Raw genomic sequence first — 57671 nt, forward strand, 5'->3', positions numbered from 1 at the left:
GGGGCAAGGGGGATTTTAGGAAATACAGTGGAAATACAATAGAAATACGCCTTCGGCGAAATATTGACGTCAGGAAATTTCTTACTCATCTCTTTGCATCTTTGCCTCTTTGCGGGAGCTTAAAAAAACCACGTCGCCGCTAGCCTATAAATCAACCGGAAAATGTATTATCCAGATGCTGATCTTTTGCCTTAACTTCTTCAAACTCATAAAACTGCTCCCAAAATTCATTTTCCGGTAAAGCCGCTCTGAGGTATAGCTTCTCCTTTTTGATCGGGTGAACAAAGACTAAATTGAAAGCATGAAGGTTGATGCTTGCATCAGGGTTGGGCTTCGCAAATCCATACTTCAAATCTCCACGGATGGGACAACCCATGGAAGCTAATTGAACGCGTATCTGATGAGGACGTCCGGAGATCGGTCTCACTTCTATCAGCCAATGGTCATTCAGTTTGCCCAAAGTTTTATAATTCAGCTCAGCTTTTTGGGAACCTGGAACTTCACGCTCATGAGCAGTGACGACATTTTTTTGCTCGTCCTTCGTGAGCCAGTGGGTGAGCTTACCCATTTCTTCTCTTGGTCGTTTTTTGACGATGGCCCAATAGACTTTATGAATATCTCTTTTTCTAAAAAGCTCCATCATACGTTCCAAACCTTTGCTGGTTCGGGCAAAAGCCACCAATCCACTTACAGGCCTGTCTAGCCTATGGATGGGATGTAAAAAAACTGCTCCGGGCTTATTATATTTTTCTGCAATATAATCCTTGCAGTAATCGGTTAGGGTTTTGTCTCCCGTCTTGTCTCCTTGCACTAAAACTCCCGCAGCTTTATTGACAATCAAAAGGTGGTTGTCCTCATAGACAACGTTGAATGGCTTCTTTTTCATAGATGCCACAAAGGTAGGCAATTTGTAATTAGTTCTGGTTTTCTGTTTAACATGTCTTGTTTTTTAGTTGAATCTCTTTATACTCGTATGTCAATTACAGATGGCTTATGAAACTTCAATGGTTTATTGTATCTCTATTTTTACTTTTTTCCTGCTCTTCTTCTGAAAAAAATGATGATACTGATTTATTCAATCAGTTTGTTACATTTGAAAAGGTTGACTCAATTGTCGTCAGGGATATTTTAGCAAGCGTATTTTTATTTCAAGGAGTGATAGACAATCAATTCATTTTTAGAGACCATGTTTCTTCAGAGGTATATATTTTTGATGATGAGGGAAAGCTTATAAGTCGGTGGAATAAAGAAGGGGATGTCCCGGGTAAATTCTCCATGTCTTCAGGAAACTTTCTCTTTGACCGAGAGGGTCGAGTAGTGGTATTGGATATTATGCATGGATTAAAAGTCCTCGAACTCGATGGAAATGTGATAAAGGATTTTAGTATTTACCAATTTCAAGTTGGTCTTGCGGGGGCATTTTCACTTTTTGATAGTCAGCAGGTTATTGAAAAAGATGGTCAGGAATATTTGCTTTACTCATTAGATATCATTGAAGAATTTGATGGGAATTATCCGGCAGAATTTCTCCGTGAACGAAAAAATCTCTTATTGACAAATCTTAATACCAACGAAACTCAAAAAGTTATACCTTTCCCGCAAAGCTCGATTTTTTTGAATGGAAAGGTTTTCTTTTTTAGGGATTTCAGACCAGTTTTTTACTTTGATCAACTACAGCAAAGGCTCCTCTTGATGTTTCAGGGAGAAAATGTATTGTATACCTATGATTGGTCAGGCGATAGCCCAGTTCTTATTGATTCAAAAACAATAGATCTTGAAGGATTTGAAATAGCCACAGGTTTTGAGCCTGGTTCAATTCAACTTGGAAAAATTTCCGAATTTGATAAAAGGGCCTATGCTTCTACTATCGTCAACTTATCGAAGGTAGGATCTGATTTTCTACTCTCCTATTCAGGGACTCCTCAGGATAAGGCGGCCATTGCTAGCGTAATAGCAGGTGGAGCTTCAGATGAAATTAAGACAAAATTAAGAAATGAAACACCCCGAGGGACCTTTCTTTTAAGACCTGATGGTGAACTCATTCCAGTGAACCTACCTCCTATGCATTATGGAAGCTTTAAAGTAATAGGTGAGGATATTTACTGGATGAAAAAAACGGATCCCGATGTGGAGGCAGAGGAATTTACACTTTATCGAGGTAAGCTTAAAATTGAAAAGCTTAACCCAACTTTTTCACAATATCATCCATAATCGATTCAGCATGGACAATAGAGTTTTCTATGAAAAACTCTCGAGTGTTTAATCCTCCGCATACCACTCCCGCCAAGTAAACTCCTGATACATTTGATTCTTGATTAGCTTGGTCATAGCAAGGTTGGCGCTTTTCGTCCAGTGATAACTCCACTCCCAATTGATCTAAGAGGGCAAAATTGGGTTTGTACCCTGTCATCGCCAAGACAAAGTCATTGGCAATCGTGACATCTCCCTCAGGAGTTATGATGGTGACTTCTTTTTCTGTGATCTCCTTCACCTTAGACCGGGTAAATGCACGAATACTTCCCTCTTTGATCCGGTTCATGATATCTGGGCGCACCCAATATTTCACATTGTCATCCACTTCATCACCGAGTAAAACCATACTTACTTCAGCTCCTTTTCTCCAAGTTTCCAAAGCTGCATCTACTGCTGAGTTAGCTCCTCCGACCACCAGTATTTTCTGTCCTATGAAAGGCCATGGCTCTTTATAATAGTGCATCACTTTGGGCAATTCCTCTCCGGGAACATTCATCAGATTTGGCAGATCATAAAATCCTGTGGCCAATACGATTTTCCGGGTTTGGTAAATTCCCTTGGAAGTAGTGATCTTGAAATGGTCTCCGGATCTCTCCAATTTTTCTACCCCTTCATACAAATTGACATTGAGTTTGAAGTGGAAAAATATTCTCCTGTAATATTCCAGTGCTTCAGTTCGGGTAGGCTTATTTTCTACCGACATGAAAGGGATACCTGCCATTTCCAATCGGTCGGAAGTGGAAAAAAAGCGCATATTGACCGGATAATTGTAAATGGAGTTCGTCAGAGCTCCTTTTTCCAAGATCAAATAGTCTAAGCCATGCTTCTGGGCTTCCACGCCACAGGCTAACCCAATGGGGCCTCCCCCAACTATGATCACATCAAAAACTTTATTCATATACTTTAATAGGTCTGAATTTGAGCTGAAGTGTCCTCGAAATTACTTTCAATCCAATCGAAAGTTCTTTCTTGAATCGAAATATGGTTGTTTTTGTTCCATAAAACCGAACTTGCAGAGCGAGTTCCGTAATTGCCGTTAGCTCGAATAAGTTGAGCTGACAAAGCAATTTCCAAATCTTTGGGAGCTCCTGTATCAGGTAATTTCTCCAAGGGATAAGTTTGCTTGGATTTTAGGATTTGAAGTAGCTTGCTATTGCTTAGGTCCTGTTCGAGGGCTTCCTTCAGTTGCATTTTAGCCAACTCAGTTTTGGGCCATGGGTCGTTGAGCAGGCCATTACTCAATCCATGAATTCCTGGTTTGACTTCCTGGATTCCATTTCCAAAATTACTGAAATAGAAAAGCCCCTTTCCATCTGAAACTAGTAGATTGAATCCCTCATAACGATTTTTTTCCTTTTCGATTTCTTTTAGATAATCTTTGGGAGAAATGCTGTCTTCCAGGAAATCTTGTACCAGTTTTCCTCTGGAAATCTCCCCATTACCCATTTTGCGAAAATCCCGATAATTAGTTAAAAAGGACCATCGACCACTAGGATGAAACCCCATCCAAGTTCCGCCACCTCGCAAGTCTTTTCCAGCGATGATATCATTGTCCCAGGTATGCAAAGGGGCAGTGGGCCGCTCAAAAAACTCATCCCGATTGGCTGAGATTACCAATGGATATTCGCTATGATTTTGCCAGGAGAAAGCTACCAAACACATATTTAAATATAAAGCGAAAGGCCGGATAAACCGGCCTCTCTAGGTGAATTAACCAACTTTTGACTCTTTCAAACTTGGATAATCTGTGTAACCTTTCTCTCCAGGAGTATAAAATGTGTCTTGATCCCATTCCGCTAAGGGCACATTTTCTTCAAAACGCTTAGGTAAATCAGGATTGGAAATAAATGGCTTACCAAATGCAACAGCATCTGCCAATCCTTCCTCAATCACTTTATTTCCACTTTCCTGATCAAAGTTATTATTGATCACCAAAGTACCCTTAAACATTGGTCTGTATCGCTTTGCGATGTTTGACTCCAAATAAGAGATCTCTGATACATCGGTGAAAGGCTCTGATAAGTGTAGATACGATAAGTCGTAATCGTTTAGCCTACTGACTATGTAATCAAATGTTGGAATAGTCTCTTCATCTGCCTCCATTCCAAAAGCTCCATGCAAGGAAGGATTCAGTCTTACGCCAATTCTGTTTTCAGGCATTACTTCCTTAATGGCGTCAATGACCTCAAAGAGAATTTTTGCTCTGTTCTCTATGCTTCCGCCATATTCGTCAGTTCGCTGATTGGAAGAGTTGTTGAAAAACTGGTGAAGGAGATAGCCGTTGGAAGAGTGAATCTCTACTCCATCAAAACCTGCCTCCATGGCGTTCTTTGCTCCATTTTTAAAATCTTGGATAGTTTGTTTGATATCTTCCAAAGTCATTTCCTTTGGAGTGACAGTCTCCTTGAATCCTTCTGGAGTATAGGACTTGGAGTTAGGGTTGATCGCAGATGGTGCATGTGGTAATTCCCCGTTGTGAAAATCAGGGTGAGAAATTCTTCCTACGTGCCATAACTGGATGAAAATATGACCTCCTTTGGCATGAACTGCCTCAGTTACTTTTTTCCAACCTTCCACTTGAGCTTTGGAGTGAATACCCGGAGTATTAACATATCCTACCGCTTTTTTAGAGATTTGGGAACCTTCAGTGATAATTAATCCAGAGGAAGCTCTTTGTTCGTAGTATTTTACGTGAATATCAAAAGGAGCATTCTCCTCATTGTTAGCTCTACTTCTGGTCATTGGAGCCATCCAAACTCTATTGGAAAGTTTCATGCCTCCAACCTCTATAGGTTGTAAAAGTGCTTGTTTAGTACTCATAAAGAATAATTGGTTTAGTTCTAAAATTGAATGTCTATACAACTATATGCCTTCTTTGAAAGTTCACGATTCAAAAAATTGATTATCTTAATAGCCTGATCACCCCAACGATGAACCCAACCTTACTGATAATTACCGGTGCTGCAAGTGGTATCGGGTTGGAGCTTGCGAGTTATTTTGCCAAGCTTTCCACTAATCTGATTTTGATTGATACCGATGAAAAAACTTTGAAAGAGTCTTTTCAGGAAAATGAACAAATCAGTTTGATCGCTGCAGATATCACTCAAGAAGATACTTGGAATAAAGCTATTGATCTTGCGAAAAACCGATTTACTCCCATATCCCACTTGATCAATTGTGCAGGTGTAATCCAGCCTGGATTTTTACTGGATTATAAAATCAGCGACATTGCCTATCACTTAGATATCAATACAAAAGGAAGTATCCTAGGTACTACAATTATCGCCAGGGAAATGAAAAATCAGAAGTTTGGGCATATTATCAATATTTCCTCTTTGGCAGGGATAGCACCAGTTGCAGGGCTTTCATTATATACAGCTTCCAAATTTGCGATTCGAGGTTTTTCACTTGCTGTGGCGGCTGAATTGGAAGAGTATGGTGTGGAAGTTTCAGTAGTCTGTCCTGATTTAGTCCGAACCCCCATGCTGGAAACGCAGCTAAATTATCCGAAAGAATCAGTTTTGAGTTTCAGCGGCCCGGAAAAAGTACTGACTCCTGTTGATGTTCGCGAGGCTATCGTCCAATTAATAAAAAAGCCAAAACGGATGATTTGTATTCCGGAGCGAAGAGGATTATTGGCCAAAATAGCCGGAACTTGGCCAGGATTGGGTGAATTTTTTCGGGCTGGTCTGGAGAGAAAAGGGGAAAAGGCCTTGTCTAGACTAAAATAATGTATTGAAGGTCAATTTTTTAACAGATTTTAATACGATTCTTATCGTACTTTTTTTGATAATACGACACTTTTCGTAAACTTTGTACGAAGACAATCGTATAGACTCACATGAATAAACCAACAGAAGCAGAATTGGAGATCTTATCTATCCTTTGGAAGATGGGAGAAGCAAGTGTACGACAGGTACATGAAAAGTTGGCGGAGACCAAAGATACCGGGTATACTACCACTTTAAAGATTATGCAGATCATGCATGCGAAAGGAATGCTTTCTCGAAATGAGCAAAGTAGAACTCATATCTATAGTCCTTTGACTAATCAAAAAGAAACGCAAAAATCACTTTTAAAGAATTTGATGAGCACCGCTTTTGGTGGCTCAAGTAAATCCTTGGTGATTCAGGCATTGGGAGAAGAAAACCCTTCCCAAGAAGAATTGAATGAGATCCGAAACTTTTTAGACCAACTTGAAAATAAAAAATCATGAATCTATTGAATGATTGGATTCCGGAAAATCTCCTGCAGGCCTTGGGTTGGACCTTGGTCCATTCCATCTGGCAGTTGATATTAATTAGCGCTTTTCTATGGATAGCCTTGAAGCTATTTTCCAAGAAAAGCCCGGAATTCAAATACAAACTTGCAGTGGCTGCCTTAGGCATGAGTTTGATAGTTGCATTCGCTACACTTTGGTACGAGTTTTCGGTTCTTCCTGCAATTGGAAGTAAGTTAACTACCAGCTCAGAATTGATCTTTTTTCAACTATCAGGAGGAATTGCAGAGTCTAATCTTTCTTGGATCGAGTCATCTATTTTATGGATAGAATCTCAAATTCCCTTATTCGTCAACTTTTGGTTTTTTGGTTCCATATTATTCTTGATGAGACTTTTTACCAGTCTTTCGGAGATTAGGAGTTTAAGAAAAACCAGTTTTAACGCTGAGGATCAAACCCTGCTTGCTGCTGTTGAAAAAGTAAGTAAAAGATTGGGGATCAGTCGAAATGTGAATTTAAGGATCACTCATAATAGTCTTTCTCCATTAACCTTTGGAGTTTTCAAGCCTATGATTCTGATACCTGCTGGATTAATATTTCACCTTAGTCCAAGCCAGTTGGAGGCAATTATTGCACACGAACTGGCCCATATCAAAAGGTATGATTACCTAACCAACTTAATGCAGTCTATGATGGAGGTATTCTTTTTTTACCATCCATGTTTCTGGTGGATGAATCAGACTGTTAAAGAACTGAGAGAAAATGCAGCCGATGATTTGGCAGTGTCCACGGGGGTAGAGCCCAAGGAACTCGCTTATAGTTTGGCCGAAGTATTAAATTTTAAACAACAAAACGCACCGGAATTGGCTATGACAGCCAGTAAAAGAAGGAATCCAACCCTTCATAGAATTAAAAGAATGATGGGATTTCCAGCCCAGATTTATCCACAAAACCCTATTATTTCACTACCCATGCTACTAACCCTATTATTAAGTGCGGGACTGATGGCAAGTGCCCAGCAGGATTCTCCGCTAAACACAGAAAAAGAAGAACCAAATGTGTATCTAGAAAACCCGGATTTGGGTGATTTCATCCCAACAAGCGAGCTCAATCCCACTTGGACAAAGGCAGATACCAGCAAAAAGGAGGAAACCAAAAAAGTAATAAAAATCGAAGGTGAAGAACCTATGATTTGGGAGTCTGATGGGAATACATTTATTCTGAAGGGTAAAGGCCCCAATAGCTTCCAATATCAAATTAAAGGAGATACTTTGATTTCAAATGGGGATACTATTTTCATGAAAGGAAAGACAGCGATGATTTTCAAAAATGGACCTTCCTTAAGTCCAGCTCCTAAGCTTAACTTGATGGTGGCTCCTGAGTTTCCTGAAAACTTTATGACAATGGCTGTTCCTGAGTTCCCAAGTGAAATGATTCCTCCATTAGTTTTTGCCATGCCGCCGATGGAAGCGATGCCTCCAATGCCGGATATGCATTTGAAAGGCTTTGCCATGCCTCCTCTGCCTCCCATGGATTTAAATGATACTACTGAAGCATCCAAAGCTGAAAGAGAAAAGTGGGTAAAAGAATGGGAGGCAAAGGCTGAAGCTTGGTCTAAAAAGGCGGAAGAGGCCATGAAGGAGTTTGAGCCAAAAATGAAGGAATGGCAGAAGAAGATGGAAGAGTGGCAAAAGTCTCAAGAACCTAAAATGAAGGAGTTCGAGGATCAAATGAAAGCCTGGGAAAAAGAAAATGAACCAAGGGTAAAAGCTTGGGAGGATAAAATGAAAGCTTGGGAAAAGGAACAAGAGCCCAAGCTCAAGGAATTTGAAGCCAAGATGAAAGAATGGGAGAAATCTCAACAACCCAAAATCGAAGAGTTCCAACGAAAAATGGAAGAGTGGAAGAAAGAAAATGCCAAGAAAATGGAAGAGTTTCGAAAGGCTATCGAAGCTGAATTCAAAAAAAGCAAGGAAGACTCTAAGAACTGATATTGTGTGTTGATAATCCAAAAAGGCCCGGTTGACTGACCGGGTTTTTTTGTGGAGTCTTTTTTTTTGCCTAAAGGGAAAATATATTTTTCTAAAAGGAGTCTTCAAAAATCTGATTGGCATGAATTTTTATGGGAAAATGCCCCACTTTTTTTACTGAAACTGACAAGATCTTGGGTGTTGATTACTTATTCTGTTCAAAAATGTTCGATTTTGGCTCATTTTGAGGGTTTTTTAAACATCATGAATTCATCCTTAAAGCGCTGAATACCAGTAAAAAAATCTGATAAATTTTTTGATAAATATTGGCTTGGATCAAACTTTTGGCTACTTTTAAGTTAAAGTGGGAAAAAGTGGGGGAAAGTGGTAGAATGTGAAAAGCATTTTATTACTTTTGTCTTTACTACAAACTCGTCTTAAAGCGCTAAGAAGAAATGTTCAACAGTCAATATGAATGTAAGCTGGATCCGAAAGGTCGTCTGGTCTTGCCCTCCAAGATTAAAGGGGCGATTCCGGAGGCTAACGGTACTACGCTCATGCTTCGCATGGCTGAAGACAAATGTCTTGCACTTTATCCAATGGTCGAGTTCAAAAAATTGGAGAACCAGATCAAAGCATTATCCATCAACAATCCTGAGCAGCGTAAGCTTCAAAGGACATTTTTCATCACAAGTGTGGAAGTGGAACTGGATAATGCTGGTAGACTTTTGATCCCCAAGCTTTACCAAACCTATGCCGGGTTAGAGAAAGATGTGGTAGTCGTAGGGATGGGTAGCAGGATTGAAATCTGGAATCCACAAAATTATCTGAATAATATCATCGAAGATCCGGCGGACTTGTCCAGCCTGATGGAAAAGTATCTCTCCTGAAGCTATGACTGAGTCTGTGTACCATATTCCAGTGATGCTCGCCCAATGCACTGAAGGCTTGGCTATTGACCCCAACGGCATCTATGTAGATGTGACTTTTGGAGGCGGTGGTCATTCCAGAGAAATTCTCAAGCATTTGGACAATGGCCATTTGTATGGTTTCGATCAAGATCAGGATGCTGAAGCGAATATTCCGGCCGACCCTAAGTTTACTTTCGTTCAGGCCAACTTCAGAGATATCAAAAAATACCTTCGCCTATATGGGGTGAAGAAAGTAGATGGAATTCTCGCTGACCTAGGAATCTCCTCTCATCAAATTGATGAGCCGAGTCGTGGTTTCTCTACCCGATTCAAAGGTGACTTGGATATGAGGATGAACCAGTCGGCGCCACTTTCTGCCAAGGAAGTGCTGAATACTTATGAAGAAAGCAAGCTCCATAAGATTTTCGGGATCTACGGTGAGGTTAAAAATGCAAAAACGCTTGCTCAGGCAGTAGTAGCTGAAAGAGCTCAGCAAGCATTTGAAACGACGGAAGGCTTCACAGCTTTTCTCAAAAAATATGCGCCACGAGGAAAGGAGTTTAAATACTTCGCTCAGGTATTTCAGGCTTTGAGAATTGAGGTGAATGATGAGATGGGAGCTTTGGAAGAGATGCTGATGAGTTCGGTGGAGCTATTGAAGCCGGAAGGGCGATTGGTGGTGATGAGTTACCACAGCCTGGAGGATAGGTTAGTCAAAAACCTGATCCAAAAGGGAAAATTTCAGGGTGAGTTGGAAAAGGACTTTTATGGAAATCCCATGAGGCCTTTGGAGCCGGTGAGTAGAGGAGCAGTAGTAGCTGATGAAAAGGAAATAGCAGCTAATCCAAGAGCTAGAAGTGCGAAGCTCAGGATAGCTAAAAAAACAGGAAAATGAGTCAGAACACCTTTAGAAAGAAGTTGAAGTCTGGAAATAAGCCGAAGTCATCCGGCTCAGGAAAGACTATTTTCTCCTGGATAGAGGAAAAGCTGGATGTGACAAAAATTCTTGGAGAAGGAGTTCCGGTACAGCTGGTTCCTCCTGTAGGATTTATTGTGATGCTGGCACTTATATATATATGGAGTAATCACCGGGCTGAAAATATGGTCCGAAAAATAGAAAAAGCACAGCAGGAAGTGGAGGATCTGAGAGCAGATGTCACAACGCTTGAGGCGGAATACATGCTCAGTTCCATGCAATCAGAGCTGGCTAAAAAAGTAGAGTCTCAAGGTATAATTGAATTAGAACAACCTCCTATCAAAATAGAAGTCAAGAAGTGAATATCAAGCGATCCATAGTGCTAAGAGTGAGGGTGGTTTTCATCCTGATTGCGCTTGCGACAGCAGCGATACCGCTTCGTATTGCCAAAATTCAGTTTGAGGAAGGAGACAAGTGGAGAGAAAAAGCAGAGACTATCAACTTTCAGTACAGAGAGGTGCCTGCAACAAGAGGGAATATCTATGCCGGCGATGGCAGTTTATTGGCCACAAGCCTACCTTTTTACAGAGTTGCCATGGACCCGACTATTGCCAAGTCAGATCGCTACAATGCAGGAATCGATTCTTTGGCCAAAATGCTTTCAGCTTTTTACAAAGACAGATCTGCTACTGCATATAAGCGCATGATCACAGATGCCCGTAGAGACAATAAAAGATATCTTGTCTTGAATCGAAAGCAGATAGGGTATCAGGACATGCAAAAAATGTCCAATTGGCCGATTTTCCGTGATGGCAGATTAGGCGGCGGCGTATTGTTTGAAAAAGTAGAAAAGCGATACAGACCATTCAATGCGTTGGCCAGCAGAACTGTCGGCTTTTTGAATGAAAATGAATACGGTGCTGGAATTGAATACAGCTTTAATGAGTATTTGAAAGGTCAGGACGGAAAAGCATTGTTTCAGCGGTTGGCTGGGGGTAGTTGGAAGCCGGTTTTTGACGCAGAAGATATCAAGCCTGAAGACGGATATGATGTGATTACCACTTTGGATGTCAATATTCAGGATGTGGCCGAAACTGCTTTGCTAAAGCAACTTGTAGAAAGGGAAGCGGCTTTTGGATCCGTGATTGTCATGGAAGTGAAAACTGGGCAAATCAAAGCAATAGCTAATCTTCAAAGAAACAAAAACGGCAAAGGCTACGGAGAAAACTACAACTTCGCCATAGGAGATCAAGGCAATACCGAGCCGGGATCTACTTTTAAGCTGCTTTCCATGCTGGCACTTTTGGAAGAAAATAAAGTGAGTTTGGGACAATCTATTGAGACTGGAAATGGTGCTCATAGATTTTATGACCGAACCATGCGAGATGCAAAAAATGGAGGATTCGGGACCATCACTGTTCGTGAGGCTTTTGAGAAATCTTCTAATGTGGCTATCTCCAAATTAGTGGATATGCACTTTGGATCCAGTCCTTCCAAATTTTTATCCTATGTGGAAAAGGTTGGAATCAATCAGCCTTTTGGTTTCCAGTTGGCTGGGGAAGGCAAGCCTTATTTTAAAAAGCCTGGCAGCAAACAGTGGTACGGAACTTCTCTTCCTTGGATTTCTATCGGATATGAGATAAAGCTAAACCCTCTTCATACGCTTGCTTTATATAATGCGGTGGCGAATGGGGGCGAAATGGTCAAGCCTTATATCGTGCAGGCAGTGATCAAAGGAAATAGAATTGAAAAAGAATATCAGCCGGAAGTGCTTCGGAAAAGAATTGCATCTGAAAAAACCATCAAGCAACTGCAAGAGCTTTTGCAGGGCGTCGTAGAAAACGGAACAGCTAAGAATATTTCCAATGCCGATTACAAAATAGCAGGTAAAACAGGTACCGCTCAGAAATTAATCAATGGCCGCTATACCCAGAAATACTACACCAGTTTTGCAGGATATTTCCCGGCAGAAAAGCCAAAGTACTCCATGATTGTGGTAATCGATAGCCCAAATGGATTTGCAGCTTACGGGGGAGATGTTTCAGCTCCAGTTTTTAAAGAAATAGCAGATAGGATTTATGCTTTGGATATAGAGTTGAATCCAACCGGACCAGCTCAAATATTACGTGCCGAAGCCTCCACTTCCACTTTACCATTTGTAAAAGCAGGAAAAGCAGAGGAAGTGCATCAGATCTTGGAGCAATTGGGAGTAAAAGCCAATGCTGTTCAGGCTGATGATTGGGTAAAAGTAGTCGCTCAAGATAACAGAGTAGGCTGGAAAATTAATGATACCGAAAAGGCAATGGTCCCTGATGTTTCAGGTCTGTCCTTGAGGGATGCCCTTTTCATTTTGGAAAATAAGGGCTTGAAAGTGCATTACAGCGGAAAAGGCTTGGTACAAGAGCAATCTCTGGAACCAGGAACCAAGCTTCTACCGAATACAACCATAAATCTGGTGTTGGGATGAAGAAAGTGCTAAAAGACATATTATATAAAGTATCATTGATCGCCACTACCGGAGATATGGAAGTGAAGGTTAAGGATATTGTCTTTGATAGTAGAAAAGTAAGTTCAGGTTCGGCATTTGTAGCTATTGCCGGAACACAAGTAGATGGACATGAGTACATCAATGCTGCTCTTGAGAAAGGGGCAAAGATCATTGTTTGCGAAAAACTTCCAGAAAAGCTTTCAGGAGGAATTACCTGGGTTCAGGTTCAGAATTCTGCGAAAGCTTTGGGGATCATGGCCTCTAATTTTTATGACAATCCTTCTCACCAGATCAAGGTAGTTGCGATTACCGGAACCAATGGGAAAACCACCACGGCAACTCTTTTGCATCAGCTATTTATTTCAATGGGATATAGCACAGGCTTATTGTCCACTGTCGAAAACAAAATCAATGAGGAAATCATTCCTGCTACCCATACCACGCCTGATGCGGTCAGCGTGCAGGCTTTGCTTCGCAAAATGGCAAATGCTGGATGTACACATTGCTTTATGGAAGCTAGCTCTCACGCGATTGTTCAGGAAAGAATTGCAGGGTTGAAGCTAATTGGTGCAGTATTTACCAATATCAGTCATGATCATTTGGATTACCATAAAACCTTTGACGAATACATCAAAGCCAAGAAAAAGCTTTTTGATGATTTGCCTAAGGATGCTTTTGCGCTAGTCAACAGTGACGATAAAAGAGGTATGGTAATGCTTCAAAACTGCAAAGCAACGCATCAAACTTTTGCTTTGAAGTCTGATGCTGATTTCAAGGCAAAAATCATTTCCAACACGCTGGAAGGCCTGGAATTGGACATTAATGGGAAACAGGTTTGGTTCCGATTGATTGGAGCTTTCAATGCTTATAACCTTTTGGGTGTACTGGGAACAGCAGTATTGCTGGGAGAAGATGAGGACGAAGTGATGACTTCATTATCTGCTATAAAAGGTGCCAAAGGAAGGTTTGATCAGATTTCCATCGCCGGAATTACAGCGATTGTAGACTATGCGCATACTCCTGATGCTTTGGAAAATGTACTCAAAACTATCAATGGGGTAAGAGGTGGAGGTGAGCAATTGATTACTGTGGTAGGATGCGGAGGCAACCGGGATACAACCAAAAGACCTGTGATGGCAAAAATTGCTGTTCAGGAAAGTGATAAAGTGATTCTGACTTCGGATAATCCCCGATTTGAAGAGCCAGAGGCGATTTTGAAAGATATGCAAGCGGGAATTGGCCCTACTGATTTACGAAAAACTTTGACTATCACAGATAGAAGAGAAGCGATCCGAACAGCCTGTATGCTATCCAAGTCTGGCGATATCATTCTGATTGCTGGGAAAGGACATGAGGATTACCAGGAAATTCAAGGTGTGAAGCACCATTTTGATGATAAAGAGGTGGTAAGTGAAATCTTAAATGAACTGAAACAAAACTAAGATGCTATATCCCATTTTTGATTATTTAGATAAGGTTTTGGACATTCCTGGAGCAGGGGTGTTTCGCTATATCTCTTTCCGTGCTGGGATGGCGGCAGTTCTTTCATTGATTATTACCATCACCTTTGGGCATAAAATCATTGCCTGGATTAGAAATAAGCAGATCGGCGAAACCGTCAGAGACCTTGGTCTTGAGGGACAAACTCAAAAGAAGGGAACTCCGACAATGGGAGGGCTGATGATGATAGCAGCGATTTTAATCCCAACTCTATTATTTGGTGACTTAGACAATATTTACATCCTCCTTCTTCTTATCACCACTGTGTGGCTGGGAGGAATTGGCTTTTTGGATGATTACATCAAAGTTTTCAGAAAAAATAAGGAAGGACTAGCCGGAAGATTTAAAATCATCGGCCAAATAGGGATAGGAATCATCGTTGGAGCTACGCTTTACTTCCATGAAGATGTGGTAATCAGGGAGTTTCAAAATCCTGTTTCTATCGAAGAAGGAATTGTAGAGACCCCTGCTTATCAGGATATTAAAATTGCAAAAACAACCATTCCGTTTGTTAAGAATAACGAATTAAACTACGAATCAATTTTAGGATTCTTGGGTGAGTCCATGACTCCGGTTTTATACATTTTAGTAGTGATATTCATTATCACTGCTGTGTCCAATGGCGCTAATATTACCGATGGAATAGATGGTCTGGCAGCAGGGACTTCGGCCATTATTGGCTTAACAATTGCAATTTTCGCCTATTTAAGTGGTAACGCGATTTTTTCCCAATACCTGAATATCATGTACATCCCTAACTCAGGAGAGTTGGTGATTTTCGCCTCAGCTTTTATAGGAGCTTGTGTTGGCTTCCTGTGGTACAATGCTTATCCAGCTCAGGTATTTATGGGAGATACAGGTTCGCTGATGCTGGGTGGAGTGATTGCTGTTTTGGCATTGACACTCAGAAAGGAACTTTTGATTCCTATTATGTGCGGGATTTTTCTAGTGGAGAATCTTAGCGTAATGATTCAAGTCAGCTATTTCAAATACACAAAGAGAAAATATGGAGAAGGAAGACGGGTATTCTTAATGTCTCCTTTGCATCATCATTATCAGAAGAAAAGTATTCCGGAAGCCAAAATTGTAACCCGGTTTTGGATAGTGGGGATCTTGTTGGCAGTCATCACTTTGGCAACTTTAAAATTGAGATAAGTAAATGAAACGCGTAGCCATCATAGGAGCAGGAGAAAGCGGATTGGGAGCAGCGATGCTAGCCAAGCTGGTAGGCTATGCTGTTTTTGTAAGTGATGCAGGGCCTATTTCTGCGGAAAGAAAAGCCACGCTGGAATCCCATGGGATAGAATTTGAGGAAAACACACATAGTGAAGAGAGAATTCTTCATTGCGATTTACTGATAAAAAGCCCGGGGATTTCGGAGAAAACGCCATTGATTCAAAAGGCCACTTCCGAAGGCATAGCAGTGATTGATGAATTGGAATTTGCGCATCATTTCACTCAGGGAAAAGTAATTGCCATCACTGGAACCAATGGAAAAACCACTACAACCTTGCTCACTTTTCACTTGATGAGGTCTGCTGGATTGGATGTTGGTCTTGCGGGAAATGTTGGCAAAAGTTGGGCTGGGCAATTGGTAGAAAGAGATCATGAATGGTGGGTACTGGAATGCAGTAGCTTTCAGATCGATGGAATGCTTAGCATCCGGCCTAAAGTAGCCATGTTGACCAATATCACTCCTGATCACTTGGACAGGTATGATTATGATGTGAATAAATACATCGCTTCTAAAATGGGGCTTTTCAAAAATATGAAAACGGAGGATTTTGCTGTTTTCTATCAAGAAGATAAGCTAAGTCAGCAAGGAGTAGCTTCCAAAAAAATCAAGGCTTTGCACATTCCAGTTTCACTCGAGAGCGAGCCCGAAATGGGAGCTTTCTTGGCCAATGAAAACTTGGAGCTTAAAGTGAAAGACCGCTCATACACCATTCCTAAAGACACTCTTCCTATTAAAGGAAAGCATAATATTCTCAATGCACTTTTTGCCTGCACTGCTGCCACCATAGCTGGAGTAAGTCAGGAGGATTTAATCAAAGGTTTGAAGACATTCCAGAATGCTCCTCATAGAATGGAGCCTGTTGGAAAGATTGAAGGAGTGCAGTTCATCAATGACAGCAAAGGGACCAATGTGGAAGCCACATATTATGCTTTAGGAAGCTTTCAAAAACCTATGATCTGGATTGCTGGGGGAGTGGATAAAGGGAACGACTATTCAGTTTTGCTTCCATTAGTGGAAGGAAAAGTAAAGACTTTGATCTGCTTGGGTAAGGACAATGAAAAGTTGAAAAAGGCTTTTCAAAATACTATTCCAAGTATTCGGGAGACTGAGGATATCAAAGAAGCTGTGAGCTGGGGTTTGGAATTAGGCGAAAGCGGGGATATTGTTCTCCTTTCTCCTGCCTGTGCCAGTTTTGACTTATTCAAAAATTACGAGGATCGCGGAAATCAATTCAGACAAGCGGTTCAGAAATTAAATGAAAAAGAAAGCGCATGAGTCAGTTTAAGACATGGATAGATGAGCATTTCAGAGGTGACCCAATCATCTGGGGCATAGTGATATTGCTTTCTCTTTTCAGTATCCTGGTAGTGTACTCTGCTACTGGTTCTCTTGCCTATAAATATGCTGGAGGCAATACTGAATTGTATCTATTCAGACACTCAACACTTGTTTTTGTATCACTTTTGGTGATGTGGTTAGCCCATAAGGTTCCTTATAAGAATTATGCCTTGTATGCTCGTTTGGCCATGTATTTATCCATGCCATTATTGCTAATCACTTATTTATTTGGATCCAATATCAATGAAGCCAATAGATGGTTGACCATTCCGGTGATTAATCAGGCATTCCAACCTTCTGACTTGGCAAAATTGGCTCTGATAGCTGCTTTGGCGGCTATGCTTGCCAAGCGACAGAATAATATCAAGGATTTCAAAAGCACATTCCTCCCCATCATCATTGCTATAGGTTTAATCTGTTTGTTGATAGCCTTGGCTAATATGTCTACAGCAATTTTGCTTTTGGCAACCTGTCTGTTGATCATGTTTATCGGAAGAGTTCCAGTAAAGTACCTACTCATAGTGATAATGGTGGGGATTTTGGGCTTGACTTCAGCAGTATTTCTAGGGCAAAGAGGTGATACTTTCGTGGCTAGGATTGAAGCTTTCATGGATGAAAGTGAAGTGCCTTTCCAAGCTGAGCAATCCTATATTGCTATTGCAACGGGCGGAGTAACAGGAAAAGGACCAGGAAATTCTGAGCAGAGAAATTCTCTCCCACACCCATATTCAGATTTTATCTACGCCATCATTATCGAGGAATACGGATTGGTAGGAGGCGTTTCTGTATTGTTCCTCTATCTCGCTTTACTCTATCGAGGAATGCGAATCGTCTCGAACTCCAATAAGGCCTTTGGAGGTCTACTCTCTGCTGGATTGAGCTTTGCCTTGGTGATTCAGGCTTTAGTCAATATGGCGGTAGCTGTAGGCTTGGGGCCAATTACAGGTTTGCCACTTCCTTTATTGAGCATGGGGGGTACTTCCTTGGTATTTACAGGGATTTCCTTGGGAATTATTCTCAGTGTATCGAGAGGGGATCATCAGGATGAAATTCAGACGGGTTCTGCGATGAACCGACCAAAACTTAAAACTGCCTTATCATAGAAACTACAAAAACATATCGCATACTCATTAGTGGAGGAGGAACCGGAGGACATATCTATCCGGCCATCGCTATTGCTAATGCCTGGGTGGAAAGACATCCGGACAGTGAGGTGCTTTTTGTGGGTGCTTTAGGCAAAATGGAAATGCAGAAAATTCCTGAGGCAGGCTATAGGATTGTAGGGCTTCCAGTGGCTGGGCTTCAAAGAAGCTTGAGCTTATCCAATTTGAAGTTCCCTTTCAAATTATTGAAAAGCCTATCCAAAGCTTTTGGAATTGTCAAAGAATTTAAGCCACAAGTAGTAGTAGGTGTAGGCGGGTATGCCAGCGGGCCTGTGTTGTATGCAGCCCAAAGCAAGAAAATTCCTACGCTGGTTCAAGAGCAGAATTCATACGCTGGCCTTACCAATAAAATATTGGCGAAAAGAGCACAAAAAATCTGCGTGGCTTATCCGGATATGGGGCAGTTTTTTCCGGAAGAAAAAATTGTCTACTCCGGCAATCCTGTTCGAAAGGATATTTTGAATCTAGCAGGCAAAAGGGAGACAGCCTTGGCTCATTTTGGTTTGAAATCAGACTTGAAAACTGTCCTGGTATTAGGAGGGTCTCTTGGAGCAAGAACTTTAAATCTGGGAATGCTGGAGGATATGAAAGCCTTTGACCAAGATGGGTATCAGGTCTTGTGGCAATCCGGCAAATTCTATTTCAAGGATATGTTGGCAGCAACAGAGAAGGCTCAACTGAAAAATATCCATTTGAGAGAATTCATTAGAGAAATGGACTTGGCCTATGCCGCTGCAGATCTAATCATCTCGAGAGCCGGAGCCTTGTCGGTATCCGAACTTTCATTGGTTGGAAAACCTGTGATTTTCATCCCTTCTCCTAATGTGGCTGAAGATCACCAAACGAAAAATGCCATGGCCTTTGTCATTAATAATGCAGCGGTGATGCTGAAAGACAGGGAGGCAGTCGGTCAATTGAGAAAGAAAACGGATGAAGTCTTAGGGAATCCTGAGATGGTCAAATCCTTAGGGGAAAATATAAAAAAATTAGCCAAGCCCTTCGCAGCTGAAACTATTGTCAATGAAATGGAACAACTGATCGCATGAGTTTCAAGGGAAAAAATAGCGTCTACTTCCTCGGAATTGGCGGCATAGGCATGAGTGCCTTGGCCCGCTGGTTTCAGCATGAAGGCTATTTTGTAGCGGGTTATGATAAAACCCCTTCTCCTTTGACTGAAGAATTGGTCAAAGAGGGGATTGCTATATCTTTTGTTGACTCTGACCAGCAGATTCCTGAAAATATATTAGCTGATAAATCCAAGGTTTTGGTGATCTGGACTCCGGCGATTCCTAAGAACTCTTCCTTATTGGAGTTTTTTACCTCTCAGGGTTTTGAGATGAAAAAGAGATCCGAGGTATTGGGAGTATTGACTTCATCCCATAGAAGTATCGCAGTAGCCGGTACTCATGGTAAGACCACAACTTCCTCTTTGATTGCTCATATGTTGAAAACCGCAGGAAAACCTGTGGCAGCATTCTTAGGAGGGATTACTCAGAATTATCAAAGCAATCTAATTCTGAATGATCAAAAGGGTGAGCCAATCATGGTAGTTGAGGCAGATGAGTTTGATAGGTCATTTTTGAGGCTGCACCCTAATGAGGCGGTAATTACCAGTGCTGATCCAGATCACTTGGATATTTACGGTGACGAGGCCACCATCCTGGATGGATTCCGACAGTTTGTGGGCTTGCTGGATAAGAAAGGGAAGCTATACATACAGATCAATGCGGCTTATAGGTTGGGAGAAGACTCACTTCCTTTAGAAAAAACCAGATTTTATGGGCTGAGATCAGAAGGAATCCGAGCAGAAAATATCAAAGCAATGCCAGGCTCATTTGTCTTTGATTATGTCGACGGTGACAAAGAAATAAAAGGGCTGGAATTATTTATTCCTGGCTTTCATAATGTGGAAAATGCCTTGGCAGCCATTGCCGTATGTCTGGATCATCAGGTTACTGAAGAGCAGGTTCGAAAAGGAATCAGCTCATTCAAAGGGGTGAAGAGAAGATTTGAAATACATGTCAATGAAAGAGGCTTGGTATTTATAGATGATTATGCGCACCATCCGGAGGAAATCAGAGCTTGTTTGAGCTCTGTGATTGCCATGTTCCCGGGAAAAAAGGTGACGGTGGTTTTTCAACCTCATCTATACACAAGAACCCGAGATTTTGCTCCTGGATTTTCAGAAAGCCTATCACTCGCAGACGAAGTGATCTTACTGGATATCTATCCTGCCAGAGAGTTGCCAATTGAAGGAGTTAATTCTGAAATGCTTTTAGAAGGTATTCAGTCCCAGAAAAAGCAAGTATTAGCGAAAACTGATTTGACAGCATATTTAAGATCAAACAATCCTGAAGTGCTGGTAACATTAGGTGCCGGAGATATAGATCGATTAGTGCCTGAAATTGCGAATTGGACCCGTTCACGCTTAAATAGTTCTGAATCATGAAAAATACAGGACTGAGGAAATCATTGGTATTTATTCTACTCAGCTTAGTGCTGGTAGGATTCATAGGTTTTGTGGAAAAGCAAAGTCTATACAAAACCTTCCAGGGAAGTGAGGTCAAAATAGGGGGAGTCAGTGGATTGTATTTCGTGGAAGAATCTGAAATACGACAAATTATCAGTGAGTCTTTTCCGGAGCTGAAGGTGGGCATGATGATAGAAGAGGTTCCATTGAAGGAAATTGAAAAAAGGATAGAAGGACATCCATTTGTGAAATCTGTGCAAGCTACGATTGGACAAAAGGGAATTTTAAATCTGGAAATTCAGCAACATCAGCCCATTGCAAGAATAGCAAGACCTACGGCAGCAGACGGCTACATCACGGTGGAAGGTCTGATTATCCCAACTTCTCCAACTTACACCAGTAGAGTGTTGATTTTGGAGGGCAAGCATGCTGAAAAATTGATGAATAAAGGAGATGTCAATTCTGAAATGCCCGAGTTGATGGATCTCATCCGGTTTATAGCGGCAGACAAATTCTGGTCCGCACAAATCACTGAGTTGGAAGTCAATTCTCCGACAGATATCAGAATGTATCAACAAGTAGGAAGTCAGATAATTGAATTTGGAGATGCTTTAAATCTCCAGGATAAGTTTGACAGAATCAAGATTTTCTACAAAGAAATATTACCCAGAAAAGGCTGGGATACCTATAGCAGGGTGAGTGTAAAATTTAAGGATCAAATTGTTTGTGAATAAAAGCTTGGATATGGAAAACGAAAAACTAATCGTCGGACTCGACATAGGTACAACGAAAATTTGTGCCATTGTGGGTCGCAAGAATGAATATGGAAAACTCGAAGTCCTAGGCATGGGCAAAGCTGTGTCAGATGGGGTAGATCGAGGTGTCGTCACCAATATTGACAAGACTGTTCATGCGATCCAGAAAGCTGTAGAAGAAGCTTCCGAAATGGCTGATGTTGAAATCGGCGAGGTAATCGTGGGAATTGCCGGACAACATATTCAGAGCAAAATTCAAAGTGGAAGCATCATGCGTCCGCCTACAGAGGATGAAATTACCATAGAAGATGTGCGCAGGCTTTCTTCAGAAATGGAGAATATTCTGGTTCCTCCGGGAAATAGAATTATTCACGTCATGCCTCAGGATTATACGGTGGATTATGAAGGTGGAATAAAGGATCCGGTGGGTATGTCTGGAACTAGACTGGAGGCAGATTTTCATATCATCACTGCCCAGACTACAGCTATCAATAATATCAACCGATGTGTAAGGAGAGCGGATTTAACTTCCAAGCAGTTAATTCTTGAGCCTTTGGCGAGCTCACTTTCAGTCTTGAGTGATGAAGAGAAAGAGGCTGGTGTCTGCTTAGTGGATATCGGTGGTGGAACTACAGATATTGCCATTTTCTACGAAAATATTATCCGTCATACAGCGGTGATTCCTTTAGGTGGAAACATTATTACTAAGGATATCAAAGAGGGATGTATGGTGATGCACAATCAGGCAGAACTATTAAAAACACGATTTGGAAAAGCGATCGCAGAAGAAGCAAATCCAAATGAAATTGTGTCTATCCCAGGCTTGAGAAATAGGCCTCCAAAAGAAATTTCAATCCGTAATCTGGCCTCAATTATTCAGGCTCGAATGGAAGAGATCATCGAGATCGTTCAAAATGAAATTATGCAGAGCGGCCATTATAAGAAATTGGCAGGAGGAATTGTGATCACCGGTGGTGGTTCTCAATTGCAGTTTATCTCTCAGCTATTCGAATACATGACTGGACTGGATACTAGAATTGGGTATCCAAATGAGCACTTGGGCAAGTCAGTAATTGAAGAAGTGAAGAGTCCCATGTTTGCTACTTCAGTAGGACTTGTATTAGCAGGTTTCAAGGCCTTGGATGATCGTGAGGAGAATTATAACAAGCGCCTGGCTAATGCAGGGGTTCAGCCAAAAACCATTAAAAAAGACTTTAATCCAAAAGATATTTTCCGAAACATCGGGGATAAGCTCAAGAGCATTATTCACGATGATATAGGAGACGACGGTAATTACTAGGGCTTATGATTAGGGGGAGATAAGCGGTCCTGCTGCTTATTTCCCTATTTCCTAACCCTATCAAATTGAAAATAACTAATTCACCAATTAAATAATATGTCAGATAACATGAAAGATTACAGATTTGATCTTCCAAAGAATCAAAAGTCAATTATCAAGGTAATTGGCGTGGGTGGTGGTGGCTCCAATGCCGTAAACCACATGTACAGTCAGGGAATTAAGGATGTAGAGTTTGTGGTAGTCAATACCGATGCGCAGGCTCTAAAGTCAAGTCCTGTTCCTTTAAGATTGCAGCTAGGTGCAAACCTAACTGAAGGCCTTGGTGCAGGAGCGAATCCTGAGCAAGGAAAAAATGCAGCGATTGAGTCTCAGGACGAAATCCGTGAGCTATTGGCAGACAATACCAAAATGGTATTTATTACCGCAGGTATGGGAGGCGGAACCGGAACAGGAGCAGCTCCTATCATTGCCAAAATCGCAAAAGAACTGAACATCCTTACAGTAGGTATCGTGACTGCTCCTTTCATGTTTGAAGGGAAAAAGAAAATGACGGTAGCTCAGGAAGGGATTGAGTCCTTGCGTGAAACTTGCGATACTGTCCTGGTAATTTTGAATGACAAGCTTCGTGAGATTTACGGGAACTTGGCAATCAGAACTGCATTTGGTAAGGCAGATGACATCCTGACAACAGCAGCAAAATCCATCGCTGAAATCATTACGATTCATCAGGATGTAAACGTGGATTTTGAAGATGTTAAGACCGTAATGAAAGATGCCGGAGCAGCCGTGATGGGGTCTTCTACTGAAGAAGGTGAAGGCAGAGCTATCAGAGCAGCTGGTGCTGCCATTTCTTCTCCACTATTGAATAATGTAGATATCAAAGGAGCTCAGAAAATCCTTTTGTCAATTATGTCAGGGGAGGAAGAAGAGCTTTCTATGGATGAATTGAGTGAGATCACTGAATACATCCAAGAAAAAGCAGGAGATAATGCTGAAGTGATTTTTGGTCAGGGTATCGATCAGGAATTGGGTAAAGCGATTAGAGTTACAGTCATCGCAACTGGTTTCGAAATGGATAAACTGAAAGGTGCCAGAAGAACCCCGGAGAAAAGTGTAGCTCCTACCCCGGCTCCAGTCCCAGCTCCTATTGTTGAAAAGCCTACTGCTGAAGTTGAGGAATTAGAAGAAGTAAAGACGGTGATCAACTTGGATTCCGGAAAATCTGAAAAGGTAAAAGAAGAACCAATCAGTAATGGAAGCACCTTCGTGTTTACTACTCCTAAGGCACCGATAGCTCCAAAAGAGCCAACACCTATGCCTGAAAAGGAAAAGCAGGAGTCAACCTTTACATTTGATTTTACAAAGAGAGAGGAGAATAAGCCTACTGAATCCAAGCCATCTCAGCCTGAAAAGATCGTTCATGATCTTTATGAAGAAGAGCCTGAAGAGGAGAAAAAGGAGCAGGAGTTACCTTCCAATCAAGAGCCTTCCAAGCCGGTTTATGCAAATGATTACTATGAGCAAATGAAGCAAAAAGCTATTCAAAGAGCGCATGAGCGATTTGAGAAGCTAAAAGGAAACCGTTCGTTTAACCCGACTCCTGAAGAGTTGAAAGAAAAAATGGAGGTTCCTGCTTATTTGAGAAAAAATGTGACATTGAATGAGCCTGAGCATAGTTCAGAAAATACCATCAGCAAATTCAATGTCAACGATGATAACGAAATCCTGGGAAACAACAGGTTTCTGCATGATAATGTGGACTAAGTCCTAAAAATCAAGCAGCATCTCTGCCTGGGATTGCAGCAGTTCTACATACAGCCTGTTGGTGAGCAGGTTATCTGACATATTTTGCTCAATTTTAGCGAGCTTCGGCTTGAGAGCAAGAACATGCATTCCTAGGTAATGGAATATATCGGTGAGGTGGCTCAATGCGATGCCACCTCCCCCGATTCCAGAAGAAAGGCCGACTAGTGCGGCTTTTTTATTTCTAAAAGTATTGGGATAGGTCATCCCGTCAATGAATGATTTTAAAATCCCTGGAAATGACCCATTGTATTCAGGGACGATGAAGACAAACTTTTTCCCATCTGCTACCCTCTGATGGAATGAATTATATTCCTCATTTTTTCCATTATTCTCATAAAGAGCTGTCTCGATAAAATCCGAAGGCAAATCTTCCAATTCCAGAATTTCAGATTCAACTCCTTTTTGACTCAATAGGCCTTGATAGTATAGGGCGATTTGTTTGGAAACAGAGTTTTTGCGGTTTGTTCCGACTATGATCTTAATCATTTTTATCAAATTATGCTGAAAGCTATACAAGCTAAAGGGGGTAAAAGTTCGTAGCTAGGGCAATATTAATATCTTTGCGATAAACCTAAACTTCTATGACTTATCCATCTCAAATTGCAGAAGCGAGCAACTTTTTGAAAAATCTTTATCCTCAGCCCGTAGAGAATATGATTATTCTCGGCACTGGATTGGGCAAACTGGGCGACCAGATCGATCTTGACTTGGAAGTCGATTATGCGGATATTCCTCATTTCCCGGTTTCCACCGTTGAAAGTCATTCCGGCAAACTTATTTTTGGAACTCTCGGCGGCAAAAAAGTTGTGGCCATGAAGGGTAGATTCCATTACTATGAAGGGTACTCTATGAAGCAGGTGACATTTCCTGTAAGAGTTTTGAAGACGCTGGGTGTAAAAAGACTTTTCGTTTCCAATGCTTCCGGAGGGCTAAATCCCAATCAAGAAGTAGGAGAAGTCATGATAATCAGCGATCATATAGATCTATTTCCTGAAAACCCTTTAAGAGGTCACAATCCGGATGAGTTTGGGCCAAGATTTCCGGATATGAGTGATGCTTACTCTAAAAGACTGATTGAAAAGGCAGAAAAGATCGGGAAAGATTTAGGCTTTAAACTACACAAAGGAGTGTATGCTGGCGTATCAGGCCCAAATTTGGAAACTCCTGCAGAATATAAATATTTGAGGATTATTGGAGCTGATGCAGTAGGTATGAGTACAGTTCCGGAGGTCTTGGTGGCCAGACAATCAGGAATTGAGGTTTTTGGAATTTCCGCTATAACTGATCTAGGTGTAGAAGGGAAAATAAAGAGGATTACCCTTCAGGAAGTTTTGGAAGCAGCTGCCAAAGCTGAACCAATCATGGCGAGAGTCATGAAGGAATTGATTCAGGCTCTTTAATCAATCCTGTGGCAATTGATCTATAAATTCAGTCAATTCTTCCAAATAAGGCCTGATCACTTCAGGCCAGGTAGTTTCATCTGCATCTATTTGCCAATATAGAGTCCCTTCACGATTGTCAAAAGCCAAATAAATACCTCCTTGGTCCGCGCAATCCGGGCATCCAATTACAGAGAAGGGATTTTCCAATAAGGATTGGGGAAAGTTATCTCTTAATGATTTTGCCTTCGCTACGTACTGATTACTTAAGGGTGTAGGTTTATAAGTAATGGTGGCGGCTTCCCTAAATGAGTTTAAGTTGTCTACATACAACTTATCATTTTCCAGCTTGTAAATCTGGATACAATTGCCCGTACAAAAGGCTGACCATCTCCCAAATACAAAAGCATCCTGAAGCGGTTCTTCTGATTCTTTACAGGTACTGAACACAAGAATTGTCAGCAAAAGAAGCATTAGCTTTTTCATGATTCGAATTTTATGCTCTTCTAATGTGTAAATTTAATAGTAATAGCTTGAGCATTTTAATGCCTTTATCATCCTTTAAATACACTTTGTCAAGTTTTTCTAAAGCTTTGACATTTTTGAAGTGTAATTTATCGGATTGATAATTACATTTATCATATACGAATTTCATTTTTTTTTGATACTCGAATCAAGTATGCTTAAAGCAAAACTGATATTTTCTTTCCTGCTGTTTTTTTGGGCAATAAACTCCTACGCTCAAACCGACTCTTTGAGTTTTCAATTTGGAAAAAAGGAAGGAAACCATCTTTTTAATTATATTCTCACAGGTAAAATTACCGACAAGAAAAGTGGCGAGGGGATTGACGGGGTAGGAGTTCATGTAGATGGATTTTATTCGGGAATCAGTACCGATAGATTTGGAACATATTTTATTCAGCTTGCTCCAGGAGAGCACAAGGTCACCTTCAGGCATACTTCAAAAATTCCTGTTTTTACTCAAGTGTCACTTTTTGACAATGGAATTATTTCTATTTCTATGGAGGAGAAAAGTTATGAGTTAGAAGGGGTAGTAGTACTTTCTGATGAGCCTGATAGAAATGTGCGAAATCCAATTACTGGAATAGAAAAATTGACCACGCGCGAACTCAAGGCAATTCCTGCGTTTTTGGGAGAAGCTGATATTTTTAAAGGGTTACAGCTTTTGCCCGGTGTCAGCTCAGTCGGTGAGGGTACTTCAGGAATCAATGTAAGGGGAGCAAAAACCGATCAAAATCTCCTGTTGATGGACGAAGTTTTAGTTTTGAGTTCCAATCATGCATTGGGATTTTTGTCGGCATTTAATACCGATGTGACGGAATCATTTACTCTTTACAAAGGAAATTTACCTTCGAATTTAGGGGGTAGAGCAGGATCAGCATTGAATATTGCTATGCGCTCAGGCTCCAAGGAGACCTGGTCCGGAATTGCAGGTATAGGTACTTCCAATGGGAAACTGATGCTAGAAGGCCCTATTCAGAAGGAAAAGGCAAGTATAATTATTGGCGGGCGAGTGTCCAACGCCAATTGGTTATTGCAGCAAGCTAGAGACTTAGATATCAAAAACTCCAAATTAAAATTCCATGACGCCTACATAGGGTTGAATTGGAATTTGGCTCAAGGGCATGATTTGGAAGTAAACACTTTGATGACGGGCGATTATTTTAAATTTTCTGATGAGTTCGGGTATGATTGGTCAAATCGAGTGAGTTCCATCAAGTATAAAGGGATCTTGGGAGAGCAACTATCATTGAAAGCTTTATTAGCCAATGGGGAATTTTCCAATACTTTTTTCGACCCGGAGGGAATCGATGCTGCGCAAGTAGAAAATGGTATGGATTATCAGCAGGCAAAGGTCACTTTGGTATGGGCCACTGATCGCTTTTCCATTTCCAATGGAGCCGAACTTGTCTATTATTCAGGGAAATCCGAGCAGTTAAGTCCCTTTTTTGAAGGATCAAATGTAGCTACTGAGCAGGTTGGAAAAGAACAAGGTCTGGAAAGTGCTTTATTTTCAAGTTTAGAATGGGATATTAGTCAAAATACCGCTATTATGGCGGGTTTTAGATACTCATTTTATAGCCAAAAAGGACCTGATACCGTTTTTGTCTACAGAGAAAATGCTCCAATCACTAGGGAAGAAACTATTGGACAGGAGTTTTTTGAAGGAGGATCTTTAGCCAACTACAATGGGTTTGAGCCCAGGATTTCCTTACGTCAGAATTTTGGTCAAAACCTTTCAGCCAAATTGAGCTATTCCAGGCTTAATCAATACATACAATCAGTAAGCAATACTTTCGGGCCCACCCCAATTGATCTTTGGCAATTGAGCACAAGATATATTCCCCCTCAGCGATCTGATAATTTTTCATTTGGCATTTTCAGAAATAGTAAAGGGAATGAGTGGGAGTTTTCTGTAGATGGATTTTTTCGAAAAATTCAGAACCAAGTAGAATACAAAGATTTTGCTCAGATCTTTTTAAATCCTCAGATGGAAACCGAATTAGTTTTTGGTGAAGGGAGAGCCTATGGTGCTGAATTCATGATTAAAAAAAATCTAGGAGTTCTCACAGGTTGGCTCGCTTATACCTATTCCAGGTCCTTTTTCAGAAGTTTGGGGGAGTTTGAAGAAAAGCAGATCAATCAGGGAGAATGGTATCCAAGCAATTATGATAAGCCGCATGAGATAAATTTTATTCTTAGCAGAAAAATGTACCCAAGAGGATTGTTTAACTTTTCTGTCAATTATGCCAGTGGCAGACCAGTCAGTGCTGTCAATTCAAGTTACATTTTAAATGGATTGGTTATTCCGGAGTATTCTGAGAGAAATCAGTATAGAATACCGGATTACTTTCGGGTTGACATTTCGTACACTTTCGAAAAAGTATTTTCAAAGAAGGGCGATAGTCTCAACTTTAGCATTTATAACCTCTTAGGGAGGCGAAATGCATATTCAGTTTTTTGGCAAAAAGATGGGGATAGCAGGCAATTGAGGCCTTACAGACTGGCAGTTTTAGGAGCTATTTTCCCCTCAATTACGTATAGCATTCAGATAGGAGGAGAAAATGAATAAACATCTTACAACTTTTTGCTTAGCCTTGATTTTTTTGATGTTTGCCTCATGCATAGATCAGATTACTTTTCCTTTGGATAAAGGAACAGAAAAGCTCATTGTTTCTGGACAGATAAGTAACCTCGATGAAGACAAATTTGTATTCCTGTCAGAAACCACTTCGGCCAACAGGGAGCCTTTATACTCAGGGCAATATTTGGTTTTAAATGATTTGCCTAGACCTGTAAGGGGTGCTCAAGTAGTTGTTATAGGGAGTGATAATTCCCGGAGTAGATTCAATGAAATCGGACCTGGAAAATACATGCTCGGCAGAGAAGTGAAATTCAAATCAGCGGTAGAATATCACCTTGAGATAATCATTCAGGGAAAGCGATACCTGTCTATTCCGGAAAAGATGCCTGATATTGTTGGAGAAGATGAATTGAGCTATGAGTTTGTACGTGGTAATTTTAAAGGGGCTCCCGAAACTGCCTTCATCTCTATACAAACTGAAGTTAGCCTTCCTGAAACTATTGAGCCCTACTATTTACGATGGGATGTGGACGAGGCTTACTATTGGAATTTGACATTTTTTCCTAACCCTTTTAACAAAGCACCCCCTGATTGCTACGTTTTTGACTTTCCTGATCCAGAAAGAATTGCGTTGTTTAATGGACAAGCCTCCGGTTTTTCTACAAACCAAAATAGGCAGATAGTAGCCCAACGCGTGGTGGATGAGTCCTTCTTGAGTAGACATTATTTCAATGTCAGACAAGTGAGTATTTCCAGGGAGTCTTTTGATTATTGGCAAAAGGTAAAAGTTTTAGTCAATAATACTGGCTCAGTATTCGATACCCCACCAGCTCCGATTAGAGGTAATCTGTATAATGACAAAGATCCTGAAGAAGTTGTTTTGGGATATTTCGAAGTGGCAAAAGTGAGTCAAAAAAGAATTTATACCACAAGAGCAGACGTGCCTTTTTTCCTTCCAGAGATCTGTACTTACGAACGAGATAGGCCGTTGGATAAATATCCAAAAACATGCCTCCGATGCAGTGAATTTCCAAATAGTACAAACGATACCCCTCATTGGTGGTTTGATCAATAGGAGATTATCTGGTGGGGTCCTATGGAATAGCTTTGTAATTTCTTACCGAGATCGATTTAGATGGTAAGTTTTAAATGAGCTCTTGATTAGCCGATAATAAAAAAAATACTTTTTGACTTCTAGCTTTTTGTATTTTGTGTTTGTTATCAACTCAAACCCAAAAAACCTATGAAACTTAAATTCCTTTTACTTACAGTTTGTCTCCTAACTGCCGGTTTGATGCAGTCCCAAGCTCAACAATTCCGAGCTTTGGTTTTTAGTAAAACTGCCGGCTTCAGACATCAGTCCATCCCAGACGGTGTGGTGGCCTTAAAAAAATTGGGTCAGACCCATGTGTTTTCTGTTCATACGACAGAGGACGCCAATTACTTCAAAGATGAGAATTTGGAGAAATTTGATGTCATTATCCTGATGAGTACCACTGGGACAATTTTCAATGAGGAGCAGAAAGCTGCTTTTCAAAAATTTGTAAGAAGTGGCAAAGGCGTTGTGGGAATTCACTCAGCTACAGATACTGAATACGATTGGCCATGGTACAATCAATTGATTGGAGCTTACTTCTTAGCTCATCCCAAGCAGCAAACTCTGAGATTAGAAGTAGTAGACTCCAATCATCCTGCCACTTGGCATTTACCTAAAAATTGGCTTTGGACAGATGAGTTATATGAATTCAGAAATATCAACCCCAATATTAAAGTGCTTCTCAATGCAGATGAATCTACCTATCAAGTAGCTAAAGGTAATGGGGCAAATCATCCTATGGCTTGGTATCATGAGTTTGACGGCGGACGGGTATTTTATACGGCTTTAGGCCATGTGGAGTCGGCTTATGAGGATCCGGATTTTTTAAAGCATTTATATGGGGGGATTTGGTACGCAGCAACCGGAGAGCCTATGAAATAATTCCGAATGGAAACTTACCTTTGCAGGAACTATTCGCCTTGATTGGGGTTTATTTCAACAAAAAACTGATAAACTGATGCTAAAAGCACAAGCAAGACCGGTTCACCTCTACATGGAGGCTAACCCAAATCCGAATTCCTTGAAGTTTGTTGCCAATTTTATGTTGGTGGAAGACGGTTTGAGCTTTGATTTTCCAAATGCAGAAAGTGCTGAAAATAGCCCATTGGCTCAAGAATTGTTTAACTTCTCTGCAGTGGAACGCGTTTTCATAGCTTCTAATTTTGTCACAGTTACCAAATCGGAGGAAGTAGAGTGGCCTGAAATACAGACCATCATCAGAGATCATATTAAACAATATTTGGAAGCAGGGAAAAAGCCTGTTCAAGCTAGTTTTGATAAGGATCCTTTATTTGATGAAAATGACTCCGAAATTGTCAAAAAGATTAAAGGAATTCTCGATGAATATATCCGTCCAGCAGTAGAGCAGGATGGTGGAGCTATTGTTTTTCATTCCTTCAAAGACGGAGTGGTGAAGGTTCTTTTACAGGGAGCCTGTTCAGGTTGCCCTTCCAGTACCGTGACCCTCAAAGCAGGTATTCAAAACTTGCTTACCCGCATGCTTCCCGAAGTGAAGGAAGTGGAAGCGGAAGGAATTTGATATCAAAACTAATGGGAAAGAGAGATTGGTCGTGGACAATCCTTGGCCTGATGGCTCTGGGGTTAAGATGGTTGGCAATTCGCTATCCTGAAGCGACTGATGAAATTTATTCCAGAACTTTCTTTCCTGGAATCAGAAATGTGATTGATATGACGCTGGGGCATCTGCCATTCCCCAGCGTTTATCTTTTTATTCTATCCATTGTAATTTTAATTGGGATCTTTGTCCGCAATTTTTACAAAACCAAAGGCTGGAAAGGTAGAAGCATACTCAGCATTAGGTCTTTGCTGAATAGTTTAGGCGCGATAGTCTTTTTCTTTTTGGTCCTTTGGGGCTTCAATTACCAACGAACTCCCATTTTCAAACAGCTTTCTTTGACACCTAAGTCTCTTAATTTGGAGCAAATCAAATCTGAAGTTCAGATCACCCAACGCTTGGTGACTCAATACAGAGGGCAGATTTCTACTGATACCGCGGCTATAGGAGAAATAATAGCCTATCCTGAATTGGAGAAATTGGTTCGTGAAAATATGAGTGAAAATCTGGATTTGCTGGGTTTGAATTTCACAGGAAGACCAAGAACCAAATTATTTCCACCACCCGGATTCATGCGTAAAATGGGGATATTGGGAATATATTTCCCTTTTACCGGTGAAAGTTATATAGACCCTACGCTTCATCCTTTGGAAAGACCATTCACCGTTGCTCATGAAATGGCGCACAGCTATGGAGTAACAGATGAAGGTGAGGCAAACTTTATAGCTTGGGTAATTTGTACCAATTCCAATGATCCTCTTTTGAGATACTCAGGTCAACTGAGACTTTTGCTCTACCAAATCAGAGATTATTACAGGATGGCTCCTGATCAATATAAAGAATGGCTCAAGACCTTAGATGTAAGTGTCCGTAATGATATCAGATCCATTCAGGCTGAAAACGCCAAATATCAGCCTATATCCTTAGAGATAAGTAGGAAAACCAATGATATTTTCCTTAAGTCTCAAGGCGTCAAGGCAGGAATAAACAGCTATCAGCAACTCCCTATGTTAGCCTTTGCCTGGAGAGAGCGAATGAAAGAATTTTGAATTAAAGATTGCGCAATTAGTTTATTGGCTATATTTTTAGATTCAAACCCTATGTTTTCATGAGAATCCTTTTTGCTTCCTTTTTCCTCTTCATATTTTCCTTTTCTTTTGCTCAAATCACTGTTGAATCTGAAAGAGATTCCGAGGGGAATGTTCAGATCTATGCCACAAATAGTGATTTAATCCCCTATACCATTCAGTTCGAGTTTTCCAACCTTCAAAACCTCAGCGCTACCGGTGGAAATTATGCAATAGGCGTAGCTAACCCGGGTAAATCAAAGGTGGCGACGCTTAAAAGGGGCAGTGCTAATCAAAGCACTAATTTTTCCTTTAAATACAGCTATTTGAAAGGAAATATTTATGCAAAATCTAAATCAGAGCCCGTTTATTTAATTCCTGTAAAGGAAGGAACAAAGGTTCTTGGTGGCAACATGACACATATTGAAAACAGAATTCGTTCCGAGGCTAATAATGAGACTTATGTTGGAGTATCCTTTAGATTTGATGAAGAAGTGGAAATTGTAGCTCCCAGAAAGGGAACAATCGTAGGCTTGAAAATGGACTTGATAGAAGGGAAGGAAAATCTTGCTTTTAGCAGAGAGGAGAATTATATAGAAATATATCATGAGGATGGAACCTGGACCAAATTGATGGTATTGAAGGGAGGTTCTGAAAGAGTAAAACTGGGTCAGGAAGTATTCCCAGGAGATGTTTTGGCCGTATCTGGCGGGGAAAATTATGAAAATGGACGCCATATCAGAATGGCAGTCACCAAAATCAGTAAGGACAATCTGGGAAAATTAAAGTATGAGATTGAGCCGGTAAAATTTTGGATACAAGGGAAAGAGGCTACCGTGGAATCACCGGATTCTTTCGAGGTGGAGCATCCCAAATCTCTTGTGACAGCAGAAATGAGTAAAAGGGAATTGAAAGCCTATGAGGGGCGCTGATTATTTTTTATTTTTTTTCTATTCCCTATCCAAACTCCCAGAATTACAGCGGCTATTCCCACATAGTGCCCAAACAGCAAAACTTCTCCGTCCCAAACTCCCCACATAATAGCCACAATTGGAATCAAGTAGGTAACAGAACTTGCAAAAACCGGGCTTGCTGTTTTCACCATCATATTGAAAATGATAAGCGCTAGAGCTGTTCCCAAGACTCCTAAAAGCGTGACATATCCCAGTGCGGTCCAAGCCCCTTCCACCGAAACCAGCTTGTAAGAAAACTGAGTTCCTGCCATTAAATAAATAAGTGCTGCAGGCAATACCATGAGCAAAGATATGGCTGTGATCTCTACCGGCTTAAGTTCCACGAATCGAAACTTGATCAGGTTGAGATTAAAGCCATAGCAGGTACAGGCCAAGATGACGAAAAAAGCATAGGCATTGATGTCTGAAAAAGCCCCGAAACCATCACCTTCTTTGACCGTTACCAAGACCACTACGCCTAAAAAAGCGATGAATAATCCTATGGCATTTCGTCTGGTGATTTTTGAATTAAAGAATATGGCACCTACCAAAACAACGAATAAGGGGGTAAGCGCATTCAGAACCCCAGTTAGGGAGCTGCTTAGCTGGGTTTGTGCTTTTGCAAATAGAAATGCAGGAATGAAACTTCCCACGAGGCCCACCAAAATAAGATTTTGTATTTGAGGGCTCTTTAGGTTTTTTACTTTAGGAATCGAAAGCGGAAGCAGAAAGGTAGCCGCAGCAACTATCCTGTAGGCGCCTAGCTCTCCTGGGGAAAACACATTCAGCCCCCTCTTTATCAAAATAAAAGAACTTCCCCAAACTAAAGCTAAAACGATTAAGAAGCCCCAGTTTTTTAAAGTGTTTTCAGATTCTCCAGTTGACATTCGCTTGGGTGGGTGAGTAATGCACGGCAAAAAAAGCGAATTCAACTCAGAATTGTTTAAAAAAGTTGATCAACCCCAAATATTCCAAGCTGAGGTGAAAATGACTGTGATGTCTTTTGATTTTTTTGCCAAAAACAGAATAGAAGGCAAAAAAAAGCCCCAACAATTGTCGGGGCTCAAGTTAGAATTAAGAAAATTCATAATCAGCATAAGCATGAGCGACCTGTTGGAGAATCTCGCAAACGTGCTCATAGGACTCTGCTGTTACCATTTCGGTTCTATATTGTTTGAAATTGGGCATTCCTCTAAAATAATTGGTGTAATGCCTTCTCATTTCAAGTATTCCTAATTTTTCACCTTTCCATTCTACTGAAAAATCCAGATGTTTTTTTGCTATGGCAATTCTTTCATCCAAATCTGGGGCTGGAAGCTTCTCTCCATTCTGAAGGTATTGTTTTATTTCGTTGAAAATCCAGGGATACCCTATAGAGGCTCTTCCTATCATCATCCCATCCACATTGTATTTTGCCTTGTATTCTGCAGCTTTCTCAGGAGAATCTATATCACCATTTCCAAAAACTGGAATGTGCAATCGGGGATTTTCCTTTACCAAATTGAGATACGACCAGTCAGCTTCACCTTTATACATTTGCTGTCTGGTTCTTGCATGTATACTGATTGCCTGAATTCCTACGTCCTGTAGTCTTTCTGCAACTTCTACGATGCGAATGGTTTCGTGATTCCAGCCCAGTCTGGTTTTCACTGTAACTGGGATATTGACAGCTCTGACAATTTCAGCAGTCATGGATACCATTTTGTCTATATCCAAAAGAATTCCTGCTCCTGCTCCTTTGCAGGCTACTTTGTGAACAGGGCAACCGTAATTAATATCCAAAATATCAGGCCCGGCTTCTTCGGCGATAGCAGCAGCTTCTCTCATGGATTCAATTTCATTCCCGAAAATCTGAATCCCTATCGGACGCTCATAATCGAAAATATCGAGTTTTTGGACGCTTTTTGCGGCGTCTCGGATCAGACCCTCAGAACTGATAAACTCAGTATACATCAAGTCTGCGCCGTTTTGTTTGCACACAGCACGAAATGGAGGATCACTCACATCTTCCATGGGTGCCAACAATAATGGGAATTCTCCCAACTCCAACTTTCCTATCTTTACCACTGCTAATTCTAAATTTGGCGTAAATTTACACTCAAATATGGAGATATACGAAACTCAAGCAGAAATAGGTAAGCGCAAGAGCTGGCTTTTGTCCTTGGTAGTCATAGTTTTAGTAGGTTTTGGAGTCCTGATTTTACTCCAATCTCTTGCCCTCGCCCTTGCAGTTCCCCTTTTTGATTTATCAATTCCTCAGATCATGTCCCTGATGTCAGGGGATAGCAGTATCCCCAATGGTCGCATGGCCATGTTATTTATTCAGGGTATTGGCTCAGGAATAGGCTTTTGGTTTGCTGCTTGGATGATAATTAAATGGATTGATAAAGCAGAGTTAAACTGGGACTTGCAGATTTCAAGGTTTGGTCTCAAGAAATTCTGGGTCATGGTAGCAATTACCCTTGGGGCTATGTTTTTCAATGGACTTTTGGTGTATTGGAATTCTCAATTGGTTTTGCCTGAATCCCTTTCGGAATTGGAAAGCTGGATGAAGGCCATGGAGGACCAATTGATGCAGTTAACGCAGTTTTTAACTGATTTTCAATCTATTCCAGAGCTCTTGACCGGCTTATTAGTGATAGGAGTGCTCGCAGGAATAGGTGAGGAGATGTTTTTCAGGGGTGTATTGCAGCCTAAGTTACACTTATATACAGGCTCAGTTCACTGGGGCATCTGGCTCACTGCCATCATTTTCTCAGCTATTCATATTCAGTTTTATGGCTTTGTACCTAGGGTATTTTTGGGAGCTATCTTTGGATATTTATATGTGTATTCCGGTAGTTTGGTGTATCCGATTATTGCTCATATTCTCAATAATTCCTTGACCGTATTGTTAGTTTATGCCTCAAACCAAGGATTGGTAGATTTTGATTTGGAGTCCACAGATAATGTCTCATATCCCCTAGCTTTGGGTGGATTATTGGTACTTTTAGCAGGAATCCATTACTTTAAGAAATATAAGCCCCAAACAAATGGAGAACTGGATCAAGGTGTTTGAAAGTCCACAGCAGATCAGAGCTGAAATAGTCAAAGGAGTTTTGGAAGAAAACGATATTCCTGCTGTAGTGCTTAGTAAAAAAGAAACAGCTTATCAGTTCCTGGGTGTTTATGAAGTTCATGTCAATCGGGAAAATCTCATCAAAGCCACCAATTTTATTCAAAATGAGATCTCGTTTTAATATTAATAATTATAGCAATTTAGGCCAAAGGGCAATTACAGCTTTGGTTGGGGCGGTGGTAGTCATTTCTTCTATCATTTATTCTGACTGGACTTATTTTCTGATTTTTGCTGCCATATTGGGATTTGCTCAAATGGAATTTTATAAGCTTTGTGGACTTGACGGGATGTTGCCTCTGAAGAGCTTTGGGACTTTCCTTGGGCTCATGATTTTTACGCTTACTTTTATGATTGAAAAGGAGCGTTTGCCTCAGGAATACCTCTATCTGATATTTCCGATCATTTCCTTGACCTTTTTTATCAAGCTCTACAAGAAAACTGATAAAAAACCTTTTACCGGGGTTGCATTCACCTATCTGGGGATTTTCTATGTGGCTGTTCCCTTTTCATTATTAAATCTCGCTGTCTTCTCGGTAGATCAGGTTTATCATTTTGAAATTATTCTAGGTAGCTTACTGATTCTTTGGGCTTCGGACACCGGAGCCTATTTCGCAGGAACCAAGTTTGGTAAAACAAAGTTATTTGAGAGGGTTTCACCTAAAAAATCCTGGGAAGGATTTTTGGGCGGAGCTTTTTCAGCCATAGCAGTCGCCTTTTTGGTGGCACGATATTTTCACTCTATCCAAGATTGGAAATGGTTGGTGATCTCCGGGATCATCATCATCGCGGGTACGTATGGAGACTTGATAGAGTCTCTTTTCAAAAGATCCATTGAGATAAAAGATTCAGGAAAAGGATTACCGGGACATGGGGGATTTATGGACAGATTTGACGGATTGTTATTATCCGCCCCTTTTATAACCGCTTTTTTGAAAATCTTCTAATTCTGGCTTAGGGAATCTGAAAAACTACTTAATATTGTATCGCATTTCACTACTCAAATAAAACCCAATATGGCTTACATTGAACCGGCTCCGATTAAGGATAAAGAGAATCCTTTGGAGTCAATGATGGAACGATTCAACATTGCAGCTGAAAAGCTGGGACTTTCTGATGAGGTTTACAATGTGTTGAAAAATCCGGCCCGTCAAGTAATTGTTTCCTTACCCATCACCATGGATAATGGAAAAATTCAAGTTTTCGAAGGAATCCGTGTGGTCCATTCCAATATTCTTGGACCAGCAAAAGGTGGGATTCGATTTGCACCTGATGTACATATAGATGAAGTAAGAGCACTGGCTGCTTGGATGACTTGGAAGTGTGCGGTTGTGGATATTCCATACGGTGGAGGTAAAGGAGGAGTTAGATGTAACCCTCGTGAAATGTCCAAAGGAGAAATCGAAAGATTGATGAGAGCCTATACCATGGCTATGATTGATGTTTTCGGACCTGATAAGGATATTCCTGCTCCAGATATGGGTACAGGACCAAGAGAAATGGCTTGGTTGATGGATGAATACTCCAAAGCTCATGGAATGACTGTGAACTCAGTAGTTACCGGCAAACCCTTGGTACTTGGAGGATCCTTAGGAAGAACTGAAGCCACAGGACGTGGAGTTATGGTGACAGCTTTGGCAGCAATGCAAAAACTGAAAATCAATCCTTTCCAAGCTACATGCGCTGTTCAGGGATTTGGTAACGTAGGTTCTTGGGCTGCCCAGCTTTTGGAGGAAAGAGGCTTGAAGATCGTTGCGATCTCTGATCATACAGGAGCTTTTTATAATGATAAAGGCATCAATATTCAGGAAGCAATTCAATTCAGGGATTCAAATGGTGGCCATTTGGAAGGCTTTACCGGCGGAGACAGAATGGATGATCCAATGGATTTATTGACTTTGGAAGTAGATGTATTGGTTCCTGCTGCCGTGGAAGACGTGATCACTGCCAAAAACGTTGATAATATTAAAGCAAAGCTGATTGTGGAAGGTGCTAATGGACCAACATCCGCGAAGGCTGATGCCATTATCAATGAAAAAGGAATTATGGCTGTTCCGGATATCCTGGCAAATGCCGGCGGAGTTACTGTTTCTTATTTCGAATGGGTACAAAACCGGTTAGGATATAAATGGACTGCAGATCGTGTTAATAGACGTTCTGACCGTATCATGAAAGATGCATTTGAGCATGTATATGAGGCTTCTAAGAAGTATGATGTGCCAATGAGAATTGCCGCTTACATTGTGGCAATTGATAAAGTTGCGAAAACTTATACTTATCGTGGTGGCTTCTAAAAAGCAACAATTGTAAGAATCACTTATCTTTGAGGCGTGGAAGCAATTTCACGCCTCTTATCATTTATATTATGACCATACACAGAGAAGGACGAGTTTTATTATTTTGGATGTTAATCATTTTAGTAGCAGCCAATTATTTATTGTATTACTTCTATCCAGATGCGCGATTTTGGCTCAATGTCAGCATGTTGGGCAGTATTGTGATTTATATACTGGTATTGCAATTTTTCAGAAACCCAATTTTTCAGATTCCAAAGGAAGAAGGAGTGATTTTGGCTCCGGCTGATGGCAAGGTGGTCGTTATAGAAGAAGCCTTTGAAGATGAGTACCTCAAAGAAAAAAGAAAGCAGATATCCATATTCATGTCACCTGTCAATGTGCATGTCAATAGATCTCCAATTCGTGGGGTAGTTGAGTTTTTTAAATATCATCCAGGAAAATACCTGGTAGCCTGGCATCCTAAATCCAGTACGGAAAATGAAAGAACCACCATGGTTTTGAAGCTGGATGACGGAATGAAAATTTTGGTGAGGCAAATAGCCGGTGCAGTGGCTAGAAGAATCAAATGGTATGTGAAAGAAGGTTCCCAGTTGGATCAGGGTGCAGAATTCGGGTTTATCAAATTTGGATCAAGAGTAGACGTATTTGTTCCCTTGGATGCAGAGATTCTGGTTTCCATAGATCAAGTGACGAAAGGTGGTAGAACACCATTAGCCAGATTGAAAAAATAATTAGTTTTTGATGTATCAAAAATTCGAGGTTTTTCGTAGAGTTTATATCAACTAATTTTATTCTCTATGAAAATCCTTTTTTATGTATTGATTTGTTTCGTAGCAGCCGGATTTTTTGGCTGTCAGGATTCGGATGGGCCGAGAAATCCACTTTTAGGAACTTGGGAGAACCGTTCATATGTAGATTCTCTGGATGTTTGGTTTGTCCATTCCCTTACAATTAAAAATGATAGCTTGATGGAGGTGAAGAATTTCGCCAGAAAATCAGAGACTGGACCAATCATTGGCTATCATTCAATTGCTGATTCATGGTATAATTATCAAGAAAATCGATTCACCTATTATTATTCAGAAGGTTTATTTTATTTTAATGGGAATAAGGACACTTATGTGGCTAGTCGTTACGGCCCCAAAGAATCTCTCAAACCCGGAATTTTAGATTTTTTCAGGATTCCAGAAGGGGAATTGATCTTTTCAGCGGATGGTCAGAGCTTTGAATTTCAAGAAGATTGTTGGTCGATAAATGCCGATGAAGAATGTGTCGAATTTTCGCCCATGACTTATATCCTCGTCAATTAACTCCTCTTCTTGATTTTATAAATCCAGAAGCCTAAGCCTAAAGTAAAAAGGAAAAAAATCACAGTAGTCCACTCGAAGGTCCTTCTATCAGAAAGCCTTTCCTGGGCTACTTTTTCTTTTTCAGCTAAAGCCCTTTTCAAAGCTTGAACATCTTGTTCCAAACTCATGGTAATAGCCTTGTAATCCTCTTTTTCCTGACCAATTACTGCGGTTTCTATGGATCCACTCAGCTTGAGTTCTTCAATAATCTGATTGTCTTTCGATATAATACGCTCCAGCCATTCATTAGTCTCAGTCATGTCTTTTTTGGTTCTATTCCCAAAAATTCCTGACTTCTTATTTTCTGAAGATTGCCATTGGCGAAAGAGACTTTCTCTCTCTTCCACAAGCCTTTGAAGTCTAGCACTTTCCGAAGCATCAACTTGGAAAAGGCTTAATAAAATCGAAAAAAGTATTGCTAACATAGTGATTTAGTTTTTTTGAAAAGTATCAAATGGAAGGCCAAAGTTATTCGTTTTCTTTCTTTGCCCTTTGACATTTCAGCTTTCTGAATTTTCACTTTTCCAGGCTCTTGTCATTTCTTTCTTCCCTGGAGGTCCAGGAGGGTTTTGAACATCTAGTCCCAGTTCTTTGAGATCTCTCTTAAATTGACCTTTTGCACAGTAAGTAGTCAACACAGCGCCTGGACGCATGGACTTTTCAACTTTTTCCAATAAATCCTTAGCCCATAATTCAGGTTGTTTGCTTGGGGCAAAAGCATCAAAGAATACCACGTCAGAAGGGTATAATTGGGCATCTTCCAGCTTAACCTGATCTTTTTTGAAATTGAAATATTCCGAAACAGGACCTCCCTCATTCCAGGGTAACTGATGTAGTGCCTCGAAATACTTATGATAATGCCAGATGGCATCGTTTTGATCTATATAATTCAGTTGACTGTAGATGTTTTTTTCCAGCGGGAAAGGTTCAATGGTATGGTATAGAACCGGAATTTGATTTTGTTCTGCCCACACTAAAGTCAACCAGGCATTCAGGCCTGTTCCGAAACCCACTTCAAAAATCCGTATGGGATATTTTCTGGGGTTTCTTGCCAGCCAAGAATCCAAGCCATATATCAAAAACACATGAAGAGACTCTCGATAAGCTCCATGAAAGCTATGATAGGTTTCTTTGAGGTCCTCATGATACAGAGAATGGGAACCATCTTCTGTGGTGATGATTTTCACTTTAGCACTCATACTTTATAAATTAAAGCCACACAATAAGCCGAAACCCCTTCTTCTCTTCCTACAAAACCCAGCCACTCTGTGGTAGTAGCTTTCACAGAAATGGAGGACTCTGGTAAGCTCATCACCTCTGCTAAGCATGTTTTCATTGCAGGGATATGAGGGTTTACTTTAGGAACTTGTAGACAAACTGTGGTATCAATATTTCCAACTTCATAACCTTCATCCCTGATGAATTTCATGACGTCTCTCAATAATATTTTGGAATCAATTCCCTTGTATTTGGGATCCTTATCCGAAAAGTGGTAGCCAATATCCCGCATATTTGCAGCACCCAACAAAGCATCACAAATCACGTGAATCAGCACATCTGCATCAGAGTGTCCTACGGCTCCTTTGACATGTTCCAGTTTTATTCCGCCCAGCCAAAAATCATATCCTTCTTTCAGCTGATGTACGTCGTATCCAAACCCTATCCGAAATCCATTCATACTTGATTGCTTTGATAATATAAAGTGGACGATTGGGTTTCGTCCAAAAGTTTATTTGCCCAATTTTTTATTTGTGAAGATTCTATGGAGGACTTTTTCTCATATTCTTTCCAATAGAGGTCGGGATGCCCCAGATTTGCGTAAAAAGCCAGGTTCATTACTCTATTAGTAAGCTGGATTGACTCATATGTTTTCATCGCTCTCCCTTGATTTTTGATTTTTTCCAGGGACTCATCTAAAATCTCTTTAGAGAGGAAATCTGCTAATACCTCGTCTAAGGCTTTTTCAGCTTCATGAGCTTTAACTCCTTTCTCCATTTTTCCTGAAAAAATCAGTAACCCCGGATCATTGGATCCCATAATATAGGCACCGGCAGAAGCGAAGTATTTTCCGTTTTTTACCAGCCTTTGCTCCAAAATAGAGGACTTTCCAAAGCCCAAAAGATCGCTAATCAAATCAGCCTCTAAGAAGCCATCTTCCCCTTTTGCTGGCATTTTGAAAGTCTTATAAAGCGCATCTGTAGGCACAGGGTAATGCACTGCTCTTTGACGTTTTTCTTTTTGCTCATTTTCCATCGGGATTAAATGAGGCGCAAGTGTGGCTTTTGGAATAGGTCCAAACCACTTCTCCGCTAAGGCCAAAACCTCTTTAGCTTTTACAGCACCTCCTACAACAAGAATGGCGTTGTTCGGGGCATAATTTTTCTTGTAAAACTCCCATACATCCTCTTTGGTATACCCCTCAATATCTTCGGGACTTTTTCCAATAGTGGGCCATCGGTAAGGGTGTACCTCATAAGCTAATTCTCTCAAATGATGCCATACATCCCCATAAGGCTGGTTAAGATAGCGCTGCTTATACTCCTCTAAGACCACTTTTCGCTGAGTTTCTATGGTTTTATCATTGAGAGTCAACTGAAGCATTCTGTCTGACTCCAACCAAAAGGCTGTTTCTAGATTGGAGGCCGGCAAAGTCATATAATAGTTGGTGATATCAGGGCTTGTAAAAGCATTACAATTACCGCCTACACGTTCTAGTTCTCTATCAAATACCTTGATATTGGCAGAGCTCCCAAACATCAGGTGTTCAAAGAAATGAGCCAATCCGGTTTTTCCGGGGCTTTCATTTTTGGAGCCTACTTTATATAATAAATTGAAGACAGCCATTTTGCTGCTTTGGTCTTCGTGGACAATTAGCTCAAGCCCATTGTCAAGAAAAAAACGTTCGTATTGAAGCATAAGGTCGCAAAGCTAAGCTTTTTGATGGAGACATATATTTTAGTGAAAAGTCAAATCTGGAGAATTTGTTCCTTTTGTTAGGGATATTTGATAGAAACTATCTTCCATTGATGTAAGAAAGCGTGATTTTTAATAAAAAAACCGAACTTTGGCTAATAGCCATCAGTTTGCCTAGACGAAATTACCAATCACCCTCATGAAAAAATACTGCGTAGAACTCAGAGAAACTCATCAGTTTTCATCATTTTTCTTGGATTACATAGAGGGAAAAGCAGAATTGAGACCATTTTATACTCATCTGCCAAAAATCGAGAGTTTCAAGCAGGCTATAGAAAAGAAAGAGTTTCCAGAAAACAACAGGAAAATTCTCTGTCAAAGCTTAGCCAAACAATACGAGGGAATTGAACTTTTTGAAGAAGAAAAAAAACAATTAGAAGCACTTGCCAGGCCCAACACTTTTACCGTTACCACGGGTCATCAACTGAATTTATTCACAGGGCCTCTCTATTTTATCTATAAGATCGTATCTACAATCAAACTTGCCAAGGAGCTAAACAAAGCATATCCTAATCAGCATTTTGTCCCGGTTTATTGGATGGCAAGTGAAGATCATGATTTTGATGAGATCAATTATTTCAAATTAGACGGTAAAAAATATCAGTGGAATTCCGATCAAAGCGGAGCTGTTGGAGATTTTGAGTTAGATGCCAGTTTTAAGGAATTTTTGAAAGAGGTTCCTTTTGTACATGATGTTTTTAAGCAAGCATATTCCAGCTCCATGACGCTAAAAGAAGCTGTCAGAAAATATGTTCACGAATTATTTGGAGTAAAAGGCTTGCTGATTGTAGATGGTCATGATGCGGGTTTGAAAGGACTATTTAAAGAGGTAATTAAATCGGATTTGATCGATCATGCTCCCCACAAAGAGGCGGTATTGAAAACAGAATCCTTGGAGTCTTTAGGCTATTCCGGACAGATATTTCCAAGAGAAATCAATTTTTTCTATTTGGATCAGGGCTTGCGAGAGCGAATAGAAAAGCATGGAAATTCTTATCTGGTAATAAATTCAGACTTGAAGTTTTCTCAGGATGAGATTCTCAAATTGGTGGAGGAGCATCCAGAGAGATTCAGCCCTAATGTGGTATTGAGACCCCTCTATCAGGAAATGATTTTACCGAATTTAGCCTATTTGGGAGGACCTGCCGAGGTAGTCTATTGGTTGCAGCTAAAGGGTGTATTTGATCATTTCCAAACTCCCTTTCCCGTATTGTTACCAAGGAATTTTGCTTTGATTTTGAGTAAAGAAATTCTTAGAAAAATTGAAAAGTTGGGATGGGATGAGCATGCTATTTTTATGGATAAAGAGGCGTGGAAAAAGGATTTTGTTGCTAAGAACGCGCTTTCTGACATTCAAATGGAAAAAGAAAGAAAACAAGTAGCATTACTTTTTGATAATAGAGGGAAAGAGGCTGAATCTTTGGAGAAAAGTCTAAAGGACTCTTTTGAAGCAGCTAAGGTGAGGAGTTTGAAAATTTTGGATCAAATGTCTGATAAGCTGCGCAAAGCTGAAGAAAAGAGACATCAAATAGCCTTCGGTCGAGTAGATGATATAGAAGACTACCTCAAGCCCAATGGCAGTCCTCAGGAGAGAGTGGTTAATATGATGCAATTTTATCTAGCAGATGATTTATTGATTCAGAAGCTATTTGAAAATTTTGACCCTATGGATTTCAGAATGATGGTTTTGAAATATGAGGACTGAAAAAGATGAATACAGGAGGCTTTATAAAGAAAAGCGGGAATCCTTATCCGATAAGGAGCTAGAGGAGGCTTCCTTATTAATTTTTAAAAACTCAACTGAATGGCTGAAGGATCAAAAATTCCATAGCGTCCATATTTTTTTACCGATAAAAAAGCAGCGTGAGGTAAATACCTTTCCCATTGTTGAGTTTTTTTGGAGAGCAGGGGTTCCTTTATATACCTCCATGGTACAAGTTTCAACCAATACGCTCCAAACTATTACCGTCCCAAAAAACGTAGAATTTGTTGAAGATAAGTGGGGGATTCCTTTACCTGTGGAATTTGATTTGATAGAAAAGCCTGAAATAGACCTGATTTTCATCCCATTATTAGCTTATGATGAAAGTGGAGCAAGGTTAGGTTTTGGTAAAGGCTATTATGATAAATTTTTGTATGAGTTGAGTTATGAGCCAATTAAGCTTGGCTTGAGTTTTTTTGGACCAGAGAAAGAATTACCTAAAGAAGCGCATGATATTCCATTGGACTTTTGTATAAATCCTCAAAAAGTCCTTACATTTTAGTCTTGAATTTATAATGTCGATGAAAAAGATTGTGTTTGTGCTATTGTTTGCAGGAGTAGTTTTTTTCCAAATTCCTTCTGCGAAAGCCCAAGTTAGAGCTTACAATACCATGGTGGGAGTAGTTGGGGGAACCAACTTGGGAGGAACGGTCAAGCAGTTCATCTCCGAACAAGGAGCCATAGACTTATTGGTATATAATCGATGGAAGGGTTGGGTTGGAGCTTTGCTTTATGAACATCATTGGGATATCAGAGAATTTGAAGGATTGGAATGGTATGTAGGTGGAGGGGCTCATTATGGAATGTGGAAAGATGGGAAAGGTGAACCTCCTTGGGTTTACAAAATTGATCAGGATTACAATGTGTTTGGAGTAGATGCAATAGTGGGTTTAGAGTATAATATCAACCGGAGTAACTTTTATTTGGGAGTTTACTGGAAACCCGCATATAATTTTGCTGATTTCACTACTCTTTGGGAAGATGAAGCTGCCCTTACTTTAAGATATTCGTTTTAAAATTCAGTCTCACATTATTTTTTTGAACCTATTTTTTCTGAATTCGCAAAAAAATAAAGTCATCATAAAAGATTTGAACCCTGATTTGAGATTTTTTTAATTTTTTCTGAAATACCCCAGGTTGTTGATATTTGCATCAAAATAAAAATTGGATTAAGAACCTTTAAAAGAGGTTAAATTTTTTAAAATCAATTCCTGAAAGAACTATATAAGGTTTTAGGAAATAAATCGGTGTAATATTTTTTTTAAAAATGATATTTCCTGTAATAGAAATCAAAATAAAATTTTGTCATCTGGGTATATATCATGCAAAACAGTTAATATTTGTTAAATACCCATACTTTGCCAAATAATCATCTTTTTACACCGCTTATACAAAATTTCTACCGCTTAATTTTCAAAATGGCCTTTAAATAGTCAATATTTAACTAATCGTATGAAAAATAAGGTTAAAAATATTTTAAAATTGTGTTTAAACAATAAAATACATAATAAATGGAATAATAATTTCAAATTTTGAATATTTTGAAATTCAATTGAAACAGATTTTCTTTACGTATCAACTAAACTAAATACCTTATGAGAAAAGCTTTACTCTTTGTTGTTGCGCTTTTCACCATGACCCTCAGCTATGAGGTGTCGGCGCAACAGCGGGTAATTACCGGTACGGTAATTTCCGACGAAGATGGACTAGGCTTGCCGGGTGCAACCGTCCTCGTGAAGGGTACGACAGTGGGTACTACCACCGATTTGGATGGTAATTATTCCATCAGCGTGCCTGCGGGTTCGAATGTGCTGATTTTCTCTTTTGTGGGTCTTGTATCCAAAGAAGAGGCGATAGGCAACCGAACCGTCATTAACGTAACCCTTACAACTGATGCAGCTCAACTATCCGAAGTGGTAGTAACTGCGATTGGTATTGAAAGGGAAAAGAAAGCCTTGGGTTATGCAGTTACCTCTGTAGGTAATGAGCAACTCGAGAACAGACCTGAGCAAGACGTAGCCCGTGTTTTGCAAGGTAAAGTGCCTGGTGTAAACATTACATCCACTAACGGTATGTCTGGTTCTGGTACCAACATGGTAATTAGAGGTTATTCCTCAGCTACCGGTTCTAACCAGCCTCTATTCGTCGTAGATGGTGTTCCTTTCAACACTAGCACAAACAACCAAAACGGATTTACTACAGGTGGTGCGACCACATCTTCTCGTTTCTTGGATATTGACCCTAACAATATTGAGGCTATCTCTGTATTGAAAGGTTTGTCAGCAACCGTACTTTACGGTGACCAAGGTAGAAACGGTGTGATCTTGATCACTACCAAATCAGGAGCATCTAAAAGAAAAGCTGCTGAAGTAACTATTAACCAATCTGTATTTACCAACGAAGCGGCATCTTTGCCTACTTATGGTCAGGTTTATGGTAATGGTTTCCAGCAAGCGCCTGGCTTCTTCTTCTCTAACTTCGGTCCAAGAATGGATGAAGGGAGAACAGTAAACCACCCTTATGCTACTTCTTCTGTACAAAAAGTAAGAGAAGCTTTCCCACAGTTCTGGGTTGATGGAATTGTAGGAGGCACTCCAGTACAGTATGAATACAAGGCATATGCTGATCCTTCTGAGATTTTCTTCAGAACTGGTTTGATTTCTAACACATCTGTTCAAGTTGCAGGTGGTTCCGATAAGACAAGCTTCAACGCTTCTTTCGGTTATACTGACGAAGAAGGATTTACTCCAGGTAACGAATTGAAGAAGTACAACTTCGGATTGGGTGTTAACTCTGCAGTTTCTGACAAACTTTCTGTTAGATCTTCTTTCACTTTCGCAATTACAGACCTACAGTCTCCTCCAGTTAACGCAGCCTTCGGTTCCGGACCTTCTGGTGGTATTCCATCTGTTTTTGCTCACGTATTGTATACTCCTCGTTCTGTGGATTTGGGTGGTCTTCCTTTTGAAAACCCAATTGATAGAAGCTCTGTGTACTACAGAGGGGGTAATGATATTGTTAACCCTAACTGGTTGGTTAAATATTATCAGAATACTTCTGATGTACAGCGTTTCTTCAATTCTACATCAATTAACTATGACTTGACCGATGACTTCTCTATTACTTATAGAATCGGTTTGGACACGTATACAGAATTGCAGGAATTAAGATACAATAGAGGAGGACCTTCTTCTTCATTGGCAACCACTTCTGGTTATTACAGATCAGTAAATGTTACAAATAGTATCTGGAACCAGGATTTGATCATCAACTGGAAGAAGCAATTCTCCGATAAATTTGGTATGAGTGCTTTGATTGGTGGTAACTCCAGATATGACACTTATGCTCAAAATGGTGTAGCTTCTCAAGGACAGTTGGCTTTCGGATTGTTCCGTCACTCCAACTTTACCAACTCCTCCAGTAATGATGCATATAGCGGTGGAGGTTTGAACTTTACCCAGGAAGAAAGAAGAATGGGTATTTATGCTAACGTAACATTGGATTATTCAAACTACTTATTCTTCAACCTTTCTGCGAGAAATGACTGGACTTCAACAGTTGAACCAGAAAACAGAAGAATCCTTTATCCAGGAGCATCAGTTTCCTTCCTTCCTAGTACTGCATTCAACTGGAACAGCAGCACTATCAATGATTTGAAGTTGAGATTAGGGTACGGTACTTCAGCTGGTTTCCCTTCTCCATATAGAACGAGAAACATTTTGAATCAAAGCGCTAGAGCTTTTGAGAGAGATGGAGCAGTTACCCAGACTCACTCTGTATCCAACCTGTTGGGTAACCCTAATTTGAAGCCAGAGTTACACGAAGAAACTGAATTCGGTATCGAGGCAGTGATGTTCAACAACAAATTGAAGTTTGACATTTCCTTGTATCAGAAGAATACAAGAGATTTGATTACTCAGGCTCCTATTGATCCTGCTACCGGATTTACTTCAACAGCTATCAACATTGGTAAAATCAGAAATAGAGGTATTGAATTCCAGGCAACTGTGACTCCAGTATCTACAGCTTCAGGTTTTGCATGGAATTCTACCATCAACTGGGGTCTTTACAGATCTAAGACCATCGAATTAGGTGGAGGTTTGGAAGAGATCGTTGTCGCTGGTTTTACTACCCTAGGAAACTTCGCGATTCCTGGAGAGCCATTTAACATCATCAAGGGTATCGGATTTGAAAGAGATGAGCAAACTGGTCAGCCAATTGTTCTTTCCAATGGTTTGTACAAGCCTTCTGCTGAATTAAAAGTATTAGGTGATCCAAACCCAGCTTGGACAGGTTCTTGGATTAACTCCTTTACTTACAAAGGATTTACCTTGAATGCCATGATGGAATACAGACATAAGGGAGCTATTTTCTCTAACACGGTGACTGCAACTCTAGCAAGAGGTGTAACCAAAGATCCGGTTGTAGATAGAGAGTTGACCTTCATCATGCCAGGTGTAAAAGAAGATGGAACTCCAAACGATATTCAAATCACTGCTTCTGATTACTTCTTTGCAGGTTATCAGGGTGCAACAGATGAGCCAAACGTATTCGATGGTTCTATGATTCGATTGAGAGAACTTTCTTTGGGTTATCAAATCCCGTCGAATTTGATGTCAAAGACTCCATTTAAGAGAGCTTCTATCGCCTTGAGTGGTACAAACCTTTGGTTCCTTGCATTGAACTTCCCTCCAAACATGAACTATGACGTAGACGTGTTGGGAACAGGTGTTGGTAACGGATTAGGATTTGACTTTGTGACAGGTCCTAGCTCAAGAAGATTTGGTGGTACTGTAACACTTACATTCTAACCCCAAACAGAAATTAAGATGAAAAAAAGAATATATAGTTTATTGCTGGCTGTCAGCACACTGTTTGCGGTTTCCTGTGATCTAGATTTGTTGGAAAACCCAAATGCTGTAAACGCAGACACAGCTTCTCCTGACTTTCTGTTAAACAGAATTCAGTTAGATTATCAGTCCTTCTTCAACACGGTTGGAGATGATGGAATGCGATTAACTCGTATTATCAACCAAGGTTCGGCGCAGTACGAAGGAGCTTATACTCCGGTTACTACGAATGGTTATTGGTCTAATGCATATGCCAATATTTTGCAAGATATCAAGTTCTTGGAGCCTTTAGCTGAAGAAGCAAACTTCCAAAGACACTTAGGAATTGCGAAGACTATCAAGGCAATGGTTTTATTCAACTTGGTTGATTCCTATGGTGATGTTCCTTTCTCTCAGGCTTTGGACCCTAACGAGTTCAATCCTGCAGTAGACCAGGGCGCCGCTGTTTATGATGCTGCTTTGGCGGCCCTGAATGAAGCAGCTGCTCACTTTGCAGCTAACCCTTCCTCTGGTACCCCAAATGATTATTACTACAACCGTAATTACACCAAGTGGGTGAGAATGATCAACACCTTGAAGTTGAGATACCACTTAAACAGAAAATTGGTTGACAGAGCAGGGGCTACTTCCGCCATCAATGCTTTGATTGCGGAAGACAACATGCTAAAGACTGGTGATGATTTTGTGTTCCGTTTCGGAACCACAAGAGCGGATCCGGATTCTCGTCATCCTAGATTTGCCGGTCAGTATACACAGGGTGGAGGAGACTATCAGTCTACTTTCTACATGTGGCATTTGACTGAAGCTAAAGGCTTTGATGATCCTCGCGCAAGATTCTACTTCTATCGTCAGGTATTGGTAAACTCTACCAACCCAGATGAAATTGAGTGTATTACGCAGATTCCACCACCTCACTATTTAGTAGGTAATTTTATCTACTGTCTGCCTGGTCAGAGAGGTTATTGGGGTCGTGATCACCTGGATCCAGACGGTATTCCACCAGATGGCTTGAAGAGAACTGCATGGGGTGTTTATCCTGCAGGTGGTAGATTTGATAACAATTCTGCTTCTCCAGTAAACAACCCATCTTTGGGTGCTCAGGGTGCTGGAATTCATCCAATCATGTTGGCTGCTTATGTTGACTTTATGTTAGCTGAGGCTGCGCAGACTTTGGGTACAACTGGTAGTGCTAAGGACTATTTGTTATCTGGTATCAAGAAGCACATGGATTATGTTGTTGCTTTTAGTAGAGGCACATCCGAAGGTGGAGCTATCAATGCTTTCTTAACCGCTCAGAGTATCAATTTGACTACCAATATTGACAATTATTTGAAATATGTTGGAGATGAATTTGATGCTGCTGCTTCCAGTGATGCTAAAATGGGTGTCATTGGTAGAGAGTATTGGTTGTCATTGTACGGTAATGGAATTGAATCATATAACCTTTATAGAAGAACAGGTAAGCCTTCACCAATGCAACCTGGTTTGGAGCAGAATCCTGGAATTTTCCCAAGATCATTCTTCTATCCAAACAACTATATGGTTACAAATACCAAAGCGGTTCAAAAACCTGATCAGTCCGTACAAGTATTTTGGGATACAAATCCTGCAGGAAACGCTTGGGTTCAATAACCGATAAATTTGAAAAATATGAAAATGATAAAATATAGTTTCGGTCTACTGATGGGCGCTTTGATTTTCCTCAGCTCCTGTAGAGACTTTGTAGAGCCGAATATTCCATATACCGACTTTGATACGGCGGCTTATTTGAGAACCATCTCAAGAACAAGCACAACGTTCAACTTCTTTGATTTAGCGAATTCTAAATTTGCTTTGACTTTGGAGGCCGTGGATGCAGAGGATGGAAACACTGTTGAAACAGTGGAAATTCGAGTTCGTCACAGACGATTGATCCCAGGTGTTGGTCTTGAGTATACTCCAGCCAACGATGTTCTAGTAAGAACTCTTCAAAAATCTGATTTTGCACCAAATTCAGAGTCTAGATTCTTAAGAGTTTCTTTTGAGATCCCTGCTTCTGAAGCCATCTCTGCGGTAGGTTTAACTCCTGCTCAAATTGAAGGCGCGGATGTATTCGAATTCAGATTAGTATTGAATGATAAGTTTGGCAGAAGATTCTCCAGTGATAACGTTACTACTAACGTTGCTGGTGCTCCTTTCTACGCTTCTCCATTCCAATACAATGTGAGCGTGATTTGTCCTTCTGACCTTGCAGGTACATACAACTTTACTCAGTCCAACATGCAGTCTATTTATGGCTCTTGCCCAGGTACTATCTCTGGAACAACTACGTTCACAGCGATAGCTTCTACTCCTGGCGCTTATAGAATCACAGACGGAACCTTTGGTTTCTGGAACTGCTATGGTGACTCTTGGGGTAGTGGAAACGTACGAATCAATGATGCTTGTGGTAAGTTGACCATGAGCGGATCTGATAAGTACAGTGCTTCTTACTCCATGACTGTAGTAAGTGTTAATGCTCAGGACCTTGTAATTCAGTGGTTAAACTCTGATGGAGAAACTGGTCTAGTAACGATTAAGTCTAATTCTGGTAAGCCTTGGCCTGCTGGATTGAGATAATAAAATTCTTTTGAATTTAAAGAGCGGCAAATTTTGTCGCTCTTTTTTTATCTAATATGTATATTTGGAAAAGCAAATAAGCGGTTTTTTAATCTGAACATTTGGGAGTAGTTTTGTGTTGTTCTCAAAAAATAACCATGGACAAATTCTCATACATCGCCAACGCTCATGTTTCCTATATAGATGAGCTCTATAATTCCTACAAACAAGACCCAGAATCCATTGATCCTAGCTGGAAAGAATTTTTTGATGGATTTGATTTTGCCCTTACCAATTACGGAGAAGGCGAAAATGGCCAGGCTGCAGGTTCTACTGCATCTGCTCCGAAAAATGGTTCTTTGGCCACTCCAGGTACCATTATGGATATGGAGCAGCTTCCAAAAGAAATTAAGGTAAGAGCTTTAATCCATGCTCACAGATCAAGAGCTCACTTAAGATCTAAAACAAACCCTGTTCGTGAAAGGAGAGATAGAAAGGCGCTGATTGATCCGGATGATTTTGGTTTGGGTCAAGATGATATGAATACCGAATTTCAAGCGGGAAATGAAATTGGAATCGGAAAAGCAAAACTCTCTGCGATAATAGATGCACTCAAAACCATATATGAGGGCCCAATGGGTTTCGAATATCTCTACATCAGAGACCCTGAAATGCTGGATTGGTTTAAAACCAAAGTTGAAAAAGAAGCTTTAGCCTTTAATCCATCCACTGACGAAAAAAAGAGAATTCTATTTAAACTCAACCAAGCGGTTGTTTTTGAGAACTTTTTGCACACCAAATATCTTGGACAAAAGCGTTTTTCTTTGGAAGGTGGCGAAAGCACTATTCCGTTCTTGGATGCTGTGATTAATACAGCTGCTCTTGGAGGTGTGGAAGAGGTAATGATAGGAATGGCTCACAGAGGGAGGCTTAACGTCCTTGCTAATGTGATGGGTAAGACTTATGAGCAAATTTTCTCCGAATTTGAGGGAACAGCCAAGCCAGATCTTACCATGGGGGATGGTGATGTAAAATATCATATGGGTTACTCCTCTGATATAGTCACTCCTGAAGATAAAAAAGTACACTTGAAACTAGCGCCAAACCCTTCGCATTTGGAAGCTGTGAACCCAGTTGTTGAAGGATTTATTAGAGCAAAAATTGACTCAGAACATAAAGGCGACAAAACAAAAGCACTCCCTATCCTGATCCACGGGGATGCCGCGGTAGCAGGTCAAGGTATAGTGTATGAGGTAACTCAGATGGCTGGTCTGAAAGGCTACAATACGGGTGGAACTATTCACTTTGTCATCAACAACCAAGTAGGTTTCACTACTGATTTTGATGATGCAAGGTCATCCATCTACTGTACAGACGTTGCTAAAATCATCGATGCTCCGGTAATTCACGTTAATGGTGATAATGCGGAAGCAGTAGTCTTCGCTGCGAAGTTAGCGGCAGAATTCAGACAAAAATTTGGTAGAGATATTTTTGTGGATATGGTATGCTACAGACGTCATGGTCATAATGAGTCTGATGAGCCCAAGTTTACTCAGCCTGAGCTTTATAATATTATTTCCAAGCATCCCAACCCTAGAGAGATTTATGTAAAGCGATTGACCGAAAGAGGAGATATCGATGCCGAAATTGCATCTCAAATGGATGAAGAGTTTAGACAACTTCTACAAGATCGTCTAAACATGGTAAAGGAAAAGCCACTTCCTTATCAAGCTACTAAGTTTGAAAGAGAATGGGGTAGCTTGAGAAGATCCAAGCCTGAAGACTTTGATCAGTCTCCAGAAACAGGAGTTGATGCCAAAGTAATTGATCAAGTTGCCGAAGCATTGACGACTATTCCAAAAGGTTTCAAGCCAATCAAGCAGATTGAGGCTCAAATGAAGCAGAGAAAAGACATGTTCTTCAAGTCCAAGTCATTGAACTGGGCTTCTGCTGAATTATTGGCTTATGGATCTTTATTACTTGAGGGAAAAACTGTAAGACTTACAGGTCAGGATGTGCAAAGAGGTACATTCTCCCACAGACATGCAGTATTACACGATGCCAATTCCAATCAACCTTTCAATTCCTTAAAAGAAATGAAAGATAGAAAGGGACAATTCCATATTTACAACTCTCTCCTTTCTGAATATGCTGTTTTGGGATTTGAGTACGGATATGGAATGGCTAATCCGCATTCATTGACCATTTGGGAAGCGCAGTTTGGTGATTTTGCAAACGGAGCCCAAACCATGATTGACCAGTTTATTTCCTCCGGTGAATCCAAGTGGCAAAAGCAAAATGGACTGGTAATGCTTCTTCCTCATGGATATGAAGGACAAGGCCCAGAGCACTCCAATGCTAGACCGGAAAGATTTTTGCAGCTTTCTGCTGAATATAATATGGTGGTAGCTAACATCACCGAGCCATCCAACTTCTTCCATTTATTAAGAAGGCAATTGGCTTGGGAATTTAGGAAGCCTTGCGTTGTGATGTCTCCAAAATCCTTGCTACGCCACCCTAAGGTGATGTCACCTATTGATGAATTTACTTCGGGTAAGTTTAGAGAGTTGATTCCTGACACTACTGTAAATACCAAGGATGTTAAGCGTGTGGTCTTGTGTACTGGTAAAGTGTATTACGACCTAGAAGAAGCTAGAGAGAAAGAAAAAGTGAAGAATGTGGCGCTTGTTCGTATTGAACAGCTACATCCACTTCCTAAAAAGCAGATTTTTGAAACATTGAAACAATACAAAGATGCGGAGGTAGTTTGGGTTCAGGAAGAACCAGAAAATATGGGCTATTGGAATTATATGTTGAGACTGCTGCATAAAGAACTTCCAATGGATGTGATTGCCAGAAAAATGAGTGCATCTCCAGCTACCGGATATAACAAAGTCCATGTAGAAGAGCAAAAAGCAATTGTTTCCAAAGCATTAAAACTGTAATTAACCGCAAATCCAGAATATTCCTTTTACCTCTTTTGCCATTTTTTGGTAAAAGTCAACAGAAAAACACATGAGCAAAGAAATCAAAGTTCCGGCTGTCGGTGAATCAATCACCGAAGTAACCATAGGCCAGTGGTTTAAAAAAGATGGGGATTCAGTTCAGATGGATGAAGTTCTATGTGAGCTTGAATCTGATAAAGCAACTTTTGAATTGCCGGCAGAGGCTGCAGGTACCTTACGAATCAAAGCAGAGGAAGGTGATACATTGGAAATTGGCGCTGTGATCTGTGTAATAGAAGAATCAGATTCAGGAGTCAAAAGTGAAGAGTCAAAAGACTCCAAAAAGTCTGAGGAAAAGTCTAAATCATCTTCTTCCTCCTCTTCTAAAACAGGGGAAGTAAAGGAAATGGTTGTGCCAACTGTTGGTGAATCTATCACTGAGGTTACGCTGGCAAATTGGATCAAAGCCGATGGCGATTATGTCAAATTGGACGATATCATTGCTGAAGTGGATTCAGATAAGGCAACCTTCGAATTGCCTGCTGAAGCTTCTGGAATACTTCGACATGTGGCAAAAGAAGGTGATACGCTGGAAATCGGTGGTTTAATCTGCAAGATTGAAGTGACTGAAGGAGAACCAGAAGCTTCCTCATCTTCTGAAAAGTCCAGCTCCGAAAGCGCTTCAAACTCATCTTCTTCTGATAAGGATAGCTATGCTACAGGTCATGCTTCTCCGGCAGCATCTAAGATTCTTTCTGAAAAAGGAATTAAGCCAGAGGAGGTAAAAGGAACTGGAAAAGACGGAAGAATTACAAAAGAGGACGCTCAAAATGCACAGAAATCTGCGCCTGCTCCAAAGACAGAATCGAAGTCGGAAAGCAAGGCAGAAGCTCCAGCTCAAAAACCAACTCAGGGAGGTTCCAGAGAAGAGAGAAGAGAAAAAATGTCCTCATTGAGACGCACTGTTTCCAGAAGATTGGTGTCTGTGAAAAATGAAACAGCCATGTTGACAACCTTCAATGAAGTCAATATGAAGCCAATCATGGATTTGAGATCCAAGTTTAAGGAGCAATTCAAAGAAAAGCATGGTGTAGGACTTGGTTTTATGTCATTCTTCACCAAAGCTGTCTGTGTGGCTCTTCAAGAATGGCCAGCTGTCAATGCCAAGATCGACGGAAATGAGATCGTATATAATGATTACTGTGATATTTCAATTGCGGTTTCCGCTCCAAAAGGTCTGGTCGTGCCAGTAATCAGAAATGCAGAAGGACTTAGCTTCGATCAGATTGAAAAGGAAGTGGTAAGATTGGCAACCAAAGCAAGAGATAATAAGCTTTCCATCGAAGAGATGACTGGAGGAACCTTCACCATCACTAATGGAGGTGTGTTTGGCTCAATGATGTCCACTCCGATTATCAACGCTCCTCAATCTGCTATTCTCGGTATGCACAATATTGTGGAGAGACCGATGGCTGTAAATGGAGAAGTGAAAATCCTTCCTATGATGTATGTGGCGCTTTCCTATGATCATAGGATCATTGACGGAAGAGAATCTGTAAGTTTCTTGGTTCGTGTGAAGCAGCTCTTGGAAGATCCGACTAGATTGTTGTTTGGAGTATAAAATAAATACGAATTACGATTTACGAAATACGACGGGCTGAGTCATTTCAGCCCTTTTTTCCAATCATTTTGCAAGTCTCGAATCTCGTTTCTTGCATCTAAAATCTAAAATAAAATGTACGAAATTATAGTAATTGGCTCCGGCCCGGGAGGATATGTGGCAGCGATCAGAGCTGCTCAATTGGGCATGAAAACAGCCATTATTGAAAAATATTCAACATTGGGTGGAACATGCCTTAATGTAGGCTGTATTCCTTCTAAAGCTTTACTTGACTCCTCAGAGCATTATCATAATGCTGCCCATACTTTCAAAACTCATGGTATTAATTTGAGTAATCTGAAAGTGGATTTGAAACAGATGATTTCCAGAAAGGATGATGTGGTCAAGCAAAACGTGGATGGCATTCAATTTTTGATGAAGAAGAATAAAATTGATGTACACCACGGAATGGGTTCTTTTGTAGATAAGAATACCATCAAAGTGACTAAAGAGGATGGTAAGTCTGAAGAGATTCAAGGCAAAAATATCATTATAGCTACGGGTTCTAAACCAGCTTCTTTGCCTTTTATTAAGCTGGATAAGGATAGAGTGATTACTTCTACCGAAGCTTTGAAAATGAAGGAAATTCCAAAGCACTTGATCGTGATTGGCGGTGGTGTGATTGGAATGGAATTAGGAT

The 57671-nt window shown here is 40.5% G+C and carries 51 protein-coding genes (1 of these 51 running past the window's edge); 39 read left to right on the forward strand and 12 right to left on the reverse strand.

Going from position 1 to position 57671, the window contains the following annotated elements:
- Positions 1-151: 151 nt before the first annotated feature.
- On the reverse strand, positions 152-886 hold the full coding sequence (locus FL972_RS10645) for an RluA family pseudouridine synthase (RefSeq protein WP_091651997.1): 735 nt from the start codon (positions 884-886) through the stop codon (positions 152-154).
- A 107-nt stretch (positions 887-993) separates the two neighbouring features.
- Here FL972_RS10645 and FL972_RS10650 point away from each other — a divergent pair, with 107 nt between their 5' ends.
- Complete coding sequence (locus tag FL972_RS10650; protein ID WP_144605378.1) at positions 994-2211, forward strand: NHL repeat-containing protein; 1218 nt, start codon at positions 994-996, stop codon at positions 2209-2211.
- Here the strand turns inward: FL972_RS10650 and FL972_RS10655 are convergent.
- Genes FL972_RS10655 through FL972_RS10665 form a run of 3 tightly spaced genes read right to left on the reverse strand, consistent with a single transcriptional unit; the run spans position 2180 to position 5073 of the window.
- Positions 2180-3151: a YpdA family putative bacillithiol disulfide reductase gene (locus FL972_RS10655; protein WP_144605379.1), complete on the reverse strand. Its 972-nt coding sequence runs from the start codon at positions 3149-3151 to the stop codon at positions 2180-2182. The genes FL972_RS10650 and FL972_RS10655 overlap by 32 nt on opposite strands.
- A gap of 5 nt (positions 3152-3156) precedes the next feature.
- Positions 3157-3915, reverse strand: a complete 759-nt coding sequence (locus FL972_RS10660) for an NRDE family protein (RefSeq protein WP_144605380.1) — start codon at positions 3913-3915, stop codon at positions 3157-3159.
- Between the two features lie 48 nt (positions 3916-3963).
- Positions 3964-5073 carry an alkene reductase gene (locus FL972_RS10665; RefSeq protein ID WP_144605381.1) on the reverse strand — a complete coding sequence of 370 codons (1110 nt, stop codon included), beginning with the start codon at positions 5071-5073 and terminating at the stop codon, positions 3964-3966.
- Between the two features lie 110 nt (positions 5074-5183).
- Here FL972_RS10665 and FL972_RS10670 point away from each other — a divergent pair, with 110 nt between their 5' ends.
- From FL972_RS10670 to ftsZ, 16 genes are all read left to right on the forward strand, one after another.
- Complete coding sequence (locus FL972_RS10670) at positions 5184-5984, forward strand: SDR family NAD(P)-dependent oxidoreductase (RefSeq protein WP_144605382.1); 801 nt, start codon at positions 5184-5186, stop codon at positions 5982-5984.
- A 110-nt stretch (positions 5985-6094) separates the two neighbouring features.
- Positions 6095-6469, forward strand: a complete 375-nt coding sequence (locus FL972_RS10675) for a BlaI/MecI/CopY family transcriptional regulator (protein ID WP_091651166.1) — start codon at positions 6095-6097, stop codon at positions 6467-6469.
- A complete protein-coding gene (locus FL972_RS10680; protein ID WP_144605383.1) occupies positions 6466-8463 on the forward strand; it encodes a M56 family metallopeptidase in 1998 nt (665 codons plus the stop codon). Before FL972_RS10675 ends, FL972_RS10680 begins: the two co-directional genes overlap by 4 nt.
- Positions 8464-8897: 434 nt before the next feature.
- A complete protein-coding gene (mraZ, locus tag FL972_RS10685) occupies positions 8898-9332 on the forward strand; it encodes a division/cell wall cluster transcriptional repressor MraZ (RefSeq protein WP_091651160.1) in 435 nt (144 codons plus the stop codon).
- A gap of 4 nt (positions 9333-9336) precedes the next feature.
- Complete coding sequence (rsmH, locus tag FL972_RS10690; protein WP_144605384.1) at positions 9337-10248, forward strand: 16S rRNA (cytosine(1402)-N(4))-methyltransferase RsmH; 912 nt, start codon at positions 9337-9339, stop codon at positions 10246-10248.
- Positions 10245-10631 carry an FtsL-like putative cell division protein gene (locus tag FL972_RS10695; protein WP_091651155.1) on the forward strand — a complete coding sequence of 129 codons (387 nt, stop codon included), beginning with the start codon at positions 10245-10247 and terminating at the stop codon, positions 10629-10631. The genes rsmH and FL972_RS10695 overlap by 4 nt, the downstream gene beginning before the upstream one ends.
- Complete coding sequence (locus FL972_RS10700) at positions 10628-12736, forward strand: penicillin-binding protein (RefSeq protein ID WP_144605385.1); 2109 nt, start codon at positions 10628-10630, stop codon at positions 12734-12736. The genes FL972_RS10695 and FL972_RS10700 overlap by 4 nt, the downstream gene beginning before the upstream one ends.
- Positions 12733-14199: a UDP-N-acetylmuramoyl-L-alanyl-D-glutamate--2,6-diaminopimelate ligase gene (locus tag FL972_RS10705; protein WP_144605386.1), complete on the forward strand. Its 1467-nt coding sequence runs from the start codon at positions 12733-12735 to the stop codon at positions 14197-14199. Before FL972_RS10700 ends, FL972_RS10705 begins: the two co-directional genes overlap by 4 nt.
- 1 nt (position 14200) lies before the next feature.
- Positions 14201-15412 (forward strand): phospho-N-acetylmuramoyl-pentapeptide-transferase, encoded by a 1212-nt coding sequence (gene mraY / locus FL972_RS10710; RefSeq protein WP_144605387.1) that lies wholly within the window; start codon positions 14201-14203, stop codon positions 15410-15412.
- Between the two features lie 4 nt (positions 15413-15416).
- Positions 15417-16769 carry a UDP-N-acetylmuramoyl-L-alanine--D-glutamate ligase gene (gene murD / locus FL972_RS10715; RefSeq protein ID WP_144605388.1) on the forward strand — a complete coding sequence of 451 codons (1353 nt, stop codon included), beginning with the start codon at positions 15417-15419 and terminating at the stop codon, positions 16767-16769.
- Positions 16766-17935, forward strand: coding sequence for an FtsW/RodA/SpoVE family cell cycle protein (locus FL972_RS10720; RefSeq protein WP_144605389.1), 1170 nt, complete (start codon positions 16766-16768; stop codon positions 17933-17935). Before murD ends, FL972_RS10720 begins: the two co-directional genes overlap by 4 nt.
- Positions 17932-19041 carry an undecaprenyldiphospho-muramoylpentapeptide beta-N-acetylglucosaminyltransferase gene (gene murG, locus FL972_RS10725; RefSeq protein ID WP_394344574.1) on the forward strand — a complete coding sequence of 370 codons (1110 nt, stop codon included), beginning with the start codon at positions 17932-17934 and terminating at the stop codon, positions 19039-19041. The genes FL972_RS10720 and murG overlap by 4 nt, the downstream gene beginning before the upstream one ends.
- Entirely contained in the window at positions 19038-20444 is a 1407-nt protein-coding gene (gene murC / locus FL972_RS10730; RefSeq protein ID WP_144605391.1) for a UDP-N-acetylmuramate--L-alanine ligase, read from the forward strand. Before murG ends, murC begins: the two co-directional genes overlap by 4 nt.
- Positions 20441-21199 carry a cell division protein FtsQ/DivIB gene (locus FL972_RS10735; protein ID WP_144605392.1) on the forward strand — a complete coding sequence of 253 codons (759 nt, stop codon included), beginning with the start codon at positions 20441-20443 and terminating at the stop codon, positions 21197-21199. The genes murC and FL972_RS10735 overlap by 4 nt, the downstream gene beginning before the upstream one ends.
- 10 nt (positions 21200-21209) lie before the next feature.
- Entirely contained in the window at positions 21210-22520 is a 1311-nt protein-coding gene (gene ftsA, locus FL972_RS10740; protein WP_144605393.1) for a cell division protein FtsA, read from the forward strand.
- 108 nt (positions 22521-22628) lie between these two features.
- Positions 22629-24284, forward strand: a complete 1656-nt coding sequence (gene ftsZ / locus FL972_RS10745) for a cell division protein FtsZ (RefSeq protein WP_144605487.1) — start codon at positions 22629-22631, stop codon at positions 24282-24284.
- Between the two features lie 3 nt (positions 24285-24287).
- On the opposite strand, the gene FL972_RS10750 is transcribed toward ftsZ, so the two are convergent.
- Complete coding sequence (locus FL972_RS10750; protein ID WP_091651988.1) at positions 24288-24812, reverse strand: NADPH-dependent FMN reductase; 525 nt, start codon at positions 24810-24812, stop codon at positions 24288-24290.
- A gap of 95 nt (positions 24813-24907) precedes the next feature.
- On the opposite strand from FL972_RS10750, the gene FL972_RS10755 reads away from it, so the two are divergent.
- Complete coding sequence (locus FL972_RS10755; protein ID WP_144605394.1) at positions 24908-25726, forward strand: purine-nucleoside phosphorylase; 819 nt, start codon at positions 24908-24910, stop codon at positions 25724-25726.
- Here FL972_RS10755 and FL972_RS10760 read toward each other — a convergent pair whose 3' ends face one another.
- The gene (locus tag FL972_RS10760; protein ID WP_144605395.1) at positions 25727-26191 is read right to left on the reverse strand and encodes a hypothetical protein; all 465 of its coding nucleotides are present in this window, start codon (positions 26189-26191) and stop codon (positions 25727-25729) included.
- A gap of 268 nt (positions 26192-26459) precedes the next feature.
- Between FL972_RS10760 and FL972_RS10765 the strand changes: the two genes are divergently transcribed.
- The 6 genes from FL972_RS10765 (at position 26460) to FL972_RS10790 (ending at position 33482) form a co-directional block, all read left to right on the forward strand.
- Positions 26460-28799 (forward strand): TonB-dependent receptor, encoded by a 2340-nt coding sequence (locus FL972_RS10765; protein ID WP_222116026.1) that lies wholly within the window; start codon positions 26460-26462, stop codon positions 28797-28799.
- Positions 28792-29886 carry a DUF4249 domain-containing protein gene (locus FL972_RS10770; protein ID WP_144605397.1) on the forward strand — a complete coding sequence of 365 codons (1095 nt, stop codon included), beginning with the start codon at positions 28792-28794 and terminating at the stop codon, positions 29884-29886. The genes FL972_RS10765 and FL972_RS10770 overlap by 8 nt, the downstream gene beginning before the upstream one ends.
- A 168-nt stretch (positions 29887-30054) precedes the next feature.
- Positions 30055-30789, forward strand: coding sequence for a ThuA domain-containing protein (locus FL972_RS10775; RefSeq protein ID WP_091651121.1), 735 nt, complete (start codon positions 30055-30057; stop codon positions 30787-30789).
- A 76-nt stretch (positions 30790-30865) separates the two neighbouring features.
- Positions 30866-31447, forward strand: a complete 582-nt coding sequence (locus tag FL972_RS10780; protein WP_091651116.1) for a NifU family protein — start codon at positions 30866-30868, stop codon at positions 31445-31447.
- An 11-nt stretch (positions 31448-31458) separates the two neighbouring features.
- Positions 31459-32532 (forward strand): DUF3810 domain-containing protein, encoded by a 1074-nt coding sequence (locus FL972_RS10785; protein ID WP_144605398.1) that lies wholly within the window; start codon positions 31459-31461, stop codon positions 32530-32532.
- Between the two features lie 59 nt (positions 32533-32591).
- Positions 32592-33482 carry a peptidoglycan DD-metalloendopeptidase family protein gene (locus FL972_RS10790; RefSeq protein WP_144605399.1) on the forward strand — a complete coding sequence of 297 codons (891 nt, stop codon included), beginning with the start codon at positions 32592-32594 and terminating at the stop codon, positions 33480-33482.
- Here FL972_RS10790 and FL972_RS10795 read toward each other — a convergent pair.
- Positions 33467-34390, reverse strand: a complete 924-nt coding sequence (locus tag FL972_RS10795) for a DMT family transporter (protein WP_144605400.1) — start codon at positions 34388-34390, stop codon at positions 33467-33469. The genes FL972_RS10790 and FL972_RS10795 overlap by 16 nt on opposite strands.
- 187 nt (positions 34391-34577) lie before the next feature.
- Entirely contained in the window at positions 34578-35570 is a 993-nt protein-coding gene (dusB, locus tag FL972_RS10800; protein ID WP_144605401.1) for a tRNA dihydrouridine synthase DusB, read from the reverse strand.
- A gap of 37 nt (positions 35571-35607) precedes the next feature.
- On the opposite strand from dusB, the gene FL972_RS10805 reads away from it, so the two are divergent.
- From FL972_RS10805 to FL972_RS10830, 6 genes are all read left to right on the forward strand, one after another.
- Positions 35608-36561, forward strand: coding sequence for a CPBP family intramembrane glutamic endopeptidase (locus FL972_RS10805; protein ID WP_144605402.1), 954 nt, complete (start codon positions 35608-35610; stop codon positions 36559-36561).
- Positions 36536-36742, forward strand: coding sequence for a putative signal transducing protein (locus FL972_RS10810; RefSeq protein WP_144605403.1), 207 nt, complete (start codon positions 36536-36538; stop codon positions 36740-36742). Before FL972_RS10805 ends, FL972_RS10810 begins: the two co-directional genes overlap by 26 nt.
- Positions 36726-37565: a phosphatidate cytidylyltransferase gene (locus tag FL972_RS10815; protein WP_144605404.1), complete on the forward strand. Its 840-nt coding sequence runs from the start codon at positions 36726-36728 to the stop codon at positions 37563-37565. Before FL972_RS10810 ends, FL972_RS10815 begins: the two co-directional genes overlap by 17 nt.
- Positions 37566-37634: 69 nt before the next feature.
- A complete protein-coding gene (locus tag FL972_RS10820; RefSeq protein ID WP_144605405.1) occupies positions 37635-38912 on the forward strand; it encodes a Glu/Leu/Phe/Val family dehydrogenase in 1278 nt (425 codons plus the stop codon).
- A 71-nt stretch (positions 38913-38983) separates the two neighbouring features.
- The gene (locus FL972_RS10825; protein ID WP_144605406.1) at positions 38984-39646 is read left to right on the forward strand and encodes a phosphatidylserine decarboxylase family protein; all 663 of its coding nucleotides are present in this window, start codon (positions 38984-38986) and stop codon (positions 39644-39646) included.
- Positions 39647-39712: 66 nt separating this feature from the next.
- A complete protein-coding gene (locus FL972_RS10830; RefSeq protein ID WP_144605407.1) occupies positions 39713-40225 on the forward strand; it encodes a hypothetical protein in 513 nt (170 codons plus the stop codon).
- On the opposite strand, the gene FL972_RS10835 is transcribed toward FL972_RS10830, so the two are convergent.
- The 4 genes from FL972_RS10835 to FL972_RS10850 form a co-directional block, all read right to left on the reverse strand.
- Positions 40222-40689 carry a Clp protease ClpB gene (locus tag FL972_RS10835; RefSeq protein ID WP_144605408.1) on the reverse strand — a complete coding sequence of 156 codons (468 nt, stop codon included), beginning with the start codon at positions 40687-40689 and terminating at the stop codon, positions 40222-40224. The genes FL972_RS10830 and FL972_RS10835 overlap by 4 nt on opposite strands.
- 75 nt (positions 40690-40764) lie before the next feature.
- Positions 40765-41463, reverse strand: a complete 699-nt coding sequence (gene mnmD, locus FL972_RS10840; RefSeq protein ID WP_144605409.1) for a tRNA (5-methylaminomethyl-2-thiouridine)(34)-methyltransferase MnmD — start codon at positions 41461-41463, stop codon at positions 40765-40767.
- Positions 41460-41942, reverse strand: a complete 483-nt coding sequence (ispF, locus tag FL972_RS10845; RefSeq protein WP_144605410.1) for a 2-C-methyl-D-erythritol 2,4-cyclodiphosphate synthase — start codon at positions 41940-41942, stop codon at positions 41460-41462. Before ispF ends, mnmD begins: the two co-directional genes overlap by 4 nt.
- Positions 41939-43180: a M16 family metallopeptidase gene (locus tag FL972_RS10850; RefSeq protein ID WP_144605411.1), complete on the reverse strand. Its 1242-nt coding sequence runs from the start codon at positions 43178-43180 to the stop codon at positions 41939-41941. The genes ispF and FL972_RS10850 overlap by 4 nt, the downstream gene beginning before the upstream one ends.
- 196 nt (positions 43181-43376) lie before the next feature.
- Between FL972_RS10850 and bshC the strand changes: the two genes are divergently transcribed.
- From bshC to lpdA, 9 genes are all read left to right on the forward strand, one after another.
- A complete protein-coding gene (gene bshC / locus FL972_RS10855) occupies positions 43377-44942 on the forward strand; it encodes a bacillithiol biosynthesis cysteine-adding enzyme BshC (protein ID WP_144605412.1) in 1566 nt (521 codons plus the stop codon).
- A complete protein-coding gene (locus tag FL972_RS10860) occupies positions 44932-45501 on the forward strand; it encodes a 5-formyltetrahydrofolate cyclo-ligase (RefSeq protein WP_144605413.1) in 570 nt (189 codons plus the stop codon). The genes bshC and FL972_RS10860 overlap by 11 nt, the downstream gene beginning before the upstream one ends.
- Before the next feature lie 19 nt (positions 45502-45520).
- Complete coding sequence (locus tag FL972_RS10865; RefSeq protein WP_091651054.1) at positions 45521-46015, forward strand: hypothetical protein; 495 nt, start codon at positions 45521-45523, stop codon at positions 46013-46015.
- A 579-nt stretch (positions 46016-46594) separates the two neighbouring features.
- Entirely contained in the window at positions 46595-49810 is a 3216-nt protein-coding gene (locus FL972_RS10870) for a SusC/RagA family TonB-linked outer membrane protein (RefSeq protein WP_144605414.1), read from the forward strand.
- Between the two features lie 18 nt (positions 49811-49828).
- On the forward strand, positions 49829-51481 hold the full coding sequence (locus FL972_RS10875) for a SusD/RagB family nutrient-binding outer membrane lipoprotein (RefSeq protein WP_144605415.1): 1653 nt from the start codon (positions 49829-49831) through the stop codon (positions 51479-51481).
- A gap of 18 nt (positions 51482-51499) precedes the next feature.
- On the forward strand, positions 51500-52447 hold the full coding sequence (locus FL972_RS10880; RefSeq protein ID WP_144605416.1) for a hypothetical protein: 948 nt from the start codon (positions 51500-51502) through the stop codon (positions 52445-52447).
- Positions 52448-52584: 137 nt separating this feature from the next.
- Complete coding sequence (locus FL972_RS10885; RefSeq protein ID WP_144605418.1) at positions 52585-55371, forward strand: 2-oxoglutarate dehydrogenase E1 component; 2787 nt, start codon at positions 52585-52587, stop codon at positions 55369-55371.
- A gap of 70 nt (positions 55372-55441) precedes the next feature.
- On the forward strand, positions 55442-56992 hold the full coding sequence (gene odhB, locus FL972_RS10890) for a 2-oxoglutarate dehydrogenase complex dihydrolipoyllysine-residue succinyltransferase (RefSeq protein WP_144605420.1): 1551 nt from the start codon (positions 55442-55444) through the stop codon (positions 56990-56992).
- Between the two features lie 114 nt (positions 56993-57106).
- Positions 57107-57671, forward strand: the start of a protein-coding gene (lpdA, locus tag FL972_RS10895; RefSeq protein ID WP_144605421.1) for a dihydrolipoyl dehydrogenase. Its footprint extends 833 nt past the window's final position; only the first 565 of its 1398 coding nucleotides appear in the window; the start codon lies at positions 57107-57109; its stop codon lies off the right edge, out of view.

This window comes from Algoriphagus algorifonticola (genome assembly GCF_007655305.1).
GTDB lineage: Bacteria > Bacteroidota > Bacteroidia > Cytophagales > Cyclobacteriaceae > Algoriphagus > Algoriphagus algorifonticola.

Excerpts from the sequence above, each read along its gene's own strand:
- FL972_RS10645 (WP_091651997.1), bottom strand. The coding sequence starts at position 886 with ATGAAAAAGAAGCCATTCAACGTTGTCTATGAGGACAACCACCTTTTG.
- FL972_RS10650 (WP_144605378.1), top strand. The coding sequence starts at position 994 with ATGAAACTTCAATGGTTTATTGTATCTCTATTTTTACTTTTTTCCTGC.
- FL972_RS10655 (WP_144605379.1), bottom strand. The coding sequence starts at position 3,151 with ATGAATAAAGTTTTTGATGTGATCATAGTTGGGGGAGGCCCCATTGGG.
- FL972_RS10660 (WP_144605380.1), bottom strand. The coding sequence starts at position 3,915 with ATGTGTTTGGTAGCTTTCTCCTGGCAAAATCATAGCGAATATCCATTG.
- FL972_RS10665 (WP_144605381.1), bottom strand. The coding sequence starts at position 5,073 with ATGAGTACTAAACAAGCACTTTTACAACCTATAGAGGTTGGAGGCATG.
- FL972_RS10670 (WP_144605382.1), top strand. The coding sequence starts at position 5,184 with ATGAACCCAACCTTACTGATAATTACCGGTGCTGCAAGTGGTATCGGG.
- FL972_RS10675 (WP_091651166.1), top strand. The coding sequence starts at position 6,095 with ATGAATAAACCAACAGAAGCAGAATTGGAGATCTTATCTATCCTTTGG.
- FL972_RS10680 (WP_144605383.1), top strand. The coding sequence starts at position 6,466 with ATGAATCTATTGAATGATTGGATTCCGGAAAATCTCCTGCAGGCCTTG.
- mraZ (WP_091651160.1), top strand. The coding sequence starts at position 8,898 with ATGTTCAACAGTCAATATGAATGTAAGCTGGATCCGAAAGGTCGTCTG.
- rsmH (WP_144605384.1), top strand. The coding sequence starts at position 9,337 with ATGACTGAGTCTGTGTACCATATTCCAGTGATGCTCGCCCAATGCACT.
- FL972_RS10695 (WP_091651155.1), top strand. The coding sequence starts at position 10,245 with ATGAGTCAGAACACCTTTAGAAAGAAGTTGAAGTCTGGAAATAAGCCG.
- FL972_RS10705 (WP_144605386.1), top strand. The coding sequence starts at position 12,733 with ATGAAGAAAGTGCTAAAAGACATATTATATAAAGTATCATTGATCGCC.
- mraY (WP_144605387.1), top strand. The coding sequence starts at position 14,201 with ATGCTATATCCCATTTTTGATTATTTAGATAAGGTTTTGGACATTCCT.
- murD (WP_144605388.1), top strand. The coding sequence starts at position 15,417 with ATGAAACGCGTAGCCATCATAGGAGCAGGAGAAAGCGGATTGGGAGCA.
- FL972_RS10720 (WP_144605389.1), top strand. The coding sequence starts at position 16,766 with ATGAGTCAGTTTAAGACATGGATAGATGAGCATTTCAGAGGTGACCCA.
- murC (WP_144605391.1), top strand. The coding sequence starts at position 19,038 with ATGAGTTTCAAGGGAAAAAATAGCGTCTACTTCCTCGGAATTGGCGGC.
- FL972_RS10735 (WP_144605392.1), top strand. The coding sequence starts at position 20,441 with ATGAAAAATACAGGACTGAGGAAATCATTGGTATTTATTCTACTCAGC.
- ftsA (WP_144605393.1), top strand. The coding sequence starts at position 21,210 with ATGGAAAACGAAAAACTAATCGTCGGACTCGACATAGGTACAACGAAA.
- ftsZ (WP_144605487.1), top strand. The coding sequence starts at position 22,629 with ATGAAAGATTACAGATTTGATCTTCCAAAGAATCAAAAGTCAATTATC.
- FL972_RS10750 (WP_091651988.1), bottom strand. The coding sequence starts at position 24,812 with ATGATTAAGATCATAGTCGGAACAAACCGCAAAAACTCTGTTTCCAAA.
- FL972_RS10755 (WP_144605394.1), top strand. The coding sequence starts at position 24,908 with ATGACTTATCCATCTCAAATTGCAGAAGCGAGCAACTTTTTGAAAAAT.
- FL972_RS10760 (WP_144605395.1), bottom strand. The coding sequence starts at position 26,191 with ATGAAAAAGCTAATGCTTCTTTTGCTGACAATTCTTGTGTTCAGTACC.
- FL972_RS10770 (WP_144605397.1), top strand. The coding sequence starts at position 28,792 with ATGAATAAACATCTTACAACTTTTTGCTTAGCCTTGATTTTTTTGATG.
- FL972_RS10775 (WP_091651121.1), top strand. The coding sequence starts at position 30,055 with ATGAAACTTAAATTCCTTTTACTTACAGTTTGTCTCCTAACTGCCGGT.
- FL972_RS10780 (WP_091651116.1), top strand. The coding sequence starts at position 30,866 with ATGCTAAAAGCACAAGCAAGACCGGTTCACCTCTACATGGAGGCTAAC.
- FL972_RS10785 (WP_144605398.1), top strand. The coding sequence starts at position 31,459 with ATGGGAAAGAGAGATTGGTCGTGGACAATCCTTGGCCTGATGGCTCTG.
- FL972_RS10790 (WP_144605399.1), top strand. The coding sequence starts at position 32,592 with ATGAGAATCCTTTTTGCTTCCTTTTTCCTCTTCATATTTTCCTTTTCT.
- FL972_RS10795 (WP_144605400.1), bottom strand. The coding sequence starts at position 34,390 with ATGTCAACTGGAGAATCTGAAAACACTTTAAAAAACTGGGGCTTCTTA.
- FL972_RS10805 (WP_144605402.1), top strand. The coding sequence starts at position 35,608 with ATGGAGATATACGAAACTCAAGCAGAAATAGGTAAGCGCAAGAGCTGG.
- FL972_RS10810 (WP_144605403.1), top strand. The coding sequence starts at position 36,536 with ATGGAGAACTGGATCAAGGTGTTTGAAAGTCCACAGCAGATCAGAGCT.
- FL972_RS10815 (WP_144605404.1), top strand. The coding sequence starts at position 36,726 with ATGAGATCTCGTTTTAATATTAATAATTATAGCAATTTAGGCCAAAGG.
- FL972_RS10820 (WP_144605405.1), top strand. The coding sequence starts at position 37,635 with ATGGCTTACATTGAACCGGCTCCGATTAAGGATAAAGAGAATCCTTTG.
- FL972_RS10825 (WP_144605406.1), top strand. The coding sequence starts at position 38,984 with ATGACCATACACAGAGAAGGACGAGTTTTATTATTTTGGATGTTAATC.
- FL972_RS10830 (WP_144605407.1), top strand. The coding sequence starts at position 39,713 with ATGAAAATCCTTTTTTATGTATTGATTTGTTTCGTAGCAGCCGGATTT.
- FL972_RS10835 (WP_144605408.1), bottom strand. The coding sequence starts at position 40,689 with ATGTTAGCAATACTTTTTTCGATTTTATTAAGCCTTTTCCAAGTTGAT.
- mnmD (WP_144605409.1), bottom strand. The coding sequence starts at position 41,463 with ATGAGTGCTAAAGTGAAAATCATCACCACAGAAGATGGTTCCCATTCT.
- ispF (WP_144605410.1), bottom strand. The coding sequence starts at position 41,942 with ATGAATGGATTTCGGATAGGGTTTGGATACGACGTACATCAGCTGAAA.
- FL972_RS10850 (WP_144605411.1), bottom strand. The coding sequence starts at position 43,180 with ATGCTTCAATACGAACGTTTTTTTCTTGACAATGGGCTTGAGCTAATT.
- bshC (WP_144605412.1), top strand. The coding sequence starts at position 43,377 with ATGAAAAAATACTGCGTAGAACTCAGAGAAACTCATCAGTTTTCATCA.
- FL972_RS10860 (WP_144605413.1), top strand. The coding sequence starts at position 44,932 with ATGAGGACTGAAAAAGATGAATACAGGAGGCTTTATAAAGAAAAGCGG.
- FL972_RS10865 (WP_091651054.1), top strand. The coding sequence starts at position 45,521 with ATGAAAAAGATTGTGTTTGTGCTATTGTTTGCAGGAGTAGTTTTTTTC.
- FL972_RS10870 (WP_144605414.1), top strand. The coding sequence starts at position 46,595 with ATGAGAAAAGCTTTACTCTTTGTTGTTGCGCTTTTCACCATGACCCTC.
- FL972_RS10875 (WP_144605415.1), top strand. The coding sequence starts at position 49,829 with ATGAAAAAAAGAATATATAGTTTATTGCTGGCTGTCAGCACACTGTTT.
- FL972_RS10880 (WP_144605416.1), top strand. The coding sequence starts at position 51,500 with ATGAAAATGATAAAATATAGTTTCGGTCTACTGATGGGCGCTTTGATT.
- FL972_RS10885 (WP_144605418.1), top strand. The coding sequence starts at position 52,585 with ATGGACAAATTCTCATACATCGCCAACGCTCATGTTTCCTATATAGAT.
- odhB (WP_144605420.1), top strand. The coding sequence starts at position 55,442 with ATGAGCAAAGAAATCAAAGTTCCGGCTGTCGGTGAATCAATCACCGAA.